Consider the following 40,521-nt stretch of genomic DNA (forward strand, 5'->3'; position numbering starts at 1 on the left):
CATCGCCGTGCAGCACGACGCTGATGGCCGTGGCATGCCCAGCCAGCGCTTCATCGACACTGTTGTCGATGACCTCCTGCGCCAGGTGATTGGGCCGCGAGGTATCGGTATACATTCCAGGGCGCTTGCGCACCGGCTCAAGCCCGGAGAGAACCTCGATGGAACTCGCGCCGTACTGAGAAGCATCAAACTGGGTCATGTAACGTCAGTTCCTAAAAATACGTACTGTCGGCGGCGTGCGCCGCCGACAAAAGGGCACAGGATAGCGGAAAAGCAAAAAGCTGTATATCCAGCCATGAAAAACGGGCGCCACGCATCTCTTAGCCGCGCGGCGTCTGCTCCGCCGCCCAGAACGCTTCGATCAGCCCACGGCTGGAAGCGTCCAAACGCGCCAGCTCGCCGTCGCCTTCGATGATGGCCTGGGTGTCGGTGGCAATCTGCTTGCCTAGCTCGACGCCCCACTGGTCGAAAGGATTGATGTCCCAGATCACCGCCTGCACGAACACCTTGTGCTCGTAGAGCGCAATCAACGCCCCCAAGGTGGCGGGCGTGAGCTTGTCCAGCAGCACCGTGGTCGAGGGCTGATTGCCGCGATAGCGCTTGTGCTCGGGGCGCGGGCCGTCCTCCTCCAGCGCATCGTCCCCCAGCATCAGCACCCGCGACTGGGCGAAGCAGTTGGCCAGCGCCAGTCGATGCTGGGCCTTCAGGTGGCGGCGAGTGTCCGGGTCTTCGACCTCGTCGTAGCGCTTGAGCGGGGCAATGAAGTCGCAGACCACCGGCTGGGTGCCCTGGTGCAGCAGCTGATAGAACGCATGCTGAGCATTGGGACCCAACTGCCCCCAAAGCACCGGGCAGGTAGAGTAACTCACCGCCTGGCCCTGGCGGGTCACGGATTTACCGTTGGACTCCATTTCCAGCTGTTCCAGATAGGCGGCAAAATATTCCAGACGCCCGTCATAGGGCAGAATCGAATGGGCACGAATGTCCAGAAAGTTCACGTTCCAGATACCCGCCAGGCCCAGCAGCACGGGCAGGTTGTCGGCCATGGGCGCCGTCTTGAAGTGGGTATCCATGGCGTGCGCGCCCGACAGCAGCGCACGAAAGTTCTCCATGCCGATCACCAGGGCAATCGGCAGGCCAATGGTGCCCCAGAGCGAATAGCGCCCCCCCACCCACTCCCAGAACATCAGCTGGTGGTCCGGGGTGATGCCCCACTCGCTCATTTTTTCCGGGCTTGCCGAGACGCCAATGAAGTGCTGACGCACGACCAGTTCGGCACTGATGGTGTGCGCCTGAGGGGCTTCGCCAGCTTCCGCATGCCGGGACAGCCGCCCCAGCAGCCAGTCACGGGCGGTGTTGGCGTTGGATAGCGTATCGATGGTGGTGAACGACTTCGAAGAGAGCACGAACAGCGTCGTTTCCGGGTTGAAACGCGCCAGGTAATCGGCCAGCTGCGAGCCATCCATGGTCGAGGCAAAGTGCACCTCGACGGGGTGAATGTCGCTGGGGCGATAATCGGCCAGCGCATGGGTCACCATCAGCGGGCCCAAATCCGAACCGCCTACCCCCAGGTTCACCACGTGACGAATCGGCTTGCCGGTGGCACCGCGCCACTGGCCCGCGTGCAGGCGCTGCACCAGGCGCTCCATCTGCGCCAGGCTGTCGTGCACGGCCCCGACGATGTCTTCACCCTCCACCTCCAGCTGAGCATCGGCGGGCAAGCGCAAGGCGGTATGCAGCGCCGGGCGGTTTTCGCTGACGTTGACCCGCTTGCCGCTCAACAGCGCTTCGATGGCCCCCGGCACGCCCGCCTCTTCCGCCAGGCCCAGCAAATGCTCCAGGGTGTCGTCATCCCAGCGCTGTTTGGAGAGGTCCAGCGTCAGTCCCGCTACTTGACGGGTGAAGTGTGACCAGCGCTCGGGGTCGTCACCAAACAGGTTCTTCAGATGGATGTGGCGAATCGCCTGGGCATGCTGGGTAAGCGTTTGCCAAGCGGGTAGCGTATCGGGAGTTGCCTTTGCTGAAGCCATGTGCCCTCTCCTGTGGCGTCGTTCCGTAAGGCAGGAATCTGTGATCGACGGGCCTGTTCTGGATTAACAAGGGCGCGTAAACTAGCGAGCCTCATTAACCAGCCTGGCTTGCCCATGAGTGATGCATCTTACCGCGACGCTATCTTTTCAACACCCCTGGATAAGGTGGCAAGGTTCTCTTTCGACGAACAGGTCGTCGCCTGCTTTCCCGACATGATCCGCCGCTCGGTGCCCGGCTATGGCCAGATCCTGGGCATGCTGAGCCTGATCGCCCAGCGCCATTTGCGCCACGGCGCCCATGTCTACGACCTGGGCTGCTCGCTGGGGGCCTCGGGCCTGGCGCTGGCCGGGGCCATGCCCGCCGACGCTTTCCGCTATACCGGCATCGACCTCTCGCCTGCCATGGTCGAGCGTGCTCGCCAGACCTTTCTCGACGAGAGCCCCGATCACGCCATGCAGGTGGAAGAAGCCGACATCCGCACCTACGCGTACGCGCCGTCGGGGATGATCATTCTCAACTTCACGCTGCAGTTTCTGCCTCCCGCCGACCGAGATGCCCTGCTCAAGCGGCTGTACGCTGCCCTGGAGCCCGGCGGCGTGCTGATTCTCTCGGAAAAGACCATCGACGCCGACGAGCGCGACAATGCCTGGCGAGTAGAGCGCTACCACGACTTCAAGCGTGCCAACGGCTACAGCGATATGGAAATCAGCCAGAAACGCACGGCGCTGGAGAATGTGCTGATTCCCGACACCCTGGATGCCTTGCACGAGCGGTTGTCGCAGGCGGGCTTTCCGCGCTCGATGACCTGGTTTCAGTACCTGAACTTCACCTCGCTGATCGCGTTCAAGGAGGGCTGACGTGGCGCTGCTTCCCGACGATCATCGTGTGCTGTATCAAGCGTTTCTGGATCAGGCCGCGCAGGACGCCTCGCTGACGCAGTGGCTGGCCAAACTGCCCGAGCAGCTGGCCAGCGGGCTGGACCGCCAGCGCCACGGCGACCTTTCCGCCTGGGAAAAGGCCGTGGCCAAGCTGCCCCCGCTGCCCGAAGAGCGCCACGTCGACCTCAACAGCGACACGCTGACGGTAGAGCTGGCACTTACCGAGAGCCAGCAGCGCCAGTGTTTCAACCTGCTGCGCAAGCTGGCCCCCTGGCGCAAGGGGCCGTTTTGCCTGGGCGGTATTCATATCGACACCGAGTGGCGCTCCGACTGGAAATGGCAGCGCGTCGCGCCGCATCTTGCCCCGCTCAAGTATCGCAAAGTGCTGGATGTCGGCGGCGGCAGCGGCTACCACGCCTGGCGAATGGCAGGCGCAGGCGCCGCCTTCGTGCTGGTGATCGACCCATCCCCGCGCTTCTACTGGCAGTTTCAGGCCGTGCGCCACTTCGTGGGTGACGCCGATGAAGGCCGCACGCACTTCCTGCCCGTGGGTATCGAGGACGTACCGGAAAACCTGGGCTTTTTCGATACGGTGTTCTCCATGGGGGTGCTCTACCATCGCCCTTCGCCCCTGGAGCACTTGCAACAGCTCAAGGGCGCGCTGGCCCCCGGCGGCGAGCTGGTGCTGGAAACCCTGGTAGTGGAAGGCGACGAGCAGACCGTGTTCGTGCCCGGCGAGCGCTACGCCGCCATGCCCAACGTCTACTTCCTGCCCTCATCCCGCGCCCTGTGCCACTGGCTTGAGCGCTGCGGCTTCACCAACGTGCGCGTAGTGGATGAAGCCGTCACCACGCTAGACGAGCAGCGCTCCACCGAGTGGATGACCTACCAGTCACTGGCCGACTTTTTGGATCCCCACGACCGCACCCGCACCATAGAAGGCTACCCCGCCCCCCGCCGCGCGGTGATTTTGGCGAACAAGCCGGCGTAAGCCAGGCTCAGCGCCGCAAAATCACCAGCCAGCGACCCAGGTTCATGACGCTGGCCAGTGAGGCGGCGACGTAGGTGAAGGCGCAGGCGGTCAGCACGTGGCGGGCACCGGGCATGTCGTAGGGGGGCACGTAGTCTTTTAGCAGCGGCAGGGCCCGGTTGAAGCTGGCATCGAACTCGACCGGTAGCGTGACCAGATGCACCAGTGCCGCAGTGCCAAAACTGATCACGGCCATGGCCACTACCGCCGCCAGACCGCCGGGCAAGCGGGTCAGCAGGAACAGGAAAGGCGCGAGCATCATCAGCACCGCCCCCAGCTTTTCCGCTCTTTGCGCCAGCTGCACCAGGCGGCTGCGGGCCAGCAGCGGCGCATAGCCTTCATGGTGCTGCAGAGCATGGCCCACTTCGTGAGCCGCCACGGTGACGGCAGTGAGCGAGCGACCGTCGTAGTGGTCTGGCGTCAAGCGCACACAGCGGGCTTCCGGGTCGTAGTGGTCGCCATGCTCGGTACGCTCTACCTTGACCCCTTCTACGCCCAGGCGGCGCAACAAGTGCTCGGCCAGTTCGGCCCCGGTGCCCGGGTAGTCGTCACGGCCACGGGTGTGACGCTTCAGCACCCATTTCGCCCAGAGGTTGGGCAGTACGAAGATTGCCAGCATGATGGCAATGACCAGAATCCACATAACTCCACCGCTGCGTTCACAGGTAATTCAGAGAGGCTTCGACAAGCCGTGGGGGCACTGACGGCGGCAAAGCAAGCTGCTCGCGACGGCCAGTGCCTACGTAAAATGACCCGCAAGCGGGCCATTAGTTTTACCATGATACGCGCGGGGACGCAGCGTCAGTCGGGGTCGTTGTGATGTGCGGCAACATCACGCTTGACGGCCTGCAGCCCGCGGGCAGATATATCGCCCTGCCCATGGGCATGTTCGGCCATCAGCACGCTGTCAGCGGCCAACACCAGTTCGCACTGAGTGTGCGCCAACTGCTCACGCAGGCGTTGAATGGCTTCTTCGCGTTTGGGGTCACTGTCCACCCGTCGGATGTAGATCGCCTTGATGCGCTCCGGGTAGGCTTTGACGACCTCGGTATACACTTCCGGGTCGTGCTGGCCGCTGTCGCCGATCAGGATGCAGGGCATGTCCTGATAGAGCGCCAGCATGCGGTCGATCAGGTCGCGCTTGTGGGCTTCTGCCCGGCGCGGCCAAGGCTTGCGCCAGGAGATACCCCATTCGCGCAGAAACAGGATCGGCCCCACCGGAATACGGTTGAGCTGAAAGAAGGCTTCGAGAATTTCATAGATGGCCCAGGGGCCACGGGACACGTACAGAATGGGACGCTCTGCCTTTTCGGTCTGGCCACGGTAGAGCGCCTGGTACAACGATGCCACGCCGGGAAACGCGGTGCGTCGATGGGGTTTGCGCACGAACAGCCGATAGAGCATCTTCAGCTTTTCGGCTACACCGGTGAACATCACGGTGTCGTCGATATCACTGATCACCAGCAGGTCGGCCTCGGGGGGCGGCACGTAGACTTCCACACTGGTGCGCACCGTGGGCTGGCCGCTGGCACGTACGACGATATCCGCACGGTGCCAAGAAACGTCCACTGGCAGCGTCGAGGTGATGGGCAAATGGGCGTCGAAATAACCGTCGCGGTCGGTGGTCAGCGTCAGCTGATTTTCACCCACACGGATCTCTACCTGGGCATCGGCCAGGCCACGGCGAAAGATGCGCCGGGCCACGTCGGCCGTGTCACGCAATATGCCGCGCCGCGGGATGGCACGCCCAAGGGCCGCCTGTCGAAACACGCGGCCCATGACGAAAATTTCCTGTTGAGAGCCGTAGCCACGATAAGGGTGCACCATCATGCCACCCCGGCCACGATCCTTTTTCATGGGTTTGGCAACGACATGGGCAAGCCTTTTGGCAAAGCTTGCCCACTGGTGATACCACGCCATTAAGCGTGCTGACCCGAGTGACGCCCTTCCTGCAGCTCTTCCAGCAGCTTGGCGTTGAAGGCATCCAGGTCCTTGGGGGTGCGGCTGGTCACGAGCCCACTGTCGACCACCACCGGCTCGTCTACCCAGTTCACGCCCGCATTGCGCAAATCCTGAGCGACACTGGCGACCGAGGTCATCTTGCGCCCTTCCACCACGTCCGCATTGATCAGAATCCACGGGGCGTGACAGATGGCCGCCACCGGCTTGCCTGCCTGGAAGAAGGCTTTGACGAAGCTCAGCGCCTCATCGTTCATGCGCAGCTCGTCCGGGTTGAACAGGCCACCGGGAAGCACCAGGGCGTGATAGTCCGCCTCGCTGGCTTGGGCAAGCGACTTGTCGGCGGGGTAGTTATCGCCCCACTCGGTCTCTGCCCAGGCGCGGATCTCCTTGCCTTCCGGGGAGATCACATGCACATCGACGCCTTCCTTTTGCAGCGCGGCGCGAGGTACGCTCAGCTCGGACTCTTCGAAACCATCCGTTGCCAGAATAGCAACGCGTTTACCGTTCAGTGCTTGATTCATCATGCTCTCCATTTCGTGATGAGTAGTCGTGTACAGCACCTAACCAGTGTGGCGCATCTTATACCATCGTCAAGCATTGTATAAAACGCGACCCAGCTGGCTGATGTCGTAACCTTTCAGCGCCTCGGCCCGCTGATGAAAGCGCGGCTGCCGGGCAAAGGCCATCAGCGCTTGCATTGTGGGCTCGAAAGCGCTGCGTCGATGCAGGACCAGATCGAACGACTCCTCCACCAGGGGAATGAAATGAAGCTGCTGGCGATGCGCCGCCGCCTCCATGCCCACCCCGACATCCGCCTCTCCCTGAGCAATGGCCAGGCCGAGATCCTCCTCGCTGAGCGCCATGTGGTCGGCCCAGCGCAGCGCGTCAGACGCGATGGACGCTTGCGTCAACAAGCCTCGCAGCAAATGCGCAGCCCCGGCATCGGGCTGGCGATGAGCACACACCACGTCTGGGCGGGCAAGATCCTTTATCGTCTTCAGGCCCAGCGGGTTGCCCGGCGCCACTATCAGACCCTGACGGCGCTTGGCCCAGTGCAGTACCACCAGATCCTTGACCCCACCCAACCCCAGCACGGTCGGTTCGTTGTAGCGGCCGCTGTCAGGGTCCCGCAAGTGGATACCCGCCACCATGGCCTTGCCTTCGAGCAAGCGCCGAATGCCGTCGCCACTCCCATGGCACAGCGATGCCAGATCGCAGCCACTCTCACGAATCGCCCACTCCAGCAGCGGATCGAGGCTTCCGGCCAGCACCTGAGGGGGCGGCAACCGTTGGGCCTGGTCGCCTTCCAGGTGGCTCAACACCCACATGTCGATGTGCTGACGAGGAAACAGCAGTTTCCCGGTGGCACGGCTACAAGGGATCTGCCCCTGGCGCACCAGGTCATACACCTTGCGCTCCTTGAGCCGCAGATACTCCGCCACTTCCGCCGTCGTAAGGTACTCTTTTGAATACTCTTTCAAAGACTCTCTCACCCGCCCACCTTCAAATGCTGCATGAGACTGCATAGTAGCGCATATTTTTCAGCGCACCGTGCATCCCGGGAAATTTACGTACACTATGCACCTACCTGATGCTTCTACCAGCATCGTGACTTTTTAGACACGTCATGACCTTACAACGACACCCTACCAACACAATGAACCTGCCCCTATCAGCAACCCTGGCCACGGAACGTCATGTCGGATAACCCATTCAGCACCGCGATAGCGCTCATTCTGGGCATGGACCCCGCGCTCGTGGCCATCGTAACGCTATCGCTTCAGGTGTCGCTGATCGCCGTCACCCTGGCCAGCCTGTTGGCACTGCCCCTAGGGGCGGCGCTGGCACTGTGGCAGTTCCCCGGGCGGAACGCTCTGATCGTGGTGCTCAATGCCCTCATGGGACTACCTCCCGTGGTCGCGGGCCTGTGCGTCTACCTCCTGCTTTCCCGTGCGGGGCCATTGGGTCAGTTCGGGCTGCTGTTCTCGCCCACCGCCATGGTCATTGCCCAGGTGATTCTCGTCTTTCCGATCATTGCTGCCCTGACACGCCAGCAGGTGGAAGCCCTGCACAGCGAGTACGCCGAACAGCTGCGTTCGCTGGGGCTCGGCCAACTGCGCATGATGCCCACGCTGCTGTGGGATGCGCGATTTGGCCTGCTGACCGTGATACTGGCGGGCTTTGGCCGCGCCAGTGCGGAAGTGGGCGCAGTGATGATCGTGGGGGGCAATATCGACGGCGTGACCAGGGTCATGACCACCAGCATCGTGCTGGAAACCAGCAAGGGTAACCTGGCGATGGCCTTGGGGCTGGGCATCATTCTGCTCAGCCTGGTCACCTTGATCAATGCACTGGCCCACTGGGTCAGTGAAACGGCAAAACGGCGGTTAGGATGAACGCACCCCTCAGCCCCGCGGCTTCCACCGTCCCCAGCCTGCATTTTCAGCAGGTCAGCTTCTGCCACCGTGGCGACACGCTGCTGGCACCGACCACGCTGGCGCTGCACGGCTGCCGCCGGACGCTGGTAATGGGCCCCAACGGGGCTGGCAAAAGCCTGCTCATGCGCTTGGCGCATGGGCTGCTGCGCCCCAGCGGTGGCCAGGTGACCTGGGAAGGCAAGCCGCCGGTGCAGGCCATGGTCTTTCAGCGCCCGGTGCTGCTGCGCCGTTCGGCGCTGGACAACCTCACCTACGCCCTGGCCGTGCATCGGGTGCCTCGCCGCCAGCGCAAAGCGCTGGCCTTGCAGGCATTGGAAAAGTTCGGCCTGACCAGCCTGGCCAAACGCCCCGCCCGGGTGCTTTCCGGAGGCGAGCAGCAACGTCTCACGCTGGCACGGGCCTGGCTGCTCAAGCCTGCCGTCCTGTTTCTGGATGAACCCACCTCCGCCCTGGACCCGGCGGCCATCAAGGCCGTGGAAGACGCGGTCAATGAGTTCCATCAGGCAGGCACGCGTATCGTCATGACCACCCACGATTTGCACCAGGCCCGGCGTCTGGCCGACGACGTGCTGTTCATGTACAGCGGTCAGTTGATCGAACACACCTCGGCAGAAGACTTTTTTGACACCCCGGCAACAGCGCAAGCCAGGGCGTTCATACGGGGCGAGCTGGTCTGGTAAGCCCTACTCTGGCAAGCCCTACTCTAGCAAGCCCCACCACGACGCTTGAACAATACCCAAAGGAGCAGGACCGTGAACAAGACCACTACCCTCGTTACCGCCAGCCTATGCACCACGGCACTGGCCTGGAGCGCCTCGCTGCTGGCCAATGATGACTACATTACCCTGGCTTCCACCACCTCTACCGAGAACTCGGGCCTGTTTGGGGCCATCCTGCCGGTCTTTACGGAAGCGACAGGGATCGATGTGCGCGTGGTGGCCGTCGGCACCGGTCAAGCCTTCGAAATCGCTCGTCGTGGCGATGCCGATAGCCTGCTGGTTCACGATACCGCAGGCGAAGAGCAGTTCGTTGCCGATGGCTACGCCACCGAGCGGCTGGATGTGATGTACAACGACTTCGTGATCGTGGGACCCAGCGATGACCCCGCCAACATCGCCGACAGTGACAGCGTCAGTGATGCTTTGGCGCGGATCGCCGACAGCGAGTCGCCCTTCGCCTCACGGGGTGACGACAGCGGCACTCACCGCGCCGAGCTGCGCCTTTGGGAAGATGCGGGCGTCACACCGCAAGGAGATTGGTACCGTGAACTGGGCAGCGGCATGGGGCCGACCCTGAATACCGCCGCAGGCATGAACGCCTACAGCTTCACCGACCGCGCCACTTGGGTGGCCTTTGAAAACCCGCAGGACCTGACCCTGCTGTTCGAGGGCGACGAAGCGCTGTTCAACCAATACGGTTCGCTGCTGCTGTCACAGGAGCAGCACCCGCACCTGAAACATGAGCTGGCGGGCCAATGGCACGAGTGGCTGGTGTCCGACGAAGGCCAGCAAGCGATTGCCGACTTCCAAGTCAACGACCAGCAGCTGTTCTTCCCCAACGCGGAATAACCCAAACAGGCGCGCCCCCACTGACGTGGGGGCGCGCTGGCGACACGGCGAGATTTGACGGGCGCTAGCCCACCAGCCACATCTTCTCGACGGAGCGGGTCGCTACCTCTCCCGGCACGTCCACGTACCCACGCACATTCGCACTCGTCGCGGAAATGGAGTCCATGTACAGCGGCGCGACGGTGCTGCCTTCCTGTTGATACAGCACCTGAATATCGTGGTACATCTGGCGACGGGTGGCTTCGTCCTGTTCGCCACGGGCGGCGATGATCAGTTGATCCAGCTGCTCGTTGGCCCAACGCGACTCGTTCCAGGGCGCATTGGAGAGATTGACCATCGACAGGTAGGCATCGGCCGTGGGACGGCTGGACCAGCCCGAGGCACAGAACTCATGCTGACGCCACACTTCCGACCAGTAACCATCCGCCGGTACACGGTTGATCTCCAGCGGAATGCCCGCCCGCTGGGCCGACTGCTGATACAGCTCTGCCGCCGACACCGCCCCTTCGAAAGTCGCCCCATCGGCCACGCTCAAGCGAATGGGCCGCTCTACCCCTGCCTTGCGCCAGTGGTGCAGTGCCTTGTCCGGGTCGAAGGCATGGCTGGGCAGGTCGGTGGTGAAGTAAGCGTTGCTGGGGAACAGCGGCGAATCGTTGCCCACCTGCCCATACCCCTGTACCAGCATCTTGAGCAGCTGTTCACGGTCCAGCGCGTGCTTCATGGCCAGCCGCACGTCCAGGTTATCGAAGGGCGCACGATCGGCCAATCCCGGGAAGGTGACCTGGAAACTGCCCGAGTTACGGTTGATCTGCACCGACGAGGCGCTCTCCAGGCGACTGACGATACTGGGCGTGACGCGGTTGATGAAGTGGACCGAGCCGCTCATCAGGGCCGCCACACGGGCCGATGCGTCGTTGAAGGCGCGGGTTTCCACGCTATCCACGAAGGCACGATCGCTTTTCCAGTAGTTGTCGTTGCGCCTGACCAGCGTGCGCACGCCCGGCTCGAAGCGTTCCAGCACGAACGGTCCGGTGCCGATACCATCATCGAAATTGGCGCCTTCGGGCGTGATCGCAAAGTTCACCTCGCCCAGCAGCGAAGGCAGGTCCATGTTGGGTCCCGTCAGCGTGATATGCACCTCACGCTCACCGTGGGCTGCCACTTCCGCGACCTGCTCCATGTACCCCTTGACCGCCGAGGGAGAGTCCTCGGCCCGGTGATGGTTCAGCGAGTAGACCACATCCGCCGCCGTCAGGGTCTTGCCGTTGTGGAACGTCACCCCTTGGCGCAACTGAAAGACCCACTGCACCGCATCCTGGGTATCCCAGGATTCAGCCAAGCCCGGCGCCAGCGAGCCGTCGTCGTTCAGCTCGGTCAAGGTATTAAATAGCTGACGACCAATGTGGTACATGTACTGCTCGAAATAGTAGGCCGGGTCTAGACGATCACTGCTGGACGCGTTGTCGATAGCCAGAATCAAGTGCCCACCGCGCTGAGGCACGGCGGCGTCCTGTGCGCTTGCCCAGCGGGGCAGCACCAGCCCCCCGACCGCACTGGCGCTTACCGAAAGCGCCGCCGTATGCTGCAAGAACTGACGTCGTGTAAGCCCTGCCGATGCAGGCCGACCCGCCTGCCATTGGTCATTCGCCATGTCGATTGCTCATCTGCAATGCACTCGCGTGCAAGTTTAAACGCTCTGGCGCAGGGCCTGCGCCAGCTGTTGAATATGCTCTGGGCCAATGCCGCAGCAGCCGCCAATCAGGCTGGCGCCCGCCGCCTGCCAGCGCTGTGCAAACGCGGCATACGCCTCTGGCCCCAGGTCATCACGCATGTCGCTGACCCCGGAGTTGGCCGCCATGCGATTGCTCTGAGGAACGAAGCTATTGGCGTAAACGCCCAACCGCAGCGAAGCGCCCTGCTCTGCGACGGCAGCCGCCGCCTGGCGTAGCGCTTCCTCCATCACCTCGGCCTGACTGCAGTTGAACAGCAGCGCCTCGCCCTGGGCGGCCAGAACGGCGTTCACGGCGGTGGCAATGGACTCGCCCGAGCGCAGCTCGCAGGGCAAAGCGCCATGTTCATCGGCATCTTTCAAGGTGAAAGAGAACCACCTTGGCCGCGTGTCGTCGGCCAGCGCCTGGGCCACCGCAGCGGCTTCTTCGGTAGCGCCCAGGGTCTCGGCCAGCCAGACATCTACATAAGGCGCCTGCCCTTCGATCAGCGTCTTCAGCAGCGCCGGGGCGCGCTGTGCGTCGAATAGCTCCGGCTGATAAGAGCCAAACAGCGGCGGCAAGGAACCCGCCACCACCACCGGCTGCGGCTGACTGGCAGTGCTCTCACGGGCCAGCTTGCCTGCCAGAGTGGCCAGCGCCAGGCCACGCTCTTCGAAGCACTCTTCGCCAATGTGAAAGGGCACCACGGCATAGGCATTGGTGGTAATCACTTCTGCCCCGGCCTGGATGAACGCCTGGTGCGCCTGGGTCACGCACTCGGGGGCTTCCATCAGCGCCAGCGCCGACCATTCCGGTTGACGAAACGGCGCGCCCAAACGTTTCAACTCACGCCCCAGGCCACCGTCCAGTAGGGTTAACATCGACCTTCACTCCTTGGTGTCTCGATTCAGCCATCATTAAGACTTCATCTATCATTAAAAACAGCGGCAACCTACCCGCTGTCTCCATATAGAAAACCTGCTGCAGCGTCTCGCGCCAACAGCAGGTCCAGTGTGCGTTGCCAATGGCTAAGCGTCTACTCGGTTATCTCGATAACGTCATCAAGCCGCTAGCGCAGAAGGTCACGCACGTCCTTCGCTCCCCAGTGCGGAAAATGCTTGCGCACCAGGGCGTTCAGGTCACGTTCGAAGGCGGCCCAGTCGGTGGTGCCGGCCTGCTCACGGGCATCCGCGACCCGCCGAATCATACCGGCGCCTACGGTCACGTTGCTCAGCCGGTCGATGATGATGAAACTGCCCGTGCCGGGGCTGGTACGGTAGTCGTCCACCGGAATCGATGCCGTCAGTTCCACTTCACAGCGAGCAATGGCATTCAGCCCCAGGCGCTGGGTCGGGTGTTTCTCCAGCGTGTTGACGTCCACCTGATACTCGATGGCGCTGATCTGGCCCGCCAGATCACGAGTGGCCAGCTTGATATCGTAGAGCTTGCCCGGCTCCATGGGCTCTTCGTGCATCCAGACCACATCGGCATTGAACACGTTGGAAAGCGGCACCTGATCTTCGGCGCTGACCAGCCAATCGCCACGGGAGATATCGATCTCGTCTTCCAGAGTCACGGTGATGGCCTGGCCGGGGTAAGCAGCGTCGAGATCCCCGTCGAAAGTGACGATGCGCGCCACGCGAGAGGTCTTGCCCGACGGCAGCGCCTTCACCTCTTGGCCTGGGCGCAGCACACCAGCCGCCAGGGTGCCGCAATAGCCTCGGAAGTCCAGGTTGGGGCGATTGACGTACTGCACCGGCAGGCGCAGGTCGCTCAGGTTCTGGTCACGGGTGACTTCGACGTTTTCCAGCAGCTCGATCAGGGTCTTGCCTTCGTAGCCTTCACTGCCCGCCGCAAAGTACCAGGGCGTGTGCTCGCTGGCGTTGACCACGTTGTCGCCATTGAGCGCCGACATCGGCACGAAGCGAATGTCCGGGGCCTGCAAGTTGGCCGCAAAGGCTCGGTACTCCGCCACGATCTCGTTGAAGCGTGCCTCCGAGAAGCCCACCAGGTCCATCTTGTTGACCGCGATGACCAGATGCTGAATGCCCAGCAGGTCGGCAATGAAGCTGTGCCGACGGGTTTGGGTCTGCACACCGTAGCGCGCGTCGATCAGGATGATCGCCAGGCTGGCAGTGGAAGCGCCCGTGGCCATGTTGCGCGTGTACTGCTCGTGCCCCGGCGTATCGGCAATGATGAACTTGCGCTTGTCGGTGGAGAAAAAGCGGTACGCCACGTCGATGGTGATGCCCTGCTCGCGCTCCGATTGCAGGCCGTCTACCAACAGGGCGAGGTCCACCGTATCACCGGTGGTGCCACTGGTCTTGGAAGCCTTGGTGATCGCGGCGAGCTGATCTTCGAAGATCATCTTGGAGTCGTGGAGCAGCCGTCCGATGAGCGTGGACTTGCCGTCGTCGACGCTGCCGCAGGTGATGAAACGCAGCAGATCCTTGTTTTCGTGCTCGTGCAGGTATTGCTCGATGTTATCGGCAATCAACGTTGATTGGTGCGCCATTAGAAATACCCCTCACGCTTTTTCTTCTCCATGGAACCGGCCTGATCGTGATCGATGGCGCGGCCACTGCGCTCGCTGGTCCTGGTCAGCAGCATCTCCTGAATGATCTCCGGCAGCGTGGCGGCGGTGGACTCCACCGCCCCCGTCAGCGGGTAGCAGCCCAGGGTTCTGAAACGCACCCACTTCTCTTCCGGCACTTCGCCCTCGGCCAGCGGCAGGCGCTCGTCGTCCACCATGATCTGCATGCCGTCGCGCTGCACTACCGGACGCTTAGCGGAGTAGTACAACGGCACGATGGGAATCGACTCCAGATAGATGTACTGCCAGATATCCAGCTCGGTCCAGTTGGAGAGCGGGAACACGCGAATCGATTCGCCCTTGTTGATCTTGGCGTTATAGACGCTCCACAGCTCCGGACGCTGATTTTTCGGGTCCCAGCGGTGGTACTTGTCGCGGAAGGAGTAGACGCGCTCCTTGGCACGGGAGGCTTCCTCGTCGCGCCGCGCGCCGCCAAAGGCAGCATCGAAACCGTGCTTGCTCAGGGCCTGCTTGAGGGCCTGGGTCTTCATGATATCGGTGTACTTGGCACTGCCGTGGTCGAAGGGGTTGATGTTGGCGGCGCGACCCTCTTCGTTGGTATGCACGATCAGCTCCATGCCCGCCTCTTCCGCCATGCGATTGCGGAAAGCGATCATCTCGCGGAACTTCCAGGTGGTATCGATATGCATCAGCGGGAACGGCGGCGTGCCGGGGTAGAAGGCCTTCCGCGCCAGATGCAGCATTACCGAGGAGTCCTTGCCGATGGAGTACATCATCACCGGGTTGCTGAACTCGGCTGCCACTTCCCGGATGATATGGATCGACTCGGCTTCGAGCTGCTTCAGGTGGGTCAGTCGGGCGGCATCCGGTGCGATGGGCACCTGTTGCGTCGCCGCCGACGGCGCAGAAAACTGGTTCATTACCTTCTCCCTCACAAAACGGTGCTTGCTTTTATCGAGACGGCTTTTCAAGGAAGCCTGTGCAAACATGGTGTGCCGCCCTGCGCGTATGAATCGCAAGGCGGGCATTTGTGGGTAGGGTAACGCCAGGTCAATAATAACCCAAAAGAATTAATAACTATCTTTTTATATCTTTATCAACTAAAAAGAAAAGCATCAGAGGTCGATACGCTCGACCCAGGTCTGCCACTCCTCCCCGTGCAGCTCCACCACGCGATAACCCGGCCGCGACGCTTCATCCACCGCAAAGGTTTTCGCACCGGGCAGAAACTGGTCTGATGTGGCGGGGCAACCATAAGTGCCTATCGCCGAGCCCGCCAGCGGCTGATGCTGGGCAAAAGCCTGATGGGCATGCCCAAACAGAATGATCTTGACCTGGGGGTAAGCGCTCAACAGCTGCCAGAACGCATCGCGGTCCTGCAAACCAATCGCATCCATCCAGTCTGCCCCTACGTCCACCGGCGGGTGGTGCATGACGATAGCCACCGGCCGCTCGTCCTGCTCCAGCCGTTCGGCCAGGGCGGTGAGTTTGGCCGCCCCCAGCTCGCCATGGGGCTTGCCCGGCACATGGGTATTCAGCAGCAGCAGGCGCCACTGTTCCAGGTCGACTTCATCCAGCATCGGGCGTTCTGCGGCCATCAGTTCGGGCTGGTCGTGGTTGCCCGGTATCCAGAACCAGGGGCACGGCAGGCGGTTCAAGGCCTCGCAGGCGTGAACGTAAGACGCGCTGGTTTCATCCTGGCTGATATCACCACTCACCACCACCACGTCCGGGCGTTCGGCCACCACGGCGTCCAGCACGGCTTCGAACTGCTGCCAGGGAATGGCCGCCCGAGAGCGTGCCTGCTTGTCGGCGTGCAGATGCGCATCGGTAATCTGTATCAACCGCATCAGGGTAGCTCCGGCAAATCGACGACATGACCATGGGCCAGCCCATGGGCCAACCACTCTCCTAAAAAGCAGTTCAACTGCAGCTTTTCATCCGGTTGATGCATGCGCGCATTGGGGTAGCGATAGCGTCCGCTGAAATGACGCTCGCGCTGAAAGTCGATGACTTCCGCCATGCGCACATCATGGTAAAGGTGCACGCGCATGCGCGGCCCTTCGATGACCGCATCCAGCGGGCCGCGCTGGGAGATCTCCACCAGCGTGGTGTAAGGGGCCTGTTGAAGAATGGCCAGCTTGAGGTCGCCAAAGTGCTGGTGATCACCGCGCAAGGCGATATCGCGCCGCTGGCCGCTCTGCAGGTCACCCACCAGGCGCACCAGGCGCAGATAGTTGGCGCTGCACTCCCCTTGCAAGGTTTTCAAATCGGTTACGTAGGCGGCTCTTGCCATGATGACTCCTTACCGGGTGTTGGCCTCGACGGCTGACACGGCCGCGCGCTGGGAAGCCGCCCGCAGCGATGCCCGCTGCCCGGCCAACCAGTGCATGCCGATCAAACACATGGCGTTGTCGAGTCGGCCCTGCTCCAGGAGTTGCCAGGCGGCGGGAAAAGAGACGACATGAACACGGATGTCTTCATTCTCGTCCTCGACGCCATGCACGCCTCCCACGCCCTGGCTATCGACCAGCCCGCAAAATAGCGTGACCCGCTCGTTGCAGGCGCCAGGGCTTGGGTAGTAGGTATGCAATCGGGTCAGTTGGCCCACCTGGCAACCGGCTTCCTCTTGGGCCTCACGGCGCGCCACGTTTTCCAGGGCCTCGTCCTTGTCGACGAGGCCCGCCACCAGTTCCAGCTTCCAGGGGGAGTGAGGGTCGTCGATGGCGCCGGCGCGAAACTGCTCGACGAGGATCAGCGCATCACGCTCGGGGTCATACAACAGCACACCCACCGCATCGTGGCGGTTGTGCATTTCTCGGCGCATGGTGGAGCTCCAGCCGCCCTCGAAAAGTCGATGACGCAGCTCTAGCGCTTCCAGGCGAAAAAACCCCTTGTACAGGGTGTCACGCGTGATGAGTTCCACATCGTCGCGATTGAGCGTGGGGCCCATACGGCACTCCCGGTGAACATGATCGTACCATTATCAATGCTGGCCACCGGGAATGCCAATCGGATCATCAACCGCGTGATTTGACGGCCATTACAGCTCGCGCAGCAGCGCCTCGGCATCACGGCGAAGGGCTTCGTCGGAGCGTTGGCGACTCTCCCGCGCCGTGCCGTTCACGGCTCGCTGAGCATGCTCCCGCGCCGCCTGGGTGTTGCCCTCTTCTTTCAGGAAAGCGGCATAGTAGTAGTTCACATCGATACCGTCCGGGCGAATTTCCAGCGCCCGCTGGAACATCCGCTCAGCGGTGGCGCTATTGCCAAACCCCAGCGGGCGACCCGGGGCACGGTCATACAGCGCCCCCAGGGTCACATACGCGGAGCCATTGCCCCCCGTAGGGTCGATCTCGACGGCGCGTTCCAGCACCGTGCGCGCATCACCGGCAGTACCCAGCGCCCCTAACCCACCCCGCTCTCGAGCATAGGAAGCCAGCACGATGCCTTGCCATACCAGCACCTCGGCCTCGTTGGGGTTCTGCTGGGCCAGTCGCTCCGCCTCGCCCGCCAATGCCCTCAGGGTCGACTCCCGTTGGTTGGCGGGCATCTCGGTCACCGTATGCTCCCAGCGGTTCTTCAAGGAAAACAGCTCGCTTTCGAAGGCCGACGCGCTCAGCGGCGACAGTACCAAGGCACCGCCCAACGCCGCCACCATGAAGAGTCTAGAAAATGGAATTGCACGCATGGAAAACTCCTGCTTGTTGTTATGAAGAATGAGTCATGAGTAATGAGCCATGAGTCATGACTGTTGAGTTATCACTATCGAATTAGACCTGCTCAAGGCATGGCGATATCTCGTCCACACTGACAATGTAACGAACGTTTGAATGATTCGCCAGAGAATCGCCGCTTTGTTGCCCTGCACCTTGGTAGCGTAAGCTAGACACTTTTTCGGGAAGATAACGACACCATGAAAGGCCGCAACATGACGCGCTGGCGCGATCCAGCAAAAGACCCGCGCCAGGCACCCAAGAGCAACCTGATTACCGCCGAGGGCGCGGCCCGCCTGCGGGGCATTCTGGACCACCTTTCCCGCGTCAAGCGCCCTGAGCTGTCGGCCAAGGTGGGGGAAGCCGCTGCGCTGGGGGACCGCAGTGAGAACGCCGACTACACCTACAACAAGAAAGAGCTGAACCGGGTCATCGCCCGCATCCGCTATCTGACCCAGCGGCTGGACGAACTACAGGTGGTGGACAGGCTGCCCGCCAACACCGACAAGGTGTTTTTCGGCGCGTTCGTGAGCCTGGAAGACGACGCGGGGGAAGCCCTGCATATCCGCCTGGTGGGCCATGACGAAATCGACACCCGGAAGCACTGGATCAGTGTCGACGCCCCCATGGCCAAGGCGCTGCTGGGCAAGGAAGTGGACGACGAGATCACGGTGATCACGCCCAACGGCGAGGCGTTCTACACCATTACCGACATTCGCTATGCCGATGCTTCACCCAACGCCTGAGCCAGCGGCCCCTTCACGACTGCCCGCGATACACCCGGAAACGCCGATTGTCGGCCAGCGTCTCGAAGCTTCCAAACGCACGCTCCAGCCGCTCGGGATAAGGCAGGAAGGCGTTGGCCACCAGCACCAGTTGGCCTTTGGGGGTCAGGTGCTGACGCGCTTCGTCGATGAGTCGCGCACTCGGTCCGTAGCTGATCTCGCGCTCCTGGTGAAACGGTGGATTGCTGACGATCAGGTCGAAGCGCGCATCGCCCAGCGCACGGTAGACATCGCTTTCGCACACGCTGCCCGTCAGCTGGTTGGCCGCCAGGGTCTGGCGACACGCCTCGACGGCAAAAGCGTTGACGTCCACCGCTGTCACCGTATGGCCACGGCTGGCCAGCCAGGCGCTGATGATGCCGTCACCACAGCCCATGTCCAGCACGCTCATCGGGCGCCTGGGCAGGTGCGCTTCCAGGGTGTCGAGGAGTAGCAAGGTTCCTTCGTCGACCTTGCCATGGCCAAACACACTAGGGTGGCTCACCAGCGTCATGCCCAGCGCTTCGAAGCGCTGCCACTCATCTGGCTGCTCGGGCAGCGCCACAGTGCGGCTGGCAAACAGTGAACAGCGGCGTGCGTTGTCCAGCTTGTCACACCCCATGCCCAGCGCTGCCAGCAGCTTCGGCACACGCTTGATCCCGCCCTGGTGCTCCCCCACGATCTCGAAAGGCGTGTTCTCGGGGAGCCATTGGCACAGCCAGCGCAGCCACCACGTGCCCAAGGCATGCGCCTTGGGCCAGAACAGCACCACGCGGCCAGCGGGCTCTGCATTCATGGGCGCCAGCGGGCTACTGGCCAGCTTTCCAGCATCCTGCCACTGCTGGCGCAGCGCCACATCGCCACTGATCATGGCGGTAGAGCGTTCCACCAGCCAGCCGTCGGCAGGCGGGGCGATTGGCAGCAGTTGAGCCGCAGGGCCATGGTAACGTTCGAGAAGTTGGCTGGCGGGCAGTTGAGCGCTCATGCATCGGCCTCGGGTTTGGTGAAGGTGTAAAGTAGATAGCGGCCCAGCCGCCAATGGGGCTCCTGGCGGCAGTACTGGCGTTCCAGCGCCATGAGCGCGGCCTGGTCGTCAGCGCTGGCAGGGGCCTGGCGCAGGTAGTCCTGAAAGATACGAATGCCCGCCACGTCGACCATCTCCAGGCCGCAGGTGTCGGCCCAGCCCAGAACTTGCGCGTGGGTCATGGGTGAAATGGGGGTCAAGCGCTGGCGACGCCCCTTGCCTGCCAACTGGTCGCCCAGCGCCTTGTTCAAGTTGCCCTTCACCACGTTGGAGAAGCGCAGCGCATCGCGGTTGAACACCATCAGGCTCAGCTGGCCACCGGGAGCCAGCAGGCTGGCCAGGGTAGCCAGCGCCTGGGCAGGGTCGCCCAGCCACTCCAGCACCGCATGACAAGTGATCAGCGGCCAGGGCCCGGGGGCTTGAACGGGCAACGCTTGCAGCGGTGCTGCAACGTAGTGCAGCGCGTCGGCATTGAAAGCACCTTCGCTGACCCGCTGGCCATGCCATGCCTGGGCGTGTGCCAACATATCCTGGGAAGGCTCTGCCATGGTCACCGCATGCCCCCGCTCGGCCAGCCAGGCCGATAGCTGTCCCAGGCCGCCGCCTACATCCAGTATCGGCTGGGCGTTCAGGTTCAGCATCTGAGGCAGCAGGTAATCCAGCATGGCCAAGCGCAGCTCTCCACGCGGGGCCTGATACAGCGAGCGGGAAAATTTCTCCGCCAGACCATCGAAATAACGGTCGCCCGCCTCGGTCAGTTCGTAGGATGGGTGCATGCAGCAAGCTCTAGATAGAATCACGGTCGTCGATTGACGGGGGCGTAGTTTACCCTGCCTGAGCTGCAAACGCTTGCCGAGGCAGCCTCGCCTGCCAGTTTTCCTGCTGCTCCAGGGCGGCGGCCAACTGCAGCAACTGGCGGTCTTCCCCCAGCCGCCCAACCACTTGCACCCCCACGGGCAAGCCGCTTTGCGCCACGTGCATCGGCAGCGACATGGCAGGCTGGCCGGTCAGGTTGGCCAACTGGGTAAAGGGCGTACGGCTCAGGGCATCGACGGCCAGTCGCTTCAACAGCCCCGCCTTCAGGGCCAGCGCGGGCAGGCCCGGCACCGCCAGCAGCGCCATCAGCCGTTCGCGCAGGGCCGACGGGTACAGCTCCCCCAACCTAGGCGCGGTGTCTGCGGCCACGGGCAGCACCAGCACATCATGACGCTGATGAAACTGGCTCATCTGCTCGGCGGCAACGTGCCAGTAGCGCTTGGCCGTCTCGTACTCCCAGGCAGAGAGTTTGGCGCCCAGGCGGCCAATGGCTCGGGTAGAAGGCTCCAGAGGCAGGCGGCCGAGCGGCACGCCGGTTTGCTGACTGATCCAGCGCAGGTCTGCCGCCAGGTGGCCCAGGTAGAGCGTCAGGTAACTGTCGGCAAGCGCCTCACCGTCGACCGGCGGGTCGCACCACGCTACCGTGTGCCCCATCTCCTCCAGCTGCTGGGCGGTTTTCTCGATGGCCATTTTCACCTCTGGATTCAACCGTGTACCCAAACTGCGCCCAAAAGGCTCCCCCAGAGAGATCGCCACCCGCAAGGGTGGGCAGGTTTTCGACAGCGCCTCCACATAGCCGCGTTCCGCAAGCACCGGGTAAGGGCCCGAAGGCGCCATGCCATTGACCTCTTCCAGCAGGGCCGCACTGTCACGCACGCTCCGCGTGATCGCATGCTCCACGACCGCCCCCTGCCACACCTCACCATGGGCTGGCGCCAGCGGCACACGGCCCCTGGAAGGCTTGAACCCGAACAGCCCGCAATAGCTGGCAGGGATACGAATGGAACCGCCGCCATCGCCTGCCAGCGCCAAGGGCACCATGCCCCCGGCCACCGCGGCCGCCGCCCCACCGCTGGAACCACCGGGCGAATAGCCTGCGCACCACGGGTTTTCAGGGTGGGCAAATGCCTTGGGCTCGGTGATGCCCATCAAGCCAAGCTCCGGCGTGGCCGTTTGGCCCACCACCACCAGCCCCGCCCTGCGCGAGCGCTGGATGAACAGCGAGTCCTCGGCAGGCCGCCAGTCGCGTAACGCAGCACTGCCGAATGCCAAGGGCTCCCCTTTGAGCGCCATCAACAAGTCCTTGCTCAAGGTGGGCACACCGGCAAAACAGGCCGAACTTTCTACCTGCTGGCTTTCACGACGCGCCTGCTCGACCCGCATGCGCACCACGGCCTGCAGCGCCGGGTTAGCCTGCTCGATGGCCACCAGCGCGGCCTCCAGCACCTCTTCCCGGCTCACCTGCCCGCCACGAATCAGCGCTGCCAGCCCCGTTGCGTCGTACTGTTGATACTCGTGCACGTGCATCGCCACCCTCCCGGTTTTCTTTCAGCGTAGCAAAGGCTGCTCGGGCATTGGCCACACAGGCATTGCCCACATTTGCCTTGACCATATGGGCATATTGTCTTGGCGATATAAAGGTATTAAGGTGAAACCTTATCATGGGAACGTTCCCATTCACTCATTTGCATCAGGTCGTCGTGCTCATGCTCTCCTCACGCGCAACGCTCATCGAAGTCGCTCGGCTGGCAGGTACGTCCAAAACCAGCGTTTCACGTTTCTTCGGCCCAGAGCGAGACAGGCTGTCTGCCGCCTTGCAGGCGCGTATCGATCAAGCGGCCAAGAGCCTTGGCTACTCCCCCAACCAAATGGCACGGGGCTTGAAAGGCAGCGGATCCAGACTGCTGGGCATGCTGGTCGCCGACATACGCAACCCGTTTTCCGTGGCCATCGTTCATGGAGTAGAGCAAGCGGCACGGGCACAGGGTTACTCGCTGATCGTGTGCAATACCGATAACGACCCCGAGCTGGAAACGCGGCATCTGGCCTCGCTATCGTCCTACCGAGTGGAGGGATTGATCGTCAATGCGGCCGGGCAGCCAGAGCGCGCATTGAAAGCCTGGGCACACAACGGCATCCCCCTGGCCCTCATCGACCGCGACGTCGCCAACCTGGACGCCGAGACCATCGGCCTCGATAACGCACTGGCCATCGACCTGGCGCTGGAACACCTCATGCAGCGGGGGTATCGCGCGGTACTGTATGTCAGCGAGCCTCCCCAGTTGGCCAGCGCTCGCCAGGAGCGGCTGCAGCGCTTTCGACAACGCGTGACGTCACTGGGCATACAGGGCGAAACCCTGACATCCCTCGACGACCCACAGGCAGCCTCACGGCTGCGCGGCTTCGTTCAACGCCATCGCCAGGCCCCTTGCGCCGTACTATGCGCCAACGGCAACGCCACCCTGGCCATGGTTCGCCATTTCCAGCACCAGGCCATTTCTCTGGGGCCCGTCGGCCTGATCGGTATAGACGAGCTGGAGTGGTGCGCCCTGGTGCCTCCGGGCATCACCACGCTGGCCCAGCCCACCAACGCCATTGGCCAAGCCGCCGTGACCAGCCTGCTGAACCAGATCACACGGTTGACTGGCCCCCAGGCGATAGAGCAACCGGTGCAGTACCGCCATGCGCCCACTCTCATTGCCCGAGGCAGCACTCACCGCCAGGGCCTGCAAACCAACACGACAACCCAAGACAACACGTGAGGCCCCGATGACACACCCCAAACCCTCCCCCAGCGTTCTTACCTTTGGCGAAGCCATGGCCATGTTCGTGGCAGAGACTCCCGGCGAACTGGCCACCGTGGAGCATTTTCAGCGGCGCCTGGCGGGGGCGGACAACAACGTCGCCATCGGCCTGGCCCGACTGGGCTTTGACGTGGCCTGGATGAGCCGCGTAGGTAGCGACAGCTTCGGGCAGTTCATTCGCCAGGCACTTGAGGCGGAAGGGGTAGACAGCCGCCATATTCATACCGACCCCAGCCACCCCACCGGCTTGCTGTTCAAGGAGCGTGCCGAGCGCGGGGCAGACCCCAAGGTCACTTACTTCAGGCGAGGCAGTGCTGCCAGCCATCTGTGCATCGAAGACGCCGAAAGCGTCGATATGGCCGCCCTTACCCACCTGCATGCCACCGGCATCACGCCTGCGCTTTCCGAAAGCGCCGCGCAGTTGAGCCGCCATATGATGCAGCAAGCGCGCGCGGCGGGCGCCAGCGTCTCTTTCGACCCTAACCTTCGCCCAACGCTTTGGACCAGTGATGCCCTGATGCGCGATACCCTCAACGCCTTGGCCGCCCTGGCCGACTGGGTGCTGCCGGGCTTGTCCGAGGGCCGCCTGCTCACCGGGCAAACGTCGCCCGAGGCCATCGCCGACTTCTACCTGGAACGAGGCGTCAAGGCGGTCGTCATCAAGCTGGGCCCAGAAGGCAGTTATTATCGAGGAGTGCTGGGCGGCCAGCTGGAAAGCTTTAGCGTGCCCGGCCAGCCGGTTGCCAACGTGGTCGATACGGTCGGCGCCGGTGACGGCTTTGCCGTCGGTGTGATCAGTGCGCTGCTGGATGGGCTGCCCCCCTTACAGGCACTTCAGCGCGGCAACCTGATCGGTGCTCAGGCGGTGCAAGTGGTTGGCGACATGGAGGGCCTGCCGACCCGCCAGCAGCTCATGCAGCTGGAGCAGCTCTGACACCCCCCACCCCATCATGATCACTGGAGAGCACATGAAACCGCGTATCATCGTTTCAGGGCGTCTCAGCCCTGCCCAACTGGCCGAACTGGACGAGCACTTCCAGCTCATCGAGCTGGAAAGCCCATTGGATCTGACTCAGCCCAACGTGCGCGAAGCGCTTCGGGAGGCACAAGGGATCATCGGCTCCAGCCTGCTCATCACCGATGAGCTGCTGGAAGCCTCCCCTGCCCTCAAAGTCATCGCCACCATTTCCGTCGGCTATGACCATCTGCCCGTCGATGAACTGACCCAGCGCGGCATCCTGGTATGCAACACCCCGGATGTGCTCACAGAAACGACGGCAGATACCGGCTTTGCGCTCATCATGGCCACCGCACGCCGAGTGGTGGAACTGGCCAATTGGGTCAAGGCGAACCAGTGGCAACAGAGCCTTGGCCCAGCGCTGTTCGGCAGCGACGTGCACGGCAAAACCTTAGGCATGGTGGGGTTTGGTCGCATCGGCCAGGCAGTGGCCAAGCGCGGCGCTCTGGGCTTTGGAATGCGCATCCTCTACTCCAATGCGTCCCCCAAGCCAGACCTCGAACAGGCGCTGGGCGCACAGCGGCGTGAGCTGACCGCACTGCTGGCCGAGTCCGATTTCGTGTGTCTGACGGTCCCCTTGACCGCCGACACGGAACACCTCATCGGTGCTGCCGAACTTGCCCGCATGAAGCCCTCGGCCATTCTGGTCAACATTGCCCGCGGCAAGGTGGTCGACGAACCCGCCCTGATCGAAGCGCTGCAACAGGGCGTGATCAAGGCAGCCGGGCTGGACGTGTTTGCGCAAGAGCCTTTGGCCCATGACTCTCCCTTGCTGCAGATGACCAACGTGGTCGCGCTGCCGCATATAGGCTCAGCCACCCATGAAACCCGAGACGCCATGGCGCAACGCGCGGTGGACAATATCCGCATGGCCCTGCAAGGCCAGCGCCCTATCAGCCTGGTCAACGAGGAAGTCTGGAAATGAACACGACTGGCCAATCGGCGGAACATGCCGCCTACTGCTTGTTGTTCGATTGTGACGGCACGCTGGTCGACAGCGAGACGCTGCTCGCTGACGTGATGGGCGACGTTCTGCCGGAATACGGGCTGCCCTTTACGGCCCGGCAATACATGGCGGAGTTTCGCGGAGTACGTTTTCACACCATCGTGCATACCCTGGAGGAGCGCTTTCAAGCGCTGGAAGAAACCCGATTGATACAGCTCGAAGCCGCCATGCGCGCGCGGTATGGAAGCACGCATGCAGGCCGAGCTACTGGCCATAGAAGGCATGCCGGATGCGTTGGCCCAACTGGCCCACCACCCCAAGGCGGTGGTATCCAACGGCCCCGAGCGCAAAATCCGCTGCGCCCTGGAGTGCACGCAGCTGACGCACCATTTTTCGGGCAACCTGTTCAGCGCCTATACCCTGAACGTCTGGAAACCCGATCCGCAGCTGTACTTGAAGGCCGCTGCCGCCATGGGCTACGCCCCACAACAGTGTGTGGTCATCGACGATGCCGCCGTAGGCGTGCAGGCCGGCCTGGCGGCAGGCATGCACGTCATCCACCTGAACCACTTCCCGGAAGAAGAGGCCACCCCCGCAGGCGCGATCGGCATTCATCATGCCAGCGAGCTGCCGGAGGTACTGCATCAGCTCGCGCAACGCTGACATCAAACCACTTGATCAACCACGTAGCTGCCTGCTCCTAAGGCTCTCTAGTCTGGATGCCTACAATAAAAAACCAGCCGCCTAAGCGACTGGTTTCAGGACCAAGGGAGGGGAAGAACTCAGAACTGTTCCCAACCGCCTACTGTCGAGGGTTGGGCTGGCAGGTTGGGCTTGCCTTTCACGCTGTCGAGGCGAAGCGAATCGGGGCGGCGCAGCGCCGGTAGGCGGTGGGGCTGAGAGTTGGTATGACGGTTGGAAGTTCTGAACGCGTTCACGCTGTTATTCAGGGAAGCGGCTTCTCCGCTGAGCGCATCGGCCACTCGGCGGTAGCTTTCCATGTCGGAAGCACTGGCTTGCGTCGTGCTGTCGATCTCGGCGATGGCCAGCCCGATCTGTGCAACCCCGTCGCTTTGCTCACTGGCGGCGCGGCTAATCTCTTCCATCAGGTCGTTGACGCGCTGGCTGGCCTGCTTGATGCGCAGCGTGGCCGCCTGGGTTTCACGGGTGTGGGCCACGCTTTCCAGAACGCTCTGGTTGGTGTCCACGATCATGCGCTGCACTTCCTTGGCCGCTTCGGCGGTCTGGTTGGACAGCTTGCGCACCTCTTGCGCCACCACCGCAAAACCACGCCCATGCTCCCCTGCCCGAGCAGCCTCCACGGAAGCGTTCAAAGCGAGAATGTTGGTCTGGAAGGCAATCGCATCGATGGTCTGCACCATGTGCTTCATGCGCTCCGACTGCTTGGTCAGCACTTCCATGGCCTGCGCCAGCTCATCGGTCAGGCGGGATGCCGTGCTGACCTCTGCCAGATTGGTATCTGCCGCCTTGCTCGCCAGCTCCGCGTTGGACGCGCTTTGGCGCACGGTACTGGAGATCTCTTCCATACTGGCAGCGGTTTGCTGCACGGCGGAAGCCTGTTGCTCCAAACGATCAGCCATGTTGCTGTTGTTATTGAGAATCTGGTCGACCACCGGTCTGATGACTTCCATATTGCGCTGGATGTCGCTAGCCGTGGAAAGCAACGAGCGGCGCATCAACTGGAGGGCTTCCAGCGTCTGACGTAGCGATTGGCGCTGGTGAGAAGGAATGGCCGCATTCAGATTGCCTGCCGCCAGTTGCAGTGCAATATCTTTCAACGAACCGACCGAACGGTTCAACGACCCCAACAGCAAGACATTGACGCCACAGATCAGCCCTGCCAGCACCAAGGCCAACACTCCCAGCTGCCACCCCCCCAGCGCATAGTGCTGAGTCACCGCCAGGCCAGCGTCCAGCAGTACCACGCTGGCCAGCGTGGCGAACAGCAGGCGCGTTTTGACGCTTTCCCAATGAATGGATGGTAGCTTGCCCAATAACCCACGACGCTTTAACTGCCCACGCTTCAGATAGTAGGGGCACGTCTTTTCGCGCATTTGCCGGTAAATGTTATCGAAGTAGCGCGTCTTTTCCTCTTCCGCATAAGAGCGCAGCGATGCGTACCCCTGGAGTTCTCCTTTATCCATGACCGGCACGACATTGGCATGCACCCAGTAGTGGTCCCCATTCTTACGGCGGTTTTTTACATAGCCCTGCCAAGAGATGCCTTCACGCAGGGTGGCCCACATATCGCGGTATACTTCAGGGGGCATATCCGGATGACGAACGACGTTATGGGGTTCGTTCATCAGCTCTTCGATATCAAAACCGCTGACCTCGATAAACCGAGGATTCGCGTAAGTGATATAACCGTTAGCATCAGTACGCGAAATCAAAAAATCATCAGGATCAATAGGATAGTTCACCTGGGAGACATAGCCATTGTTTCTCATCACACACCCCCTCGTTATCGACTGCCTTGGCAGCACCCATCATTGGGCTTATGTAACTACTATGGAGGGAGATATTAAAAAAGTAACTAGGCCAGCAGGAGATGTGACATTTGTTGACATTCACTAAAAACAACGAGATCAACAACTATAAAAACGATGTTTATCATTAGCCAGACAACAAACTTATAACAACTCTTCTACACAACTTGCATAACATTTAAAAAGCATCAATAAACGACTGATCCGCTTCAGTCTGCTGCCAGATCACACAGCGATCTCGCCCACGGTTCTTCGCCTGATAAAGCGCCTGGTCTGCCATCTTGATCAGCGAATGTCGGCTGTCGGCATGCTCGGGGTACGCCGCAATACCGCACGAAAGCGTGATGTAGCCCAACGGTTGCTGGAGGTGGAACAAGGCATGGGTACGCAGCGTCTGCAACAGCTCGTTGGCCCGTCGTTCGGCCTCATCGAGGTCGGTCACTGGCAACAGCGCCACGAACTCCTCCCCGCCCACGCGGCACACCACATCGCTCCCGCGAAAGCAGCGTGTCAGCAGGTTGGCGACTTCGATCAGCACCGCATCGCCCACATCATGGCCAAAGCTGTCGTTGACGTTCTTGAAGTGATCGATGTCGATCATCAACAGGCAAAGCGGCTGCCCACTCTGGGCGGCGCGCTCCATCTCTTCATCCAGCAGCGTATCAAAGTGGCGCCGATTGGGCAGCCCCGTCAAGGCATCCTGGAGCGACAATCCCTTCAACTGGTCCACCAGTTGATCCAGCTCCGCCGTGCGCGACTTCACCTGCGCCTCCAGCGTCAGGTTCGCCAGAGCCAGCTGCCGCTGCGTGAAACGGTAATGCCACAGCGAGACCCCCACGATGGCCATCGAAAAGCCCAGCGCCCCAACGCTCAAAGGCACTTGCCGCAGCGCCACCAGCCCGTGGGCCACCAGCATATCGAGCACCAGCAAAGGCGCGAACATTACAAAGCTGAACACCAGCAAACGTTGCTCCAACGCCAAGCGGCGCCATGCCACCAGGGTGATCAGCAGCATGCAGGGCAACGTCAGCAACAGCAGCACGTCAAACACGGGAAAGGTCAGGGCCAAGTTCAAGAAGCCGAACTGCACCAGCCCCATCGTCACCACCAGATACCCCAGATGAAGCTGCCAGAAACGCGCCATCCAGCGCTTGGCCGACCCCACCAACCAGTGGCTCAACAGCAGCCCCATGGCAATGGGCAAGGTAAAATAACTGGCGGCGCGCAGCATGTCCCAGGCCAAGGGGGCATCGGCAATCAGCTGCCTCGCAGGCGTTTCGGCCAACAGCATCAATCCGGAAGCACAGGCGAACAGCGCCGTGGCACCAAAGCCTCGCCGGTCAGGGCCCATCAGCGCAAAAATACCCGCAAGCGTTGCCAACAACAGGCTGAATGCACTGACCGCCAGGTCTTTCGCTGACGCCTTCAGCATCGCCTTAAGGGCGCCCAGGCGGTCCATGACCCGAACATCGCCCCATAAACCAATGCTGGTGTAGTCCGAATAGATGCGTATTGACAGGGTCTGGCCCGCAAAATCGTCGGGCAGCGGAATCAAATGCCACGGCCAACCAATGAAGCGCGGCTGCTGCATATCGCCGTGCTCATAAATCAGCTCATCCCCCAAAAACACCTGCCCGACCAGATTGATGCTGGTGATGTGGATCACCGGATCACGCCAGTTTCCCTCAGGCAGTACGGTCCTGAACCAGACATATTGCCGCCCCTCGCGCTCGGGCGGGTTCGATGGAAAGGCAATGGCCTGCCAATCGCGGCTCGGCTCCGATAACCAGAGTGGCTCCCCTTCGCTGCCCAATGGCGAGTCCCCCCAACGGTACTCCCACTCCCCCAATGGAGAAGGGCCCTGGTAGCCGTGAGCCAGCCCAGAAAGTGCCAGCAAGGCACACAGAGCAGGCCACCCCGCCAGGGTACGCCATCGAGAAAGAAGCATCGCCATGACCACGTGCACTATCAGCCACCCAATAGGATTAGAAGTTATCCAGCCGTTCCGTACGGTAAAGATGCCATTCATTCTCTACCCGGCCATCTGGCAAGCGGCAATAACGCCCCGTCCCCAAACGGCTTTCACGGGTGATACGCTCGCCTCCCCGTGCCTCACAATGTTCAGCCGCCGCCGCTTGCATGCTCGGCGCCTGCTCACCCCCCGCCGTGGCACATCCCGCCAGCAGTACGGTCATCCCTACCGCTACCCACAGCGGCCAATAACGTAATCTCATGTCATATTCCTCAACGCAATGTCAGCCGTGCGACCTGCAGTGTCGCACCTTGCCAGTACGCTGCCTTCATCGACACAAAGGAGGCAGCGCAATGGATCCTATGACGCCAACGGCAGTACAGCAGCAACTGGCCCGACAAGAGCAACGAAAGTGGGAGCAGGACCGTCTCGAATGGGCAGACTCACATCCATTGATGGCACTACTCAGCGAATGCCTGACGCTTACCCCACTGATCAGCCAGCGGTTCGATACCGCCAGCACCGATGGCCGTCATCTCTATTTTTCACCCGACTATAGCGCTTCTTTGACGAACGAGTCGCGACGTTTTTTACACGCACACCTCATCTGGCACTGCATGGCCGGCCACCTGAGTGCCCCACTGGTAGCGCATCGTCATCGCTGGCACCTGGCCTGCGACCATGAAGTCAACGCCCTGCTGCTGGCACTGGACTTCCCGCTTCCCAGTAACGCGCTCCTCTTCCCCGTCTGCGTAGGACGCAGCGCCCTGGACGTATACCAATGGCTGGAAGGACACCCCGATACATCGCTGGAGTCCACCATCGACGTGCATCCCGCCGCCCTTTGGAGCCATCTGCCGGGCACGGCGCCTGATGAACGTGTTCTTGCCCTGTGGCGTCGGCGCGCGCACATGGCCGCCCGTGAAACAGGCACGTTGCCCGAAAGTGTCGCTAAGTTTTGTGAGGCGCGATAAACTAACGGTTTGCTAACGAACGCTTTCTTTTTGCCAGGGTTGGCCGTCATGTCCGATGCACGCGATACGCTCTTTCGTCATATCACCATGCTTCAGCTGATACCGCGCTACCCTGGCTGGATATCGACCCCGGCCCTCAAGGAAAAGCTGGCCGAACATGGCTTTTTGGTCGATATCCGCTCACTGCAACGCGACCTGGGCCAAAAGCTCTCCAGCCAATTTCCGATTGGTTGCGACGACAGCCAAAAACCCTACCGCTGGTATTTCGACCGCGATTACCAATGCCAATTGCCCGCCCTCGACGTACCCGGCGCGCTCACCCTGGTGCTGGCTGAAGAGTACCTCAAGGGCCTTCTGCCGCCAGTGGTCATCAGCCAGCTCGACCCCCATTTCAACGACGCCCGCCAACTGCTCGAACAGCTGGCCGCCAACGGTTTGAGCAACTGGGCACGGCGAGTTCGCGCCATTCCCAATGGCAAGGCCCTGATTCCTGCCGCGCTCGATGAAGCCACTTGGCACACGGTTGCCCAAGCACTGCTCGAACAGAAAGCCATCGACGTGCAGTACCTCTCACGCTCTGCCGAATCCGAAAAAGCCTTCACGCTACACCCGCAAGGGATCGTCAGCCGCCACAGCGTTACCTATCTGCTGGCCCATGTAGACGGCTTTGACGACCTGAGGCAATTCGCGCTACACCGCGTCAAGCACGCTGCCCTGAGCGACCGAGCCTGGCAAGCACAAGAAGGTTTCGACATCGACCATTACATCCAGCAAGGCGCCTTTGGCTACCGCCAAGGCATCGAAGACATCGAACTGGAAGCAGAGATCAGCCCTTCTGCGGCCTGGCTGCTGCAGGAAACCCCGCTATCGGAACAGCAAAGCATCACCCCGGGGCCTCAGGAAGGCTGGTATCGGCTGAACGTAACCGTCCCCAACGACCAGCAGACGCTCTGGTGGCTGATGGGCATGGGGGCCAACATCAAAGTGCTCGCCCCCCGTGAATGGCAAGACGAGCTGAAAGCCACGGCACAGAAAGTCCTTGCCCACTACCCCTCTCATTGAGCCACTCACTGAGCCAGGCCCCTACATTCCACAATTTTTCACATCTGCGCTAGATACCGCGATACCGCCTGTATTTACACTATGGGGAGGTCAGGCATGCCCCTTGATGGCGTGCCAATGCATTTCAGAGAGTGGTGGGTCACGCCATGAAAGAGCCAACGATTCAACGCAATCCCGCAACGCCACCCCTCGTGCGAGCCATCAGCGAGCTGCTGGATGACCGTGCCGATGCACGCTTCGACCGCGTGACTCGGCTGGCCCAGCAAACCTTCGGCGTTTCGATGGCGGTGATCTCTTTCATTCACCAGGCCAAGCTCCTGTTCAAGTCCTGCCAAGGAATCGACCTGCCCTCCCTGCCCCTCGACCAGACGTTTTGTGGCCATGCCGAGCTGGACGATGCGCCGCTGATCGTCGAAGACGCTCGGCAAGACGCCCGCTTCGCTCGACTTCCCGTTGTCACCGCCGCCCCGTTTCTACGCTTTTATGCAGGCGTACCGCTGCGTATTCATGGCCAGCGCATTGGCACACTCTGCCTGCTGGACCCCGAACCCAAGCAGTTGAGTAGCGAGCAGCTGAGCCTGCTATGCGATATGGCCGCCATGGTAGAGGAGCTGGTGCAGAGAGACATCGACTACGGCACCTCGCGCTCCGGGCTGGTTCAGGAACTGCAAGCCAGTCGAGACGAATTCGCCTCGCTGCTCAGCAACATGCCCGGCGTCACGTTCCGCTGCCTGCCCGACGACAACTGGACCATGCTGTACATCAGCGGCCAAATCGACCAGATCAGCGGCTACCCGGCCGAAGAGCTGCTGAACAACAAATCCACCAGCTACGCCGAGCTGGTACACCCCGACGACGGCCCCATGCTGACCGAACAGGTCAACCTGGCGCTGGAACGCAAGGAAGGCTGGCATTTCGAGTACCGCGTTCGCCACCGAGACGGCAGCTGGCGCTGGGTCGAAGAGCGCGGCAACTGGGTACCTGGCAATGCGCAATACCCGCTCATCATGGAAGGCTTCATTGTCGATATCACCCGCGAGCACGAAGCCCGCAGCCAACTGCGCAAGCACCACGACGCCCTCAATCTGCTTAACGATATCGCCTTTCAGCCCGCCGACACACTCGATGCCAAAATCCAATACGCCCTGGCCCGTGCCAAGGCCTATCTTGGCCTGGACCTGGCCGTGATCAGCCAGATCGAAAGCGACGTGTACACCGTGCGCTGGGTCGATGCGCCCGACACCCTGCCCATACCGGCCGGCTACAGCCTCCCCGTCGACCAGACCTGGTGCCAACTGCTGCTTTCCGACCAGCAGCACGAGCTGTTCATTGCCAACGTCTCCGACAGCCGCTACCACCATCATCCATGTAACCAGAGCTTTCCCATCGGCACCTACGCAGGCATTACCCTGAACGTAGAGGGCCAAATATTCGGCACCCTGAACTTCACCTCCAGCCACTCCCGGCTGGGAGAGTTCGATGAAAGCGAGACCCTGTTCATGCGCCTGCTCGCCCGCTGGCTCTCGGACACGCTCACCAACAGCCTGAGCAACGAACGGGTCACCAAACTGATGGCCCAATTGCCCGGCACGATCTACCAATACCGGCTATTTCCCGATGGTCGCGCCACTTTCCCGTTCAGCTCTCCGCAGATCGAGGCGCTCTACGGTATTACGCCAGAAGAAGCCGCCCAGGATGCAGGGCCTGCGTTGGCCACCATCCACCCCGACGACCTCGATAACGTCGCGGCCAGTATCGTGCACTCCGCCAACACCCTCGATTACTGGGAAGCCACCTACCGCGTCAAGCAACCCGACGGCCACTACCGCTGGACCACCGGCCAAGCCCGCCCAGAATGCCTGGCCGATGGCAGCGTGCTGTGGCACGGCTACCTGTACGATATTCATGAACAAGAGCTGGCCCGCCTGGCCATGGAACGCAACGAAAGCCGCCTGCGCGGCCTGTTCGAATTTGCCCCCATCGGCATCGCCCTGAACGATTACGAAACCGGACGCTTCATCGACCTCAACGACGCCCTCATCCAGCCCTCCGGCTTCACGCGGGAAGAGTTCGTCAACCTCAGCTACTGGGACCTGACCCCCAAAGAGTACCAACCCGAAGAAGAGCTGGTGCTGACCAGCCTGGCCACCCATGGCCGGTACGGCCCGTTCGAAAAAGAGTATTACCGCAAGGACGGCAGCCGCTACCCGGTGCGCTTGCAAGGCATGCTCAGCCAGGACCCGGATGGCAAATGGGTCATTTGGTCGCTCATCGAAGACATCACCGAACGGCGTCGGCTGGATAAAATGAAGAATCAGTTCATCGCCACGGTGAGCCATGAACTGCGTACCCCGCTCACCTCCATCAACGGTGCGCTAGGGCTGCTGGCCGGGGGCGCACTGGGGGTCTTTCCACCCCAGGCCGCCGCCCTGCTCGATACCGCCCTGCGCAACGGCCAGCGCCTGACCATCTTGATCAACGACCTGCTGGACATGGAAAAGCTGGTGGCGGGCAAGATGTCCATGAGCCTGGAAAAGCAATCACTCATGCCGTTGGTGGCCGAAGCCATCGAATCCATGGCAGGCTACGGTGAGCAGCATCACGTGAGCATTCAGACATCGCCCCACTGGCCCAGCGTGCAGGTCAACGTGGATGGTCAGCGCCTTATCCAGGCCCTGACCAATCTGATGTCGAACGCCGTGAAGTACACGCCGGAAGGCGGCGCCATCGAGATCGACGTTAACTACCATGACGGCAACACCACGATTGCCGTGCGCGACCAAGGGCCGGGGGTAGACCCTGCCTTTCAACCGCATCTCTTCCAGCGATTTTCACAAGCTGACGGCAGCGACACACGCAAGCTTCCCGGAACAGGGCTAGGTCTGGCAATCACCCGAGAAATCGTTCAGCAACTTCATGGGAGCGTCCAGTACCGGGATGCACCACAGGGAGGTGGCGTTTTCTGCATTACGCTTCCTGCAGAGCTGATTTGCTGACATCCCTCATAGCAACTATGGCTAATGGCAAAGCTTGTACAGAAACACAACTCACTGACAGTTTTTGCATAACTGGCTACCTGATCAGCAGGCTCACCACGCAGACCATTCATAAGGAGAGTGAATCATGTCTAGCCCAGAGCATAAGCAAAAAATCTGGTAAATGATCAAGGACATCAAAATCGGCATGCTGGTGACATTAGATCAGGATGTGCCCAGGGCTCGCCCTATGCATCTGGTGCAGGATGAGTATGATGGCACACTATGGTTTTTCACTCGCCGCAGCGCCGAGAAAGTGCTGGAAACCCAGAGTGATCATGACGTATGCCTGAGCTTCTCGGACCAGGATGATGGCGTTTATGTGTCTTTATCTGGCAAAGCCAACGTTATCGACGACCAGGCACTGATCGACAAATACTGGAGCCCTTTCGTTGCTGCCTGGTTCCAGAACGGCAAGGAAGATCCAGATATTGCCCTGCTCGAAGTGAAAGTGGAGATGGGCGAGCACTGGAAAGCCAAGGAGAGCAAAACGTTCCAGCTTTATGAAATTGCCAAAGCCAACCTCAAAAAAGAGGCCACGCCCGATTTCGGCGAAAACGAGAAATTCGGTGGATAAGCCACTCATAAAGCGCCCGACGAGTCGGGCGCTTTTCTTGTTCATTGGGAGTGCTGTGGTTTGGCTGGTTAGCTCCTCATACAGACTATCAGTGATTCCTGTCTCAGCCCCGCTTTGCCATTGTTTGCCCCTGTGAACCGTGGCTGTACGCCGCTCAAGATGTCGCTCCCAAGCCATCAGTACTCTAATGCAATGTCATCAATGAAATTCAATGATAGTTAATAATCAGCCTTGGATCTCAAGAATCACTATTTGAAAGGCGCGACCAGCTACTGGTTCAAGTTTAGAGTTAAGGTAAGGGACCATAGGGTCTGAAGCTATTACATTCACCTCAACATCGCCCATATCATGCTCGTCCAACACAGTATCAATTCGGCGTATCAAGTTATCGACAGTATCTTTCTCTTCTTGGCAGTTTCGCGTCAGCACTAAATAGTTGGTTTTCAAGCTATGTCGCTTAGCAGTGCAGCTAATCTTAGCTAATCGCCGCATGTCACTGATTATACCTTGCATATTGCTATCTTTGCGCTTGAACTCCAAGATATGCGCAGGACGGCCTTTCTTTCCTGTGTGTATTACCAGATCAAACCTTCCATCTGAGCGCAAATCAGTGTCTTCAAGCAATTCAGAGATGTCACCGACATTCATGTCGGATGCTTCAAATGTCCGCCTTACCTGAGCTTCCAGCCGATAACCGAAATTCAAAAAATTCTTTGCAAAATAGTCCGCCACACGCATCGTCATGAAGTATTCCGGCATGCGATGTAGGGAAGAATGAGAAACTTGCTGTGCTTCTTCATGTGCCTCAAGCAAGGCCTCCATGATGGCATTAATACGGTTATTTGGTGAAGACTTCATATATCTTTCCTAAGAGATTATTGATCTATTCTCGTAGACTACCACACTCCACCACGTTGTGAAGGGTTCATAAGGAGGCCTGCAACCAAGTATACGGCTGGAAGTACTGTCTGTTGCGACCTGGGCGATCAGGCTGACCATAGGAGTTATCCTTCGTTAGCCATCAGGACGCTTCTTCAACAATTCATCGGCAAGTAAGGTCATGGCCATCAAGCTGCATAAACAATCGACCAAGCGCCACAGATCCGTGCCAAGATTCAGTCAGCGCCCTCCAACATAACGGATAGCGAGCTGGCCCGGCAGTATGGCTTCGCCACCACAACTATCCGGCGCTGCATTACCGTGAACCGATCGTGCGTGAATCACCCTTCTCGCCATGCTAAAACGGTATAAGGAGCCAACGCTGGCAGAAACAACGCGGAAAAATGCCAGTGTCGACGAGAAGCCTCTTTACAAGCTCTTCAAAATGCGGACGGTACTGAACAGGGTAGGTAAGCGCAGTCCCGCGTGCGCTATCCCGTCTTTTCAGCATCAAAAACAGCTGAGTCGAGCCGGAAAGGCTGCAAACGAATGGCATGATGAGCGCTTCAAAGGCCATAACAGCGACGTGCTACCAACCCGGCGTATACCTTAGGTAAAGACCTGAAGCAGATGCTCAACGATACTGCTGGCTGTACAGTCACCATATCCTGCAAAAAGTGCTGCCTCACCAATCACCGATCACGGTGATGAAGGAATGGCAAACCAAGGGCTTGGGTTATTTACCAAACGGGTGGTCAATTACACGGAACCCGACACCTAGCACAAATGCTTAAGCGACACATAATGTCGCAACCACGTTATAGCCTCACCCTCTCTTATCAAGGAAGGTGGTCGCGAAGATGACAATGAGCGAGTGTGTAACGACCCAAAAGATGACTCAGCAGGAAACAGCCAAGTGGTTAGCTGATCGTGAGCGGTGGCAACATGAGCTGCCCATCATGGGCTACTTAAGCCAGTTTTTAACTGTCACGCCGGTGGTTGACTCCGCGTTCAATAGTGCAAGCACAGATGGTAAATCTCTCTTTTTTTGCCCCCAATACAGCGCTACGTTATCTGATACCTCTCGCCAGTTCTTGCAGGCGCATCTCATTTGGCATTGCGTGGCCGGCCATCTGATTGCACCGCTCGTAGCCGACTATCAACGTTGGCACCTTGCTTGCGACCATGAAGTGAATTCGCTGCTGTTAGCACTTGAGATTCCTTTACCTGCGGATGCCGTGCTCTTTCCCGTGTGTGTGGGGCGTAACGCATTGAGTGTTTACCGCTGGCTGGAGGGGCACCCTAATCTTTCAGTTGAAGCCTCCATGGATATACATCCCGCCGCCTTGTGGCATGCCTTACCTGACACCCAAGTCTCGCACAGCACCCTTATGCTGTGGAGACAACGTGCCCACCTGATCGCTAAAGAGCCAGGTGCTTTGCCAGAACAAGTCGCTACGTTTTGTGAGGCACGCTAAACTCAACGCTTTCATGCATTCAGCCAAGGTTTGCGTCACTATGTCTGAGCCCCGCGATACGCTTTTTCGCTACTTAACCATGTTGCAGTTGATTCCTCGAGCACCAGGGCGTATCGCGACCCCCGTGTTGAAAGAGAAGCTTGCAGAGCGCGGGTTCAATATCGATACACGTTCGCTGCAGCGGGATTTAAGCCAGAAGCTATCCACGCAGTTTCCGATTGGCTGTGACGATAGCCAGAAACCTTACCGCTGGTATTTTGATCGTGACTTTCAGTGCCAGCTACCTGCGCTGGATGTGCCTGGCGCGCTGACGCTGGTTCTGGCGGAAGAGTACTTGAAAGGGTTGCTTCCTCCGGTGGTGGTCGGCCAACTCTCGCACCACTTTACCGATGCGCGAAAACTGCTGGACGATATGAGCACTAATGGGCTTAGTCAGTGGGCACGCAAGGTACGTGCCATTCCCAATGGCAAAGCGCTGATCCCCGCTGAGATTGACGAGGCAACCTGGCAGACCATTTCGCAGGCGCTCCTTGAGCAGAAAGCCGTTGACGTGATTTATCTATCACGCACCAGTCACTCTGAAAAAGCGTTGACGCTTCATCCTCAAGGCATTGTGAGCCGCCACAGCGCCACCTATCTGTTAGCTCATGTGGACGGGTTCAGAGACCTGCGCCAGTTCGCCCTTCACCGAGTGAAGCTGGCAACATTAAGTCATCAGCCCTGGCAGGCGCAGCACGATTTTAACATCGATGAGTATATCCAGGGCGGTGCGTTTGGATACCGTCAGGGGCCAAGCGATGTGGTTCTGGAAGCTGACATTACCAGATCCGTAGCGTGGCTATTACAGGAAACGCCGCTGTCAGACAAACAGTCGATAGAAGCATTGCCGGGCACTGACAGTTGGTATCGGCTAACCGCCCATGTACCGGATGACCAACAAACTCTGTGGTGGCTGATGGGCATGGGGCCAAATATCAAGGTCCTTGCACCTGATGTGTGGCAAGAAACGATCAAAACCAACGCAGAAAAGATGCTGGCATACTACGCCACCGAGCACTCTGCACCGTCATGAACAGCCTTTACTCCCAGGTTCTGACATACATGTTTTCCGCATGCGGAAAAAGCCACGACTTATCGTTTCTACACAAAGGAGGGTTACCATGCTCTATTTTGCTTACGGCTCCCACATGGCTACCCAGCGTTTAACAGATCGCCATGCGCGCGAGACGGCGTTATACGCGACGACAGAGCTCACTATGGAGGCTGTCTAATGGATAACGATACGCGCTTGATCGATTTTTACAGTGGCGAAGGGCTGGACCATAAAGGTCGGCGTCTAGAGGATATTTGGGCGCTGTCGTCCTTTTGGCTAGAACACACCCACGACTATATTCAGTGGCTGTTCCCTATTCCTGAGGCGGGCAGGTTTAACGGCTTTGCGCCCCTTTTAACACCCACCGTGCAAGCTGCCTTTCAAGAAAGCGATGTTATGCGCCAGCACCAGCAGCAATCGCTAGCGGTGATGCTTGATTTTTTTGGCCTCGCCCGGGATGGAAACGGCATCGTTGCTCAACCAACGTTAGCGATACCGACGCACATCTGGCTGAAAGCCGGTGGCCATAACCATTTACGCATCACGCGTATCATTCGGTCACTGGCGCTGTGTCATCAGCCAGGCCTCGCACGCACTTTTCAGCAAGCCGTCATCGAGATTGGCACCCACCGGGGTGTGGTTTCTGATTCATCAATTCAGTATTGGCGGGAGGCGTTTTAGTCCCACCCCCAGAATCGAGTGGTTGCAAACCCAGAAAAGACAAAAACGGGAATACTTCAAAGCAGGAAAAGATATGGTTATCTAATTTAGATGGCGTCCCTGGCAGGAGCACGACGAATTATACAACCATCTGAATTATAAGGAATTTAATAAAATAAAAAAATACGGTATACCAATTCATATACCATCTAATAGGCGTAAGAAAAATTTAGCCGAATCACACCATGAGCAAATGCAAGAGCACAAAATTTTGCACAACACCCTATTGTCTATAACAATAAGCGCTAATGGACTAACATGTAGCTCTCGTCAGGTTGAGAGCTACATGCATGCAAGGCTCCTTTAAATCTGAATATTGTTTTCTACATCAACTGATATTGCAACTGGTTCTAAAACATCATATTTCTGGCGTATTAAGTCATAAATATTTGTAACACCATCAATTTTTACGCTGATAACCAGAGCATACGAGACATCTGGAGCAGATGGCATTGCTATTGACCTACTAGTTTCACGAGCGAAGTACTGAATATCGAAGACTGGGTCAACTAGCTGTGTTTCAGCTTTAAAAGTATGGCAGTTATGCAAACATGTTTCCCATTTATGAGCGTCATCCCTATATTCTCTTTCAGTTTTTTTATACTGACTACCCATTCCAAAGAAACCTTTAGTTGTTTCATCGCCAATACCAACTAAGGGCCTGAATGAAACCCCAAGACCAGACCGAGTATAGTTAACCAAATGCTCTGGATCAGTATGAGATTGAATACAAAATGTTGCTTTTATCGTAGCTTCTGCATCAAGACCCGCATCTGGAAATGGTATAGGACATCTTAGAAACTCATTTTTCTCTAGTTTTCCTTGAAAAATTATAGTAGCAAAACCTTCTTCACATTCTAATATTCCTGAATCCGTGAAGCCGGCGCCGACACTTTCCCTATCACCGCCAGCGAGCACTTTTTGATCATTCGCCCCGTGCAAGTTGGCTTTCGCAAGCCCGTTATT

The 40,521-nt window shown here is 60.0% G+C and carries 38 protein-coding genes and 2 pseudogenes (1 of these 40 only partly in view); 18 read left to right on the forward strand and 22 right to left on the reverse strand.

Going from position 1 to position 40,521, the window contains the following annotated elements:
- Together parE and pgi are read right to left on the reverse strand one after the other, a co-directional pair.
- A protein-coding gene (parE, locus tag IE091_RS04325) for a DNA topoisomerase IV subunit B (protein WP_096923197.1) crosses the window boundary here: on the reverse strand, positions 1 to 199 show its 5' end (the start). Its footprint begins 1,697 nt before the window's first position; 199 of the gene's 1,896 nt are visible here — the first part of the coding sequence; its start codon is at positions 197 to 199; its stop codon lies beyond the left edge, outside the window.
- A 121-nt stretch (positions 200 to 320) separates the two neighbouring features.
- Positions 321 to 2,030 (reverse strand): glucose-6-phosphate isomerase, encoded by a 1,710-nt coding sequence (gene pgi / locus IE091_RS04330; RefSeq protein ID WP_189462902.1) that lies wholly within the window; start codon positions 2,028 to 2,030, stop codon positions 321 to 323.
- Positions 2,031 to 2,144: 114 nt separating this feature from the next.
- Between pgi and cmoA the strand changes: the two genes are divergently transcribed.
- Together cmoA and cmoB are read left to right on the forward strand one after the other, a co-directional pair.
- Positions 2,145 to 2,888, forward strand: a complete 744-nt coding sequence (gene cmoA / locus IE091_RS04335; protein ID WP_039177622.1) for a carboxy-S-adenosyl-L-methionine synthase CmoA — start codon at positions 2,145 to 2,147, stop codon at positions 2,886 to 2,888.
- A 1-nt stretch (position 2,889) separates the two neighbouring features.
- Positions 2,890 to 3,900 carry a tRNA 5-methoxyuridine(34)/uridine 5-oxyacetic acid(34) synthase CmoB gene (cmoB, locus tag IE091_RS04340; protein ID WP_189462903.1) on the forward strand — a complete coding sequence of 337 codons (1,011 nt, stop codon included), beginning with the start codon at positions 2,890 to 2,892 and terminating at the stop codon, positions 3,898 to 3,900.
- A 7-nt stretch (positions 3,901 to 3,907) separates the two neighbouring features.
- Here cmoB and IE091_RS04345 read toward each other — a convergent pair whose 3' ends face one another.
- The 4 genes from IE091_RS04345 to IE091_RS04360 all read right to left on the reverse strand — a co-directional run bounded on the left by IE091_RS04345 (position 3,908) and on the right by IE091_RS04360 (position 7,382).
- On the reverse strand, positions 3,908 to 4,582 hold the full coding sequence (locus tag IE091_RS04345; protein WP_039177627.1) for a zinc metallopeptidase: 675 nt from the start codon (positions 4,580 to 4,582) through the stop codon (positions 3,908 to 3,910).
- 158 nt (positions 4,583 to 4,740) lie between these two features.
- On the reverse strand, positions 4,741 to 5,796 hold the full coding sequence (locus IE091_RS04350) for an App1 family protein (RefSeq protein WP_422822515.1): 1,056 nt from the start codon (positions 5,794 to 5,796) through the stop codon (positions 4,741 to 4,743).
- A gap of 62 nt (positions 5,797 to 5,858) precedes the next feature.
- Positions 5,859 to 6,422, reverse strand: coding sequence for a type 1 glutamine amidotransferase domain-containing protein (locus IE091_RS04355; protein WP_016913409.1), 564 nt, complete (start codon positions 6,420 to 6,422; stop codon positions 5,859 to 5,861).
- Between the two features lie 69 nt (positions 6,423 to 6,491).
- Positions 6,492 to 7,382 carry a helix-turn-helix transcriptional regulator gene (locus IE091_RS04360; RefSeq protein WP_040460695.1) on the reverse strand — a complete coding sequence of 297 codons (891 nt, stop codon included), beginning with the start codon at positions 7,380 to 7,382 and terminating at the stop codon, positions 6,492 to 6,494.
- A gap of 216 nt (positions 7,383 to 7,598) precedes the next feature.
- Here IE091_RS04360 and IE091_RS04365 point away from each other — a divergent pair, with 216 nt between their 5' ends.
- The 3 genes from IE091_RS04365 to IE091_RS04375 all read left to right on the forward strand — a co-directional run bounded on the left by IE091_RS04365 (position 7,599) and on the right by IE091_RS04375 (position 9,907).
- Complete coding sequence (locus IE091_RS04365; protein ID WP_016913407.1) at positions 7,599 to 8,297, forward strand: ABC transporter permease; 699 nt, start codon at positions 7,599 to 7,601, stop codon at positions 8,295 to 8,297.
- On the forward strand, positions 8,294 to 9,019 hold the full coding sequence (locus tag IE091_RS04370; RefSeq protein WP_189462904.1) for an ATP-binding cassette domain-containing protein: 726 nt from the start codon (positions 8,294 to 8,296) through the stop codon (positions 9,017 to 9,019). The genes IE091_RS04365 and IE091_RS04370 overlap by 4 nt, the downstream gene beginning before the upstream one ends.
- Positions 9,020 to 9,091: 72 nt before the next feature.
- Positions 9,092 to 9,907, forward strand: a complete 816-nt coding sequence (locus IE091_RS04375; RefSeq protein ID WP_189462905.1) for an ABC transporter substrate-binding protein — start codon at positions 9,092 to 9,094, stop codon at positions 9,905 to 9,907.
- Positions 9,908 to 9,971: 64 nt separating this feature from the next.
- Here IE091_RS04375 and IE091_RS04380 read toward each other — a convergent pair whose 3' ends face one another.
- The 8 genes from IE091_RS04380 to IE091_RS04415 all read right to left on the reverse strand — a co-directional run bounded on the left by IE091_RS04380 (position 9,972) and on the right by IE091_RS04415 (position 17,858).
- Positions 9,972 to 11,558, reverse strand: a complete 1,587-nt coding sequence (locus IE091_RS04380; RefSeq protein WP_096923203.1) for an ABC transporter substrate-binding protein — start codon at positions 11,556 to 11,558, stop codon at positions 9,972 to 9,974.
- A 36-nt stretch (positions 11,559 to 11,594) separates the two neighbouring features.
- A complete protein-coding gene (locus tag IE091_RS04385; RefSeq protein ID WP_189462906.1) occupies positions 11,595 to 12,497 on the reverse strand; it encodes a homocysteine S-methyltransferase family protein in 903 nt (300 codons plus the stop codon).
- A 188-nt stretch (positions 12,498 to 12,685) separates the two neighbouring features.
- Positions 12,686 to 14,131 (reverse strand): sulfate adenylyltransferase subunit CysN, encoded by a 1,446-nt coding sequence (gene cysN, locus IE091_RS04390; RefSeq protein ID WP_189462907.1) that lies wholly within the window; start codon positions 14,129 to 14,131, stop codon positions 12,686 to 12,688.
- Complete coding sequence (gene cysD, locus IE091_RS04395; RefSeq protein ID WP_100730731.1) at positions 14,131 to 15,090, reverse strand: sulfate adenylyltransferase subunit CysD; 960 nt, start codon at positions 15,088 to 15,090, stop codon at positions 14,131 to 14,133. The genes cysN and cysD overlap by 1 nt, the downstream gene beginning before the upstream one ends.
- 195 nt (positions 15,091 to 15,285) lie before the next feature.
- The gene (locus IE091_RS04400; protein WP_100730730.1) at positions 15,286 to 16,020 is read right to left on the reverse strand and encodes a phosphodiesterase; all 735 of its coding nucleotides are present in this window, start codon (positions 16,018 to 16,020) and stop codon (positions 15,286 to 15,288) included.
- The gene (locus IE091_RS04405) at positions 16,020 to 16,466 is read right to left on the reverse strand and encodes a DUF1249 domain-containing protein (protein WP_016913401.1); all 447 of its coding nucleotides are present in this window, start codon (positions 16,464 to 16,466) and stop codon (positions 16,020 to 16,022) included. The genes IE091_RS04400 and IE091_RS04405 overlap by 1 nt, the downstream gene beginning before the upstream one ends.
- Before the next feature lie 9 nt (positions 16,467 to 16,475).
- On the reverse strand, positions 16,476 to 17,123 hold the full coding sequence (locus IE091_RS04410) for an NUDIX domain-containing protein (protein ID WP_189462908.1): 648 nt from the start codon (positions 17,121 to 17,123) through the stop codon (positions 16,476 to 16,478).
- Between the two features lie 90 nt (positions 17,124 to 17,213).
- Positions 17,214 to 17,858, reverse strand: coding sequence for a TRAP transporter TatT component family protein (locus IE091_RS04415; RefSeq protein WP_039177656.1), 645 nt, complete (start codon positions 17,856 to 17,858; stop codon positions 17,214 to 17,216).
- A 225-nt stretch (positions 17,859 to 18,083) separates the two neighbouring features.
- Here IE091_RS04415 and greB point away from each other — a divergent pair, with 225 nt between their 5' ends.
- Positions 18,084 to 18,629, forward strand: coding sequence for a transcription elongation factor GreB (gene greB / locus IE091_RS04420; RefSeq protein WP_016913398.1), 546 nt, complete (start codon positions 18,084 to 18,086; stop codon positions 18,627 to 18,629).
- A gap of 13 nt (positions 18,630 to 18,642) precedes the next feature.
- Here the strand turns inward: greB and IE091_RS04425 are convergent, their stop codons facing one another.
- Genes IE091_RS04425 through IE091_RS04435 form a run of 3 tightly spaced genes read right to left on the reverse strand, consistent with a single transcriptional unit; the run spans position 18,643 to position 22,014 of the window.
- Positions 18,643 to 19,632: a class I SAM-dependent methyltransferase gene (locus tag IE091_RS04425; protein WP_189462909.1), complete on the reverse strand. Its 990-nt coding sequence runs from the start codon at positions 19,630 to 19,632 to the stop codon at positions 18,643 to 18,645.
- On the reverse strand, positions 19,629 to 20,447 hold the full coding sequence (locus tag IE091_RS04430; protein WP_189462910.1) for a methyltransferase domain-containing protein: 819 nt from the start codon (positions 20,445 to 20,447) through the stop codon (positions 19,629 to 19,631). Before IE091_RS04430 ends, IE091_RS04425 begins: the two co-directional genes overlap by 4 nt.
- Positions 20,448 to 20,496: 49 nt before the next feature.
- The gene (locus IE091_RS04435; protein WP_189462911.1) at positions 20,497 to 22,014 is read right to left on the reverse strand and encodes an amidase; all 1,518 of its coding nucleotides are present in this window, start codon (positions 22,012 to 22,014) and stop codon (positions 20,497 to 20,499) included.
- 134 nt (positions 22,015 to 22,148) lie between these two features.
- On the opposite strand from IE091_RS04435, the gene IE091_RS04440 reads away from it, so the two are divergent.
- The 4 genes and pseudogenes from IE091_RS04440 to IE091_RS04455 all read left to right on the forward strand — a co-directional run bounded on the left by IE091_RS04440 (position 22,149) and on the right by IE091_RS04455 (position 25,918).
- Positions 22,149 to 23,249, forward strand: a complete 1,101-nt coding sequence (locus IE091_RS04440) for a LacI family DNA-binding transcriptional regulator (RefSeq protein WP_229800748.1) — start codon at positions 22,149 to 22,151, stop codon at positions 23,247 to 23,249.
- Positions 23,250 to 23,256: 7 nt separating this feature from the next.
- Entirely contained in the window at positions 23,257 to 24,225 is a 969-nt protein-coding gene (locus IE091_RS04445; RefSeq protein ID WP_189462912.1) for a sugar kinase, read from the forward strand.
- A 34-nt stretch (positions 24,226 to 24,259) separates the two neighbouring features.
- Positions 24,260 to 25,234, forward strand: a complete 975-nt coding sequence (locus IE091_RS04450; protein WP_189462913.1) for a 2-hydroxyacid dehydrogenase — start codon at positions 24,260 to 24,262, stop codon at positions 25,232 to 25,234.
- Positions 25,231 to 25,918 (forward strand): annotated as a pseudogene (locus IE091_RS04455) (HAD family hydrolase). The gene IE091_RS04450 and the pseudogene IE091_RS04455 overlap by 4 nt, the downstream one beginning before the upstream one ends.
- Before the next feature lie 119 nt (positions 25,919 to 26,037).
- Here IE091_RS04455 and IE091_RS04460 read toward each other — a convergent pair.
- The 3 genes from IE091_RS04460 to IE091_RS04470 all read right to left on the reverse strand — a co-directional run bounded on the left by IE091_RS04460 (position 26,038) and on the right by IE091_RS04470 (position 29,999).
- On the reverse strand, positions 26,038 to 27,726 hold the full coding sequence (locus IE091_RS04460; protein WP_229800753.1) for a methyl-accepting chemotaxis protein: 1,689 nt from the start codon (positions 27,724 to 27,726) through the stop codon (positions 26,038 to 26,040).
- Between the two features lie 217 nt (positions 27,727 to 27,943).
- Positions 27,944 to 29,719 carry a GGDEF domain-containing protein gene (locus tag IE091_RS04465; protein WP_189462915.1) on the reverse strand — a complete coding sequence of 592 codons (1,776 nt, stop codon included), beginning with the start codon at positions 29,717 to 29,719 and terminating at the stop codon, positions 27,944 to 27,946.
- Between the two features lie 31 nt (positions 29,720 to 29,750).
- The gene (locus tag IE091_RS04470; RefSeq protein ID WP_084123760.1) at positions 29,751 to 29,999 is read right to left on the reverse strand and encodes a putative hemolysin; all 249 of its coding nucleotides are present in this window, start codon (positions 29,997 to 29,999) and stop codon (positions 29,751 to 29,753) included.
- A gap of 91 nt (positions 30,000 to 30,090) precedes the next feature.
- Between IE091_RS04470 and IE091_RS04475 the strand changes: the two genes are divergently transcribed.
- The 4 genes from IE091_RS04475 (at position 30,091) to IE091_RS04490 (ending at position 35,385) form a co-directional block, all read left to right on the forward strand.
- Positions 30,091 to 30,711 (forward strand): DUF2201 family putative metallopeptidase, encoded by a 621-nt coding sequence (locus IE091_RS04475; protein WP_229800750.1) that lies wholly within the window; start codon positions 30,091 to 30,093, stop codon positions 30,709 to 30,711.
- A 48-nt stretch (positions 30,712 to 30,759) separates the two neighbouring features.
- Positions 30,760 to 31,773, forward strand: a complete 1,014-nt coding sequence (locus tag IE091_RS04480) for a helix-turn-helix transcriptional regulator (RefSeq protein ID WP_189462916.1) — start codon at positions 30,760 to 30,762, stop codon at positions 31,771 to 31,773.
- A 146-nt stretch (positions 31,774 to 31,919) separates the two neighbouring features.
- Entirely contained in the window at positions 31,920 to 34,769 is a 2,850-nt protein-coding gene (locus tag IE091_RS04485) for a PAS domain-containing protein (RefSeq protein ID WP_189462917.1), read from the forward strand.
- 163 nt (positions 34,770 to 34,932) lie between these two features.
- The gene (locus IE091_RS04490) at positions 34,933 to 35,385 is read left to right on the forward strand and encodes a pyridoxamine 5'-phosphate oxidase family protein (protein WP_189462918.1); all 453 of its coding nucleotides are present in this window, start codon (positions 34,933 to 34,935) and stop codon (positions 35,383 to 35,385) included.
- Between the two features lie 225 nt (positions 35,386 to 35,610).
- Here the strand turns inward: IE091_RS04490 and IE091_RS04495 are convergent, their stop codons facing one another.
- Entirely contained in the window at positions 35,611 to 36,243 is a 633-nt protein-coding gene (locus IE091_RS04495) for a hypothetical protein (RefSeq protein ID WP_189462919.1), read from the reverse strand.
- A 202-nt stretch (positions 36,244 to 36,445) separates the two neighbouring features.
- Between IE091_RS04495 and IE091_RS18640 the strand changes: the two are divergent.
- The 4 genes and pseudogenes from IE091_RS18640 (at position 36,446) to IE091_RS04510 (ending at position 39,516) form a co-directional block, all read left to right on the forward strand.
- A pseudogene (locus IE091_RS18640) lies at positions 36,446 to 37,045 on the forward strand (hypothetical protein).
- Between the two features lie 112 nt (positions 37,046 to 37,157).
- The gene (locus IE091_RS04500; protein WP_229800752.1) at positions 37,158 to 37,742 is read left to right on the forward strand and encodes a DUF2201 family putative metallopeptidase; all 585 of its coding nucleotides are present in this window, start codon (positions 37,158 to 37,160) and stop codon (positions 37,740 to 37,742) included.
- 40 nt (positions 37,743 to 37,782) lie between these two features.
- Entirely contained in the window at positions 37,783 to 38,814 is a 1,032-nt protein-coding gene (locus IE091_RS04505; RefSeq protein WP_189462921.1) for a helix-turn-helix transcriptional regulator, read from the forward strand.
- A gap of 198 nt (positions 38,815 to 39,012) precedes the next feature.
- Positions 39,013 to 39,516: an opioid growth factor receptor-related protein gene (locus tag IE091_RS04510; protein WP_189462922.1), complete on the forward strand. Its 504-nt coding sequence runs from the start codon at positions 39,013 to 39,015 to the stop codon at positions 39,514 to 39,516.
- A gap of 342 nt (positions 39,517 to 39,858) precedes the next feature.
- On the opposite strand, the gene IE091_RS04515 is transcribed toward IE091_RS04510, so the two are convergent.
- The coding region (locus IE091_RS04515) for a hypothetical protein (protein WP_479694284.1) at positions 39,859 to 40,521 on the reverse strand (663 nt) is incomplete at its 5' end.

This window comes from Vreelandella hamiltonii (genome assembly GCF_014651775.1).
Taxonomy (GTDB): domain Bacteria; phylum Pseudomonadota; class Gammaproteobacteria; order Pseudomonadales; family Halomonadaceae; genus Vreelandella; species Vreelandella hamiltonii.

Excerpts from the sequence above, each read along its gene's own strand:
- pgi (WP_189462902.1), bottom strand. The coding sequence starts at position 2,030 with ATGGCTTCAGCAAAGGCAACTCCCGATACGCTACCCGCTTGGCAAACG.
- cmoA (WP_039177622.1), top strand. The coding sequence starts at position 2,145 with ATGAGTGATGCATCTTACCGCGACGCTATCTTTTCAACACCCCTGGAT.
- IE091_RS04345 (WP_039177627.1), bottom strand. The coding sequence starts at position 4,582 with ATGTGGATTCTGGTCATTGCCATCATGCTGGCAATCTTCGTACTGCCC.
- IE091_RS04350 (WP_422822515.1), bottom strand. The coding sequence starts at position 5,796 with ATGAAAAAGGATCGTGGCCGGGGTGGCATGATGGTGCACCCTTATCGT.
- IE091_RS04355 (WP_016913409.1), bottom strand. The coding sequence starts at position 6,422 with ATGAATCAAGCACTGAACGGTAAACGCGTTGCTATTCTGGCAACGGAT.
- IE091_RS04365 (WP_016913407.1), top strand. The coding sequence starts at position 7,599 with ATGTCGGATAACCCATTCAGCACCGCGATAGCGCTCATTCTGGGCATG.
- IE091_RS04370 (WP_189462904.1), top strand. The coding sequence starts at position 8,294 with ATGAACGCACCCCTCAGCCCCGCGGCTTCCACCGTCCCCAGCCTGCAT.
- IE091_RS04380 (WP_096923203.1), bottom strand. The coding sequence starts at position 11,558 with ATGGCGAATGACCAATGGCAGGCGGGTCGGCCTGCATCGGCAGGGCTT.
- IE091_RS04385 (WP_189462906.1), bottom strand. The coding sequence starts at position 12,497 with ATGTTAACCCTACTGGACGGTGGCCTGGGGCGTGAGTTGAAACGTTTG.
- cysN (WP_189462907.1), bottom strand. The coding sequence starts at position 14,131 with ATGGCGCACCAATCAACGTTGATTGCCGATAACATCGAGCAATACCTG.
- cysD (WP_100730731.1), bottom strand. The coding sequence starts at position 15,090 with ATGAACCAGTTTTCTGCGCCGTCGGCGGCGACGCAACAGGTGCCCATC.
- IE091_RS04400 (WP_100730730.1), bottom strand. The coding sequence starts at position 16,020 with ATGCGGTTGATACAGATTACCGATGCGCATCTGCACGCCGACAAGCAG.
- IE091_RS04405 (WP_016913401.1), bottom strand. The coding sequence starts at position 16,466 with ATGGCAAGAGCCGCCTACGTAACCGATTTGAAAACCTTGCAAGGGGAG.
- IE091_RS04410 (WP_189462908.1), bottom strand. The coding sequence starts at position 17,123 with ATGGGCCCCACGCTCAATCGCGACGATGTGGAACTCATCACGCGTGAC.
- IE091_RS04415 (WP_039177656.1), bottom strand. The coding sequence starts at position 17,858 with ATGCGTGCAATTCCATTTTCTAGACTCTTCATGGTGGCGGCGTTGGGC.
- greB (WP_016913398.1), top strand. The coding sequence starts at position 18,084 with ATGAAAGGCCGCAACATGACGCGCTGGCGCGATCCAGCAAAAGACCCG.
- IE091_RS04425 (WP_189462909.1), bottom strand. The coding sequence starts at position 19,632 with ATGAGCGCTCAACTGCCCGCCAGCCAACTTCTCGAACGTTACCATGGC.
- IE091_RS04430 (WP_189462910.1), bottom strand. The coding sequence starts at position 20,447 with ATGCACCCATCCTACGAACTGACCGAGGCGGGCGACCGTTATTTCGAT.
- IE091_RS04435 (WP_189462911.1), bottom strand. The coding sequence starts at position 22,014 with ATGCACGTGCACGAGTATCAACAGTACGACGCAACGGGGCTGGCAGCG.
- IE091_RS04440 (WP_229800748.1), top strand. The coding sequence starts at position 22,149 with ATGGGAACGTTCCCATTCACTCATTTGCATCAGGTCGTCGTGCTCATG.
- IE091_RS04445 (WP_189462912.1), top strand. The coding sequence starts at position 23,257 with ATGACACACCCCAAACCCTCCCCCAGCGTTCTTACCTTTGGCGAAGCC.
- IE091_RS04450 (WP_189462913.1), top strand. The coding sequence starts at position 24,260 with ATGAAACCGCGTATCATCGTTTCAGGGCGTCTCAGCCCTGCCCAACTG.
- IE091_RS04460 (WP_229800753.1), bottom strand. The coding sequence starts at position 27,726 with ATGAGAAACAATGGCTATGTCTCCCAGGTGAACTATCCTATTGATCCT.
- IE091_RS04465 (WP_189462915.1), bottom strand. The coding sequence starts at position 29,719 with ATGGCGATGCTTCTTTCTCGATGGCGTACCCTGGCGGGGTGGCCTGCT.
- IE091_RS04470 (WP_084123760.1), bottom strand. The coding sequence starts at position 29,999 with ATGAGATTACGTTATTGGCCGCTGTGGGTAGCGGTAGGGATGACCGTA.
- IE091_RS04475 (WP_229800750.1), top strand. The coding sequence starts at position 30,091 with ATGGATCCTATGACGCCAACGGCAGTACAGCAGCAACTGGCCCGACAA.
- IE091_RS04480 (WP_189462916.1), top strand. The coding sequence starts at position 30,760 with ATGTCCGATGCACGCGATACGCTCTTTCGTCATATCACCATGCTTCAG.
- IE091_RS04485 (WP_189462917.1), top strand. The coding sequence starts at position 31,920 with ATGAAAGAGCCAACGATTCAACGCAATCCCGCAACGCCACCCCTCGTG.
- IE091_RS04490 (WP_189462918.1), top strand. The coding sequence starts at position 34,933 with ATGATCAAGGACATCAAAATCGGCATGCTGGTGACATTAGATCAGGAT.
- IE091_RS04495 (WP_189462919.1), bottom strand. The coding sequence starts at position 36,243 with ATGAAGTCTTCACCAAATAACCGTATTAATGCCATCATGGAGGCCTTG.
- IE091_RS04500 (WP_229800752.1), top strand. The coding sequence starts at position 37,158 with ATGACTCAGCAGGAAACAGCCAAGTGGTTAGCTGATCGTGAGCGGTGG.
- IE091_RS04505 (WP_189462921.1), top strand. The coding sequence starts at position 37,783 with ATGTCTGAGCCCCGCGATACGCTTTTTCGCTACTTAACCATGTTGCAG.
- IE091_RS04510 (WP_189462922.1), top strand. The coding sequence starts at position 39,013 with ATGGATAACGATACGCGCTTGATCGATTTTTACAGTGGCGAAGGGCTG.